Source organism: Marinobacterium sp. NO-S09 (assembly GCF_059179545.1).
On the sequence record NZ_CP168954.1, the window covers coordinates 57,672 to 114,405 of the forward strand.

At 56.1% G+C, this 56,734-nt stretch carries 60 protein-coding genes (2 of these 60 only partly in view); 16 read left to right on the top strand and 44 right to left on the bottom strand.

Annotated features, from left to right (window positions below):
• From O3C79_RS00290 to O3C79_RS00305, 4 genes are all read right to left on the bottom strand, one after another.
• Positions 1–1,734: the 5' portion of a molybdopterin-dependent oxidoreductase gene (locus O3C79_RS00290; RefSeq protein WP_494384407.1), read on the bottom strand. The gene continues 348 nt to the left of window position 1, outside the view; only the first 1,734 of its 2,082 coding nucleotides appear in the window; it begins with the start codon at positions 1,732–1,734; its stop codon lies off the left edge, out of view.
• 211 nt (positions 1,735–1,945) lie between these two features.
• Positions 1,946–3,430 (bottom strand): aldehyde dehydrogenase, encoded by a 1,485-nt coding sequence (locus tag O3C79_RS00295; RefSeq protein ID WP_494384408.1) that lies wholly within the window; start codon positions 3,428–3,430, stop codon positions 1,946–1,948.
• A 23-nt stretch (positions 3,431–3,453) separates the two neighbouring features.
• Positions 3,454–5,304: an aspartate ammonia-lyase gene (aspA, locus tag O3C79_RS00300; RefSeq protein ID WP_494384409.1), complete on the bottom strand. Its 1,851-nt coding sequence runs from the start codon at positions 5,302–5,304 to the stop codon at positions 3,454–3,456.
• 212 nt (positions 5,305–5,516) lie between these two features.
• Complete coding sequence (locus O3C79_RS00305) at positions 5,517–6,455, bottom strand: LysR family transcriptional regulator (protein ID WP_494384410.1); 939 nt, start codon at positions 6,453–6,455, stop codon at positions 5,517–5,519.
• A 340-nt stretch (positions 6,456–6,795) separates the two neighbouring features.
• Here O3C79_RS00305 and O3C79_RS00310 point away from each other — a divergent pair, with 340 nt between their 5' ends.
• The 3 genes from O3C79_RS00310 (at position 6,796) to O3C79_RS00320 (ending at position 9,246) form a co-directional block, all read left to right on the top strand.
• Positions 6,796–8,079 (top strand): flavin-containing monooxygenase, encoded by a 1,284-nt coding sequence (locus O3C79_RS00310; protein ID WP_494384411.1) that lies wholly within the window; start codon positions 6,796–6,798, stop codon positions 8,077–8,079.
• Positions 8,080–8,148: 69 nt separating this feature from the next.
• The gene (locus O3C79_RS00315; RefSeq protein ID WP_494384412.1) at positions 8,149–8,565 is read left to right on the top strand and encodes a RidA family protein; all 417 of its coding nucleotides are present in this window, start codon (positions 8,149–8,151) and stop codon (positions 8,563–8,565) included.
• 9 nt (positions 8,566–8,574) lie between these two features.
• Complete coding sequence (locus O3C79_RS00320; protein ID WP_494384413.1) at positions 8,575–9,246, top strand: DUF1028 domain-containing protein; 672 nt, start codon at positions 8,575–8,577, stop codon at positions 9,244–9,246.
• Between the two features lie 77 nt (positions 9,247–9,323).
• On the opposite strand, the gene O3C79_RS00325 is transcribed toward O3C79_RS00320, so the two are convergent.
• The 16 genes from O3C79_RS00325 to O3C79_RS00400 all read right to left on the bottom strand — a co-directional run bounded on the left by O3C79_RS00325 (position 9,324) and on the right by O3C79_RS00400 (position 19,352).
• The gene (locus tag O3C79_RS00325; protein ID WP_494384414.1) at positions 9,324–10,265 is read right to left on the bottom strand and encodes a LysR family transcriptional regulator; all 942 of its coding nucleotides are present in this window, start codon (positions 10,263–10,265) and stop codon (positions 9,324–9,326) included.
• A gap of 383 nt (positions 10,266–10,648) precedes the next feature.
• Complete coding sequence (locus O3C79_RS00330) at positions 10,649–10,939, bottom strand: hypothetical protein (protein WP_494384415.1); 291 nt, start codon at positions 10,937–10,939, stop codon at positions 10,649–10,651.
• Positions 10,940–11,028: 89 nt separating this feature from the next.
• Entirely contained in the window at positions 11,029–11,508 is a 480-nt protein-coding gene (locus O3C79_RS00335; protein WP_494384416.1) for a YehS family protein, read from the bottom strand.
• Between the two features lie 96 nt (positions 11,509–11,604).
• The gene (locus tag O3C79_RS00340; protein WP_494384417.1) at positions 11,605–11,892 is read right to left on the bottom strand and encodes a YkgJ family cysteine cluster protein; all 288 of its coding nucleotides are present in this window, start codon (positions 11,890–11,892) and stop codon (positions 11,605–11,607) included.
• A 63-nt stretch (positions 11,893–11,955) separates the two neighbouring features.
• On the bottom strand, positions 11,956–12,375 hold the full coding sequence (locus O3C79_RS00345) for a GNAT family acetyltransferase (RefSeq protein ID WP_494384418.1): 420 nt from the start codon (positions 12,373–12,375) through the stop codon (positions 11,956–11,958).
• Between the two features lie 17 nt (positions 12,376–12,392).
• Positions 12,393–12,611 carry a VF530 family protein gene (locus O3C79_RS00350; RefSeq protein WP_010321648.1) on the bottom strand — a complete coding sequence of 73 codons (219 nt, stop codon included), beginning with the start codon at positions 12,609–12,611 and terminating at the stop codon, positions 12,393–12,395.
• A gap of 94 nt (positions 12,612–12,705) precedes the next feature.
• Entirely contained in the window at positions 12,706–12,981 is a 276-nt protein-coding gene (locus tag O3C79_RS00355) for a hypothetical protein (protein ID WP_494384419.1), read from the bottom strand.
• 99 nt (positions 12,982–13,080) lie between these two features.
• Positions 13,081–13,323, bottom strand: coding sequence for a hypothetical protein (locus O3C79_RS00360; RefSeq protein ID WP_494384420.1), 243 nt, complete (start codon positions 13,321–13,323; stop codon positions 13,081–13,083).
• A gap of 171 nt (positions 13,324–13,494) precedes the next feature.
• Complete coding sequence (locus O3C79_RS00365; protein WP_494384421.1) at positions 13,495–14,028, bottom strand: GNAT family N-acetyltransferase; 534 nt, start codon at positions 14,026–14,028, stop codon at positions 13,495–13,497.
• A gap of 10 nt (positions 14,029–14,038) precedes the next feature.
• Positions 14,039–14,635, bottom strand: coding sequence for a YdcF family protein (locus O3C79_RS00370; RefSeq protein WP_494384422.1), 597 nt, complete (start codon positions 14,633–14,635; stop codon positions 14,039–14,041).
• 62 nt (positions 14,636–14,697) lie between these two features.
• Positions 14,698–15,483, bottom strand: a complete 786-nt coding sequence (locus tag O3C79_RS00375) for a nuclease-related domain-containing protein (protein WP_494384423.1) — start codon at positions 15,481–15,483, stop codon at positions 14,698–14,700.
• A gap of 161 nt (positions 15,484–15,644) precedes the next feature.
• Positions 15,645–16,043 (bottom strand): GFA family protein, encoded by a 399-nt coding sequence (locus O3C79_RS00380; protein WP_494384424.1) that lies wholly within the window; start codon positions 16,041–16,043, stop codon positions 15,645–15,647.
• 159 nt (positions 16,044–16,202) lie between these two features.
• A complete protein-coding gene (locus O3C79_RS00385; protein ID WP_494384425.1) occupies positions 16,203–17,201 on the bottom strand; it encodes a DUF4917 family protein in 999 nt (332 codons plus the stop codon).
• A gap of 72 nt (positions 17,202–17,273) precedes the next feature.
• Entirely contained in the window at positions 17,274–18,071 is a 798-nt protein-coding gene (locus O3C79_RS00390) for an FRG domain-containing protein (RefSeq protein WP_494384426.1), read from the bottom strand.
• Entirely contained in the window at positions 18,068–18,895 is an 828-nt protein-coding gene (locus O3C79_RS00395) for a DUF4747 family protein (RefSeq protein ID WP_494384427.1), read from the bottom strand. The genes O3C79_RS00390 and O3C79_RS00395 overlap by 4 nt, the downstream gene beginning before the upstream one ends.
• A 109-nt stretch (positions 18,896–19,004) precedes the next feature.
• Entirely contained in the window at positions 19,005–19,352 is a 348-nt protein-coding gene (locus tag O3C79_RS00400; protein WP_494384428.1) for a hypothetical protein, read from the bottom strand.
• Between the two features lie 264 nt (positions 19,353–19,616).
• Here O3C79_RS00400 and O3C79_RS00405 point away from each other — a divergent pair, with 264 nt between their 5' ends.
• On the top strand, positions 19,617–20,573 hold the full coding sequence (locus O3C79_RS00405; RefSeq protein WP_494384002.1) for an IS110 family RNA-guided transposase: 957 nt from the start codon (positions 19,617–19,619) through the stop codon (positions 20,571–20,573).
• 41 nt (positions 20,574–20,614) lie between these two features.
• Here the strand turns inward: O3C79_RS00405 and O3C79_RS00410 are convergent, their stop codons facing one another.
• The 5 genes from O3C79_RS00410 to clpB all read right to left on the bottom strand — a co-directional run bounded on the left by O3C79_RS00410 (position 20,615) and on the right by clpB (position 25,458).
• Positions 20,615–21,202 carry a hypothetical protein gene (locus tag O3C79_RS00410; RefSeq protein WP_494384429.1) on the bottom strand — a complete coding sequence of 196 codons (588 nt, stop codon included), beginning with the start codon at positions 21,200–21,202 and terminating at the stop codon, positions 20,615–20,617.
• Positions 21,203–21,616: 414 nt separating this feature from the next.
• Positions 21,617–21,910 (bottom strand): hypothetical protein, encoded by a 294-nt coding sequence (locus O3C79_RS00415; protein WP_494384430.1) that lies wholly within the window; start codon positions 21,908–21,910, stop codon positions 21,617–21,619.
• Complete coding sequence (locus O3C79_RS00420) at positions 21,907–22,131, bottom strand: addiction module protein (RefSeq protein WP_494384431.1); 225 nt, start codon at positions 22,129–22,131, stop codon at positions 21,907–21,909. Before O3C79_RS00420 ends, O3C79_RS00415 begins: the two co-directional genes overlap by 4 nt.
• Before the next feature lie 352 nt (positions 22,132–22,483).
• Positions 22,484–22,744 (bottom strand): PA2433 domain-containing protein, encoded by a 261-nt coding sequence (locus tag O3C79_RS00425; protein WP_076464813.1) that lies wholly within the window; start codon positions 22,742–22,744, stop codon positions 22,484–22,486.
• A 137-nt stretch (positions 22,745–22,881) separates the two neighbouring features.
• Complete coding sequence (gene clpB / locus O3C79_RS00430) at positions 22,882–25,458, bottom strand: ATP-dependent chaperone ClpB (protein WP_076464816.1); 2,577 nt, start codon at positions 25,456–25,458, stop codon at positions 22,882–22,884.
• Between the two features lie 225 nt (positions 25,459–25,683).
• On the opposite strand from clpB, the gene O3C79_RS00435 reads away from it, so the two are divergent.
• The 3 genes from O3C79_RS00435 to O3C79_RS00445 all read left to right on the top strand — a co-directional run bounded on the left by O3C79_RS00435 (position 25,684) and on the right by O3C79_RS00445 (position 28,730).
• Positions 25,684–27,603 carry a PhoX family protein gene (locus tag O3C79_RS00435; protein ID WP_494384432.1) on the top strand — a complete coding sequence of 640 codons (1,920 nt, stop codon included), beginning with the start codon at positions 25,684–25,686 and terminating at the stop codon, positions 27,601–27,603.
• Between the two features lie 183 nt (positions 27,604–27,786).
• Positions 27,787–28,122: a YMGG-like glycine zipper-containing protein gene (locus O3C79_RS00440; RefSeq protein WP_494384433.1), complete on the top strand. Its 336-nt coding sequence runs from the start codon at positions 27,787–27,789 to the stop codon at positions 28,120–28,122.
• A gap of 143 nt (positions 28,123–28,265) precedes the next feature.
• The gene (locus O3C79_RS00445; RefSeq protein ID WP_494384434.1) at positions 28,266–28,730 is read left to right on the top strand and encodes a YMGG-like glycine zipper-containing protein; all 465 of its coding nucleotides are present in this window, start codon (positions 28,266–28,268) and stop codon (positions 28,728–28,730) included.
• A gap of 57 nt (positions 28,731–28,787) precedes the next feature.
• On the opposite strand, the gene pgeF is transcribed toward O3C79_RS00445, so the two are convergent.
• The gene (gene pgeF / locus O3C79_RS00450; protein ID WP_494384435.1) at positions 28,788–29,525 is read right to left on the bottom strand and encodes a peptidoglycan editing factor PgeF; all 738 of its coding nucleotides are present in this window, start codon (positions 29,523–29,525) and stop codon (positions 28,788–28,790) included.
• A gap of 21 nt (positions 29,526–29,546) precedes the next feature.
• Complete coding sequence (gene rluD, locus O3C79_RS00455; RefSeq protein ID WP_494384436.1) at positions 29,547–30,515, bottom strand: 23S rRNA pseudouridine(1911/1915/1917) synthase RluD; 969 nt, start codon at positions 30,513–30,515, stop codon at positions 29,547–29,549.
• 132 nt (positions 30,516–30,647) lie between these two features.
• On the opposite strand from rluD, the gene O3C79_RS00460 reads away from it, so the two are divergent.
• Positions 30,648–31,616 carry an outer membrane protein assembly factor BamD gene (locus O3C79_RS00460; RefSeq protein ID WP_494384437.1) on the top strand — a complete coding sequence of 323 codons (969 nt, stop codon included), beginning with the start codon at positions 30,648–30,650 and terminating at the stop codon, positions 31,614–31,616.
• Between the two features lie 135 nt (positions 31,617–31,751).
• Here the strand turns inward: O3C79_RS00460 and O3C79_RS00465 are convergent, their stop codons facing one another.
• Positions 31,752–33,245 (bottom strand): CoA-acylating methylmalonate-semialdehyde dehydrogenase, encoded by a 1,494-nt coding sequence (locus O3C79_RS00465; RefSeq protein ID WP_494384438.1) that lies wholly within the window; start codon positions 33,243–33,245, stop codon positions 31,752–31,754.
• A gap of 39 nt (positions 33,246–33,284) precedes the next feature.
• Positions 33,285–34,604: an omega-aminotransferase AptA gene (gene aptA / locus O3C79_RS00470; protein WP_494384439.1), complete on the bottom strand. Its 1,320-nt coding sequence runs from the start codon at positions 34,602–34,604 to the stop codon at positions 33,285–33,287.
• 167 nt (positions 34,605–34,771) lie between these two features.
• Between aptA and O3C79_RS00475 the strand changes: the two genes are divergently transcribed.
• The 4 genes from O3C79_RS00475 to O3C79_RS00490 all read left to right on the top strand — a co-directional run bounded on the left by O3C79_RS00475 (position 34,772) and on the right by O3C79_RS00490 (position 38,803).
• Entirely contained in the window at positions 34,772–35,692 is a 921-nt protein-coding gene (locus O3C79_RS00475; RefSeq protein ID WP_494384440.1) for a LysR family transcriptional regulator, read from the top strand.
• Between the two features lie 146 nt (positions 35,693–35,838).
• Positions 35,839–36,858: a TRAP transporter substrate-binding protein DctP gene (dctP, locus tag O3C79_RS00480; protein ID WP_494384441.1), complete on the top strand. Its 1,020-nt coding sequence runs from the start codon at positions 35,839–35,841 to the stop codon at positions 36,856–36,858.
• 65 nt (positions 36,859–36,923) lie between these two features.
• Entirely contained in the window at positions 36,924–37,496 is a 573-nt protein-coding gene (locus tag O3C79_RS00485) for a TRAP transporter small permease (protein ID WP_494384442.1), read from the top strand.
• Complete coding sequence (locus O3C79_RS00490) at positions 37,493–38,803, top strand: TRAP transporter large permease (protein WP_076464847.1); 1,311 nt, start codon at positions 37,493–37,495, stop codon at positions 38,801–38,803. Before O3C79_RS00485 ends, O3C79_RS00490 begins: the two co-directional genes overlap by 4 nt.
• 77 nt (positions 38,804–38,880) lie before the next feature.
• Here O3C79_RS00490 and O3C79_RS00495 read toward each other — a convergent pair whose 3' ends face one another.
• The 8 genes from O3C79_RS00495 to murJ form a co-directional block, all read right to left on the bottom strand.
• On the bottom strand, positions 38,881–40,509 hold the full coding sequence (locus O3C79_RS00495; protein WP_494384443.1) for an NAD+ synthase: 1,629 nt from the start codon (positions 40,507–40,509) through the stop codon (positions 38,881–38,883).
• A 16-nt stretch (positions 40,510–40,525) separates the two neighbouring features.
• Positions 40,526–41,632, bottom strand: a complete 1,107-nt coding sequence (thiO, locus tag O3C79_RS00500) for a glycine oxidase ThiO (RefSeq protein ID WP_494384444.1) — start codon at positions 41,630–41,632, stop codon at positions 40,526–40,528.
• Positions 41,633–41,683: 51 nt separating this feature from the next.
• Positions 41,684–42,223 (bottom strand): GspH/FimT family pseudopilin, encoded by a 540-nt coding sequence (locus tag O3C79_RS00505; RefSeq protein WP_494384445.1) that lies wholly within the window; start codon positions 42,221–42,223, stop codon positions 41,684–41,686.
• A gap of 84 nt (positions 42,224–42,307) precedes the next feature.
• Positions 42,308–42,742 carry an FKBP-type peptidyl-prolyl cis-trans isomerase gene (locus O3C79_RS00510; protein ID WP_010321674.1) on the bottom strand — a complete coding sequence of 145 codons (435 nt, stop codon included), beginning with the start codon at positions 42,740–42,742 and terminating at the stop codon, positions 42,308–42,310.
• Positions 42,743–42,754: 12 nt separating this feature from the next.
• On the bottom strand, positions 42,755–43,264 hold the full coding sequence (gene lspA, locus O3C79_RS00515; RefSeq protein WP_010321675.1) for a signal peptidase II: 510 nt from the start codon (positions 43,262–43,264) through the stop codon (positions 42,755–42,757).
• A complete protein-coding gene (gene ileS, locus O3C79_RS00520) occupies positions 43,264–46,080 on the bottom strand; it encodes an isoleucine--tRNA ligase (RefSeq protein WP_417534736.1) in 2,817 nt (938 codons plus the stop codon). The genes lspA and ileS overlap by 1 nt, the downstream gene beginning before the upstream one ends.
• Positions 46,081–46,103: 23 nt before the next feature.
• Positions 46,104–47,042, bottom strand: a complete 939-nt coding sequence (ribF, locus tag O3C79_RS00525; RefSeq protein WP_494384446.1) for a bifunctional riboflavin kinase/FAD synthetase — start codon at positions 47,040–47,042, stop codon at positions 46,104–46,106.
• An 80-nt stretch (positions 47,043–47,122) separates the two neighbouring features.
• Complete coding sequence (murJ, locus tag O3C79_RS00530) at positions 47,123–48,628, bottom strand: murein biosynthesis integral membrane protein MurJ (RefSeq protein ID WP_237708611.1); 1,506 nt, start codon at positions 48,626–48,628, stop codon at positions 47,123–47,125.
• 238 nt (positions 48,629–48,866) lie between these two features.
• Here murJ and rpsT point away from each other — a divergent pair, with 238 nt between their 5' ends.
• Entirely contained in the window at positions 48,867–49,130 is a 264-nt protein-coding gene (gene rpsT, locus O3C79_RS00535; RefSeq protein WP_010321679.1) for a 30S ribosomal protein S20, read from the top strand.
• Positions 49,131–49,200: 70 nt separating this feature from the next.
• On the opposite strand, the gene proB is transcribed toward rpsT, so the two are convergent.
• The 4 genes from proB to rplU form a co-directional block, all read right to left on the bottom strand.
• Positions 49,201–50,325, bottom strand: coding sequence for a glutamate 5-kinase (gene proB, locus O3C79_RS00540; RefSeq protein WP_010321680.1), 1,125 nt, complete (start codon positions 50,323–50,325; stop codon positions 49,201–49,203).
• Between the two features lie 13 nt (positions 50,326–50,338).
• The gene (cgtA, locus tag O3C79_RS00545) at positions 50,339–51,538 is read right to left on the bottom strand and encodes an Obg family GTPase CgtA (protein ID WP_494384447.1); all 1,200 of its coding nucleotides are present in this window, start codon (positions 51,536–51,538) and stop codon (positions 50,339–50,341) included.
• A 137-nt stretch (positions 51,539–51,675) separates the two neighbouring features.
• Positions 51,676–51,933, bottom strand: coding sequence for a 50S ribosomal protein L27 (gene rpmA / locus O3C79_RS00550; protein ID WP_010321682.1), 258 nt, complete (start codon positions 51,931–51,933; stop codon positions 51,676–51,678).
• 25 nt (positions 51,934–51,958) lie between these two features.
• Positions 51,959–52,270 carry a 50S ribosomal protein L21 gene (rplU, locus tag O3C79_RS00555; RefSeq protein WP_010321683.1) on the bottom strand — a complete coding sequence of 104 codons (312 nt, stop codon included), beginning with the start codon at positions 52,268–52,270 and terminating at the stop codon, positions 51,959–51,961.
• A 268-nt stretch (positions 52,271–52,538) separates the two neighbouring features.
• Between rplU and ispB the strand changes: the two genes are divergently transcribed.
• From ispB to fabB, 3 genes are all read left to right on the top strand, one after another.
• Complete coding sequence (gene ispB, locus O3C79_RS00560) at positions 52,539–53,507, top strand: octaprenyl diphosphate synthase (protein WP_010321684.1); 969 nt, start codon at positions 52,539–52,541, stop codon at positions 53,505–53,507.
• A 237-nt stretch (positions 53,508–53,744) separates the two neighbouring features.
• A complete protein-coding gene (fabA, locus tag O3C79_RS00565; RefSeq protein ID WP_010321685.1) occupies positions 53,745–54,260 on the top strand; it encodes a 3-hydroxyacyl-[acyl-carrier-protein] dehydratase FabA in 516 nt (171 codons plus the stop codon).
• Between the two features lie 83 nt (positions 54,261–54,343).
• The gene (gene fabB, locus O3C79_RS00570; protein WP_010321686.1) at positions 54,344–55,561 is read left to right on the top strand and encodes a beta-ketoacyl-ACP synthase I; all 1,218 of its coding nucleotides are present in this window, start codon (positions 54,344–54,346) and stop codon (positions 55,559–55,561) included.
• Positions 55,562–55,647: 86 nt separating this feature from the next.
• On the opposite strand, the gene O3C79_RS00575 is transcribed toward fabB, so the two are convergent.
• The 3 genes in view from O3C79_RS00575 to moaC are tightly spaced (at most 1 nt apart) and all read right to left on the bottom strand, a layout consistent with a single transcriptional unit that may run on beyond the window.
• A complete protein-coding gene (locus O3C79_RS00575) occupies positions 55,648–56,403 on the bottom strand; it encodes a lysophospholipid acyltransferase family protein (protein WP_010324069.1) in 756 nt (251 codons plus the stop codon).
• 1 nt (position 56,404) lies between these two features.
• A complete protein-coding gene (gene moaD, locus O3C79_RS00580) occupies positions 56,405–56,656 on the bottom strand; it encodes a molybdopterin converting factor subunit 1 (RefSeq protein ID WP_494384448.1) in 252 nt (83 codons plus the stop codon).
• Positions 56,653–56,734, bottom strand: partial view of a cyclic pyranopterin monophosphate synthase MoaC gene (gene moaC, locus O3C79_RS00585; RefSeq protein WP_010324071.1) — the 3' portion only. The gene runs 404 nt beyond the window's last position; 82 of the gene's 486 nt are visible here — the last part of the coding sequence; its start codon lies beyond the right edge, outside the window; its stop codon occupies positions 56,653–56,655. Before moaC ends, moaD begins: the two co-directional genes overlap by 4 nt.

Here is a 56,734-nt window from a genome sequence, read left to right on the forward strand (position 1 = left end):
TACCAGCCTGAAAGGATGTTCTGCATCCGCCCCATCGATCAAGGCAACATGGTCCGGCAGCGAGGGCAAACGCCCTTCCCTGTCCCCTAATGCCTGCCAGTCGGCGCGGAAGTGGAAGCGCTTGTCCGCATGGCCAAACCCGTCCAGGAAGTGCGCCGTCTCGAACGGCAACGAACAGTCGATACCCTGGCGACGGTGAATCTCATCCGCGCTGGGCAAACCACCTCCCTGTAGCGCCTGATCCACCAGCGCCAGCGCATCCACCTCAAACAGAGGGTCACGCACACCCAGCCGCTGCGCCAGCTGACACACCAGCCAGTGGTTGCTGCGACACTCGGCGTAGGGTTCGATCACTGCCTTGCTCACCTGAAGATGGGTATGGCCACTGGCCGTGTAGATATCATCATGTTCCAGAAAGGTAGTCGCCGGCAGCAGAATATCGGCCATGGCCGCCGTTTCCGTCATCATCTGCTCATGCACGACAACAAAGAGGTCATCACGCATAAAGCCCTGATGCACCAGCGCCGATTCGGGCGCAACCGCCATGGGGTTGGTGTTCTGGATAAACAGCGCCTTGACCTCGGGGCCTGTGCCCAGATCTTCACGATCACCGGTCAGCACCGGGCCAATACGCGACATGTCCAGCATACGCACCTTGGGGTCACGCAGGGCCAGACCATGCAGGGGCGTACGGTCAATCTGATGATAGAGCCCGCCATTTGAGTAGAGTGCACCGCCGCCCCGATACTGCCAGGCACCGGTCAGCGTAGGCAGACAACTGACCGCATGCATATTGGCCGCCCCGTTGCGGGAACGGCTGAAGCCATAACCTACGCGAATGTAGCTTTTGCGGGTGCGGCCGTAGAGGCGGGCAAGGTCGACAATCTGCTCGGCACTGACGCCGGTAATCGCGGCAGCCCAGTCCGGTGTTTTCGTGCTCAGGTGCTGACGTATGTCAGCGTCAAAGTCACTGTACTTGGCCAGGTAGTCCTGATCATCGAGACCATCTGCCAGAATCTGCTGCATCATGGCGCAGGCCAGAGCACCGTCGCTGCCGGGCTGGAGCTTGATATGCAGGTCTGCCTGTTTGGCGGTGGGCGTTTCATAGGGATCGATCACCACCAGCTTGGCACCCCGCTTGCGCGCCTTGGCAATGTGGGTCATCACGTTGATCTGGGTATGCACGGGGTTACCGCCCCAGACCAGAATCAGTTCGCTCTCCTCGATCTCCATCGCATCCACGCCGCGGACGACTCCCACACCCGCTTTCCAGCCGGCGTTGGAGATGGCCACGCAGATGGTTTCCTTCTGTCCGGAGTAACCCAATGCATGACGCAAGCGGTGTGCCGCCCCGCGCTGTGCCCAGCCCATGGTACCGGCGTAGAAATATGGCCAGATCGCTTCAGCCCCGAACTGGTCGGTGATCTGCTGAAAACGCGTGGCGATGCTGTCCAGCGCTTCGTCCCAGCTGATGGGCTCGAATGAGTCCAGTCCCACGCCTTTGGGACCGACACGTTTCATCGGCTGTGTCAGTCGTTCGGGATGGTGAACGCGCTCGGCATAGCGTGCCACCTTGGCGCAGATGACACCGTCGGTATAGGTATTGGCCTTGCTGCCATGGATACGCCCGATCTTCTGCGGCGCCAGCTTTTCCACCTCCAGCGCACAGGTCGATGGGCAGTCGTGGGGACAGACTGCGTAGTGGTGGCTGGTTTCCTGTTTCCCGTTCGTCATCAGCATACCTTTCATGAACACGTTGCCGGCACGGCTGGCCTTGGATAGATCACAGTCTAGCGGAGCCACTGGCTGAAACAAACGGCACCCGCACCGACCGCCAAAACGAAAAAAGGCTCCATACGCAACGCATGGAGCCAAACACCTCGGATGAGATGAAGTTTTTAGCAAGCTTGGTCGGCCACCGACGGCTGTCGGTGGCCGGAATGGATCAGCCCAGTTTGATCCAGGTGGTTTTCAGCTGGGTAAACTTGTCCAGCGCGTGCAGGGACAGGTCGCGGCCGAAGCCGGACTGTTTGTAACCGCCAAAGGGTGTGCAGAAGTCCAGGGCATCTACGGTATTGACGGAAACGGTACCGGCTTTCAGCTCGCGGGAGACGCGGTGCGCGCGCTTCAGACTTTCCGTCCACACCGATGCCGCCAGGCCATAGATGGAGTTGTTGGCGATGGCGATGGCTTCCTCTTCGGTGTCAAAGCTCATCAGCGCCGCCACCGGCCCGAACACTTCATCACGTGCGATGTTCATCTCTTCGGTCACACCATCCACCAGGGTCGGTGCCACATAGTTGGTGCTTTCATCACCCACACCGCCGGTGAGGATGCTGGCCCCCTGGGCCTCCGCTTCGGTGATGAAGTTGCGTACGCGGCGCGCCTGGTTGCTGTCGATCAGCGCACCCACCTGAGTATCCGGCGCCAGCGGATCGCCTACTTTCATGGAGCGAGCCTTGGCAGCAAATTTCTCGACAAACTCGTCCTTGATGCTGCTCTGAATCAGGATACGGGAGTTGGCAGAACACACCTCGCCCTGATTGAAGAAGATACCCATGGCAGCGCTTTCAACGGCGGCATCCAGATCACAGTCGGCAAAGATCAGGTTCGGGCTCTTGCCACCGGTTTCCGGCCAGACCGGCTTCATGTTGGATTCAGCGGAGTAGCCCATCAGCAGCTTGGCCACGGCGGTGGAGCCGGTGAACGTCAGGCAATCGACATCCTGGTGCAGACCCAGCGCCTTGCCGACCACCTGGCCGTGCCCGGTTACCACGCTCAGTACACCGTCCGGCAGGCCGGCTTCTTTAGCCAGCTCAGCCACACGCAAAGCAGTCAGCGGAGACTGTTCGGCAGGCTTGAGGATAACGGAGTTACCGGCGATCAATGCCGGGGCCAGTTTCCAGGCCGCGATATCCAGCGGGAAGTTCCAGGGAATGATCGCCGCAACGACACCAATCGGCTCGCGGGTGATGGTGGCCAGGTTGTTGCCATCGGTCGGAGCCACTTCACCGTAGAGTTTATCCACAGCCTCGGCATACCACTCGAAGCAGGCGGCAGAGCCCGGAATATCCAGATTCAGCGTGTCCTGAACCGGCTTGCCCACGTTCAGGGTTTCCAGCAGCGCCAGTTCTTCCACGTTTTCCATGATCAGCGCAGCCAGTTTCTTGATCACGGCCTTGCGCTGCGCCGGCGCGGCACGGGACCAGTCACCGGCTTCAAAGACACGACGGCCTGCAGCAACGGCGGCATCCACATCTTCCGTGGTACAGGCTGCGGTCTTGGCCAGCAGTTCGCCGGTGGCCGGGTTAATGGTGTCATAGGTGTCGCCGTTGCTGGCGTTCACAAAAGCACCGTCTATGAAAGCCTGAGTTTTCAGCTCGATCTGCTGTTGTTTTGAGAGCCAGTACTCTTTGGTCTGTACAGTCATATTTTACTCCGTTGGCTACCGTATTAGACGGCTTTACTTATTTGGGCCTGTTTCCGCATGCGTCGCGGAGCGGTCATGTTGTCGATGCTGAGTACTTCATCCAGTTCAGCCGGGCTCAACAGCCCCTCGGCCAACACCAGATCACGTACGCTGGCACCGTTGGTCACGGCCTGCTTGGCGATACGACTTGCATTATCGTAGCCAATATAGGGATTGAGCGCGGTGATGATGCCGATACTGTTATTGACCAGATCCAGACAGCGCTCACGATTGGCGGTGATACCGCGGATGCATTTGGACGACAGGGTGTTAATGGCCCGGATCTGCAGACGCAGGGACTGCAGCACGTTGAAGGCCAGCACCGGCTCCATCACATTCAGCTGCAACTGGCCCGCTTCGGCCGCCAGCGTCACTGTGATGTCATTGCCGATCACCTGGAAAGCGACCTGGTTTACCATCTCCGGTATTACCGGATTCACCTTGCCCGGCATGATGGAGCTGCCCGGCTGCATCGGCGGCAGGTTGATCTCCTGCAGACCGGCACGGGGGCCGCTGGACAGCAGGCGCAGGTCGTTGCACATTTTGGACAGCTTTACCGCATTGCGCTTGAGCACACTGGAGAAGGTGACAAAAGCGCCCATATCGGAGGTGGCTTCGATCAGGTTGCGCGCCCGCACCAGCTCCTTGCCGGAAATGTTGGACAGCTCCTCAATCGCCAGACTGGAATATTCCGGGTCGCTGTTGATGCCGGTGCCGATGGCGGTGGCGCCCAGATTGATCTCGCGGAAGTATTCAAGGACATCCTTGGCTTCTTCGATATCTTCTTTCTGTGTTGCATACCAGGCATCAAACTCCTGCCCCAGGGTGATCGGCACCGCATCCTGTAACTGGGTACGGCCCATTTTCACCACATCGGCAAACTCCACCGCCTTCTGTTTCAGCTCGTAGCAGAGCCCCGACAGGGCTTTCACATATTCGTCATGGCTGAGCAGAATCCCCAGACGGATGGCCGTGGGATAGACATCATTGGTGGACTGGGACAGGTTGACGTGATTATTGGGGTGCAGGTGCTGATATTCGCCCTTGGCGTGCCCCATCAATTCAAGCGCGCGGTTGGCAATCACCTCATTGGCATTCATGTTGGTCGAGGTGCCTGCCCCGCCCTGAATCACGTCGACCACGAAGTGATCATGCCACTGACCGTCGATAATTTCGTCGCAGGCGGCACTGATTGCGTTCGCCCGCAGTTCATCCAGCAGCCCCAGCTTGAAGTTGGCCCGTGCCGCAGCCTTTTTAACCATGGCCAGCGCCGTAACCAGACGCGGAAAGTGCTGTAGCTGAATGTCGGTGATGGCAAAGTTTTCCATGGCACGCAGGGTCTGAACGCCATAATAGGCCTGCCGGGACACCTCACGCTCGCCCAGCAGATCCTTCTCCAGCCGCACGCCGCTCGCCGCGCTCAGCTGGGCCATCGCCCGGTCTCGGGCAGCAGCCAGATTCATCAGCGGCGTCATCAGAACACCTGCTGCCACGGGCTGGCGGAGCCAGTCTCGCAGCTGCTTCAGGTCCAGCATCAACACCCGGGCAGGGGCTGTGGCAACCAGCAAGCCGGCCGGTTCGATGCTGCGGTAGAGGGCCTCCAGCGCGGTGCACAGCACCGGCGCCTGCAGACATGTACTTTGACCGTCCAGCTCCAGCTGACATTCACCTTCCAGCAGAATCAGCAGATGATCGGGCTGCTGCGCCAGGTTGATGCGAGCGCTTCGTTTCAGCTCTTTCAGCTGGCTCAGACCCAGCAACGAGGTGAACTCGCTGTCGGGCAGAGATTCACACTGCAGAACGGTCTTGATGGTTTTTTTGTTATTGGCGTTCATATCGGTTCCGGATGCGCGGCTGCATCGCTTGAGGCTGAATGGTCCTGCCGCACACTGAATGTGAGCATGCGGCACGAGAAATCCTGAGAATCAGCCTAAGAAGGGCACCAATATTTGTAAAATACTATTAATTTTGCGTTTGCATTAATTTTTCGTATGCAACGCCGGGACCGTTGTGATCACTGCGGTTCGGCCCACTCCAGGCCAGGCACTCAAGCGCGGGACAGACTGTTGGCCGCGAAGATGGCGTCAGACATTTCATGGATCTGGGCTTCCAGCTGCTTGATAAACGCATCGGCCACCGGCGTAAGCCGCAGATCCGACAGGCGTGCCACACCCATGCGCAGCGGCCTCAGGTTCTCTTTCAAAGGCACCTGCCTCAGCTCGGTACCATCCAGCGCCAAATTGTTCGCCATCGGCGTATTGGCCAGCGAGTAGCCGAAGCCATTCCCCACCAGCCCCCTCACCATGGCAATGGACTGGGCTTCGTAGGCGTATTTCGGCTCCAGTCCCAGGCTCAGGAACAGCGAGAAGAAGTATTCCCGGCTCATGGGCCAGTCCAGCAGCACCATCGGATGCTCGGCCAGCTCTTTCAGGGAGACCTCTTTCTGGTTAGCCAGCGGATGATCAACGCCCAACACCGCGTAGGGGGGAAACTCGATCAGCGGATAGAACTCGACTTCGGCCGGCAGCTGCAGGTCGTAGGTGAGCGCCAGCTCATACTTGCCGGTGGAGAGGCCCTGAATAATATCCTTCTGGTGGATTTCATCACATTGAACACGGGCGGATGGATAGGCACCCTGGAAACGCTTGATCAGCCCCGGCAGCAGAATCGGGGTGAAAGTAGGAAAACCGGCAATCTTGATTGAGCCCGCCACCTCTTCGCCCAGGGCACTGGCGTAGTGCGCCAGCCCGTCGGCTTCAGACAGCAACTGTTTCGCTTTGCGCATGAACTGTCGCCCCGGCGAAGTTAATGACAACCCCTGGGCATGATGGCGTATAAACAGTTGCAACCCCGTCTCTTCCTCCAGATGCAGGATTGCGGAGGAGATGGAGGGCTGGGATACATGCAGCGCTTCCGCTGCCTTGGTGACACTGTTGAAGTCACCGGCGGCGACAAAGTAGTGAAGCTGCTTAAGAGTAAATCGCATGGTTTTCGTCTCTTATTGTTGTAGTGGCCGCCTGCCCCTGCCTATGCAGCGGTAACAGCTGCACTTATAGCATAAAGATTCCCATGGCAGGACGAAAATTGAATCAGTAAAACCTATGCATGGATAGCCTGAACATTCCACTTCTGCACTATAGACCCCGCCGTAGCTGAATTCGTTTTTTTAATGCTGTCATTAAATTAATAATATTTTAACAATCCAAAACCATCCCATAGGCTTAATCCAACTCAGGAAGCACGCCTGACCACTCCTCGGATGGCTGGCCCGCCTCACTGAACCGCCCCTTTCCATGAAGGCCCGAATCGCAACACAGGATGCAAAAATGACAGCTACAAAAACAGAGATTGATACGCTGGTTGTAGGCGCTGGTCAGGCCGGCGTAGCCATGAGTGAACACCTTAACAAGCTGGGTGTCCCTCACCTGGTGTTGGAGCGAAACCGTATCGCAGAACGCTGGCGTTCAGAGCGCTGGGACTCACTGGTCGCGAACGGCCCGGCATGGCATGACCGTTTCCCGGGACTGGAATTTGAAGGCTTCGGCCCGGACGACTTTGTCCCCAAGGAAAAAGTGGCCGACTACTTCGTCGAGTACGCAAAGAAGTTTGAAGCCCCCATCCGCACCGGTGTTGAAGTCAAAAGCGTCACCCGCAACAGCGACCGTCCCGGCTTTACCGTTGAAACGTCTGAAGGCGTGATCCAGGCCAACCGTGTTGTCGCGGCAACCGGCCCCTTCCAGAAGCCGTCTATCCCGCCGATTGCGCCGAAAGACGACCAGATCACGCAGATGCATTCTGCCAACTACCGCAACCCCGAGCAGCTGCCTGAAGGGGGTGTACTGGTGATCGGTGCCGGCTCCTCCGGTGTCCAGATCGCCGATGAACTGAACCGTGCCGGCAAGGATGTCTACCTTTCCGTCGGTGCCCATGACCGCCCGCCGCGCTCCTACCGCAACCGTGACTTTGTCTGGTGGCTGGGTGTGTTGGGTCTGTGGGATCTGGAAGCGATGAAGCCGGGTACCGAGCATGTCACCATCGCCGTGACCGGTGCGCATGGCAACAACGGCACCGTGGACTTCCGTGAGCTGGGCGCCCAGGGCATCAACCTGGTGGGCCTGACCGACAGCTTCAACAACGGCAACGTCAAGTTCGCGCCGAACCTGGTGGAAAACATCAAGCGTGGCGATGAGAACTACCTGGAGCTGCTGGATGCAGCTGACGCCTACATCGAGCGTAACGGTCTGGACCTGCCGGAAGAGCCGGAAGCACGTCGCATGCTGCCGGACCCGGAGTGCATGACCAACCCGATTCTGGAGCTGAACCTGGCCGAAGCCGGTATCAAGACCATCATTTGGGCCACCGGCTTCAGCGTGGACTACAGCTGGCTGCAGGTCGATGCCTTTGATGACAACGGCAAGCCCCAGCATCAGCGTGGCGTCTCCACCGAGCCGGGCGTGTACTTTGTTGGCCTGCCCTGGTTGTCCCGTCGTGGTTCTACCTTCATCTGGGGTGTATGGCACGACGCCAAACACATCGCCGACCACATCGCGACCCAGCGCAAATACCTGGAATACCAGGACCCGACCCAGCGCCAAACCGAACAGGGCTGAGTGTAGGCGGCGGGTCGAAAGACCTGCCGCATTGTTTCACCAGGAACCCAACAACCCGAGAGAATGCCGATGCCTACACATACTCGAATTCGCATGTTCAACACCAAGGAAACCTACCCTAACCAGACGCTGGACAACGACCTTTGCCAAGCCGTCAAAGCGGGTAACACCGTCTATGTTCGTGGCCAGGTCGGCACCGACTTTGAAGGCAATCTGGTAGGCCTGGGTGACCCACGCGCACAGTCCGAGCAGGCAATGAAGAACGTTAAACAGCTGCTCGAAGAAGCGGGTTCCGACCTGTCTCATATAGTGAAAACCACCACTTACATCACCGATCCGCGTTTCCGCGAGCCGGTTTACCGTGAAGTCGGCAAATGGCTGAAAGGCGTATTCCCGATCTCCACCGGTCTGGTTGTGGCCGGCCTGGCCCAGCCCGAGTGGCTGATGGAGATTGACGTGATTGCCGTGATCCCGGACGACGAATAAGGAGCCACCATGACGTTTTCCGTAGCCGGATTCTGCCCGGAAACAGGCATGCTGGGCTGTGCCATCAGCTCCTCCAGCATCTGTGTCACCAGCCGCTGCGCCTTCGTGGGCAGTGGTACCGGCGTCACCCTGACCCAGAACGTGACCAACCCGGACCTGGGTCCGCTGGGCCTGAAGCTGTTGGCCGAAGGCAAGACACCCGAACACGTACTGGATGCCCTGGGCGAAGCCGATACCGACGTGCAGTGGCGCCAGCTGGGCGTGCTTAACAACAAGGGTGAAGGCACCACATTCAGTGGCGAGAAGGCTCTGGGCCTGCACGCAACCGCCGTGGGCAAAAACTGCATCGCCATGGGCAACCTGCTGGAAAACGAAGGTGTGCCCGCTGCCATGACCCAAGCCTTTGAAGCCAGCGAAGGCCATCTGGCCGAGCGTTTGCTGCAGGCACTGGAAGCTGGCCTGGCCGCCGGTGGTGAGCTGGGCCCGGTCCACTCTGCCGGCCTGCTGATGTGTGCCGAGCCGCAGTGGCCGGTGGTGGACCTGCGCGTTGACTGGCATATCGAGCCGATCAATGAACTGCGCATGGTATGGAAGAACTACCAGCCGCAGATGCAGGCTTACATCATACGCGCTCTGGACCCGGACAACGCTGAAAGCTACGGCGTACCCGGCGACGAATAAGCCTGGCTCAGGTTATCCCCACAAAAACGCCCGCGGATACGGGCGTTTTTCTTTTTGCATTCACTTGGAACAGGGCTTCAGGATGCCAGGCGCTGACCGGTTTCCAATGTACCGTTGCTCTGCAATTGATCAGCATAGCTATTCAGCATTTCCACAAAGGCATTGCCTGCGGGAGTCAGTCGGGACTGCGCCAGCCGCGCAACGCCCATATTCAGCGGCATCAGATCTTCTTCCAGCTCAAGGGATACAAACTGGGTCCCGTCCAGCGCCACATTGCTGACCGCCGGGTTATTGAACAGTGAGTAGCCAAAGCCATTGGCCACCATGCCCCGCACCATACCCAGCGAGTGGGCCTTGTAGACACAGTTGGCTTCCAGCCCCTGGCTCAGGAACAGGGAGTTGAAGTATTCACGGCTCATGGGCCAGTCCAGCATCACCATCGGCAGGTCCGCCAGCTCTTTCAACGAGACAGTCTCCCGATCTGCCAGCGGATGATCCTGACTCACCACCGCATAGGGAGGCAGCGACATCAGCGGGGTGAATTCGATCGCATCCGGCAACTGCATGTCATAGGTGATCGCCAGCTCATAATCGCTGTTGAGCAGCCCCTGAATCAGATCGCGCTGATGCATTTCATCGCAGTTGACGCTCACATCAGGGTAGCGCTCGACAAACTGCTTGAGGATGCTGGGCATCATCATCGAAGTGAAGGTCGGGAAGCCGACCAGGTTCAGATTACCGGTCACATCCTTGCCCAGGCTGTTGGCAAACTGTGCCAGCTCATCCGCTTCTTTGAGCAGGCTTTTAGCCTTGCGGTAGAACTGCCAGCCTTGCGGCGTCAGAGTCAGGCCCTGGGCATGGTGGCGGATAAACAGCTGCAGTCCGGTTACATCTTCAAGGTGATGGATAGCCGAGGAGATAGAGGGCTGGGATACATACATCAGCTCCGCGGCCTTGGTGACACTGCTGTGCTCACCGGCCAAGACAAAATACCTGAGCTGCTTGAGAGTAAAATTCATTGCCACACCTTCAACTGTTTAACAGACCGATCAGAGATGTGCTTTCGCTTCCTGCTCACAAGACAACCAGCCGGATTTAATAAATCCTATCTTGCACAAAGCACTCGATAGAAAAACCTATGCAATAAGCTTGCCCAGAATAGCTTTGTTGCAGGAATAACCAAAAGAAGAGTTTGAAAGCCCCTGAACAGGGGGCTTTGGGAGTAATACGGACAGTATGATTAAAGCGCTTGGTATTTCAGAAAGTGTGGACGGACCCCATTACGCACCAAAATAGTGCCACCGAACCACTATTGAACACTGAGACCATCACGCCAGCTGATGAATATTCCTTTCCGGTTTCAAACTGAACAGACAACCGTTGAGGTCAACAATCAGGCGACTCAGGGCCTGGTAGCAGTACTAACCCCTTCTACCTCAATCACACTGTTTGCGTTGGCTCTTTCTATGATCTTCAACAGAACCGTTTGGATGCTCTCGTCTTCCCGCACATCCGTTTTCGATGTAAAACGCTGCTCCTGGGGTTCTGCGCCTTCTTCCTCAATGTACTGGATGGCAACCTCCGTTGCCTGCTCAGGTGTTTCACCGAAATAGGCAAGGGATACCAGTGGATACCCTTTAAAGCCCCGGTTGATCTTTTTCGCTATTCGCTTTTTTGCTTTCTCTACGTTCATTCGAACCTCGGATGGTGAAAAACTGAAGAAATTAAAGCGTCACATTGAAGCTTGAGACAGGAGCACGGTTTTGAGCCAACGCACCTCCTCTATGATTTCGACTCAGTGTCAGACGGGCGCAAATGAATCTGCAGCCCCATCAGGAAGTAGCGGAGAATCTGGTCCTTGCACACGCGGTAGTTACGGGCACCGGGCTTGCGGAAAAACGAACTTAGTTCGGGTTTGCTCAAACCAAACTGCGCCAGTTTGCAGATGTCGATGATCTCTTCCGCTTTCAAGTTCAGAGCAATGCGCAGCTTTTGGAAGATCATGTTGTTGCTCAGTTTTTCTTCCGGTTCGGGCTGCTCGCCTTCCCGTTTGCCACGCTTCAGGTTGATCAAGCCGTTCAGGAATATGGCCAGCTCTTTATCGCTCATTTTGATGAACTGCGCATCGTCGTCTTTTTTGAGCCAACCGCTGACCTGCTTGCCCGTTACGCTATGGTCCGCATGCGCGAATATGTCGACCATTGCATGATCTTTAAAATCAAACGCATACCGCAGGCGGCGCAAAACATCATTATTATCCAAAACAGATCCTGATCTTGTGAGCCCGGCCTTATCACGATGATGACCGGTGTTGCGCCGATGTTAACAAATTCCCATCCAGCGCGTTTGAAAGCAGGCCTACAGGCAGGCAGTGCGCTCCTCAATGCACTCGTAAGAGCCCATTTCGAACTCACGGCAGATCCAGGGCCGGTTTTCGTAAATCGTGCACATGAAGGTGTCCCTGTCCAAGGCGGCACACCAGCCATCGTCCAGCCTCAGCATCGTCTCACCGCCATACTCATCCCGCGAGATGAATTTTTCCGGCACGGGTGCATCGCAGATAATCAACACCTCCAGACGGCAGCAACAGGCTTTGCAGTTCGAGCAGGCAACGTCAGTAGAGGTATCTTTAATCGGTATAGTCATCAACAGGCTTATCAGCCTCACTCATAAGGGTTGGTTTATCCACAGGCTGGAGCTGACCGGCCGTCACCGATCCGACTCCAGCCGTTTGCCCAACCCCACCACATTATCGTTGCCGTAACCCAGCGCATCGTAAAAGGCGATCACCGCCGTGTTGGTGCTGCGTACCTGAAGGTTAATCTTGGGACAGCCCTTCTCGCGCAACCGGGCTTCCACTGCCGCCATCATCGCCTGTCCATAGCCCTTGCGCTGATGCGAAGGCTTTACCGCCAGGTAATTGATCCAGCCTCGATGACCTTCATAACCGCCCATTACCGACGCAACCACTTCGCCATCCAGTACGCCCAGCAGGAACAGATCGGCCCCCACCTGAAGCTTGCGGTCGATATCCTTGTTGGGGTCATTCTGCAGCACCACCAGCCCACACTCGGTCCAGAGCGCAATCAACGCCTGACGGTGTTGCTCTGCAAAAACCTCAATCTGCATATTAGCCATACCAGCAATCAGTTGAAGGTCTGCAGATAAAGCGCTTCCACCTTATCCCGCGCCCACTGGGTTTTGCGCAGGAACTTCAGTGACGACTTGATCGATGGCTCGTTGTAGAAGCAGTTCACATTGATCTCATCGTAGAGGCCATCCCAGCCATAGTGTTCGACCAACCGGGTGAGAATCTTCTCCAGGGTCAGTCCGTGCAGAGGGTTGTTTGGCTGTTGCTGGCTCATAAGGGGTGTCCGTTGATGTGTGTGGCTGTAAGTCTATTCGGTTCTGTGGGGAGGGACAAAAGAAGTGGGGTTAAAACCCACTCTCCGTTTCCCATTAGCAACCGCCACCTGAGCCACCATCACAGCCGCCATCTGAACCCCAACCACTTGAGGGTAGAATCACGCCATTACCGCCACCCGAGCCTCCGCCCCTGCCAGGCAGCCATTGAATGAACAGCCCGAAGATACCGCAACCGACAATCATAGCCAGTGGCAGCCACTCAATTGTGGATGTTTCTCGGTAGCTGGTAATGACAGAATCGAGCGTGATGGCAGCAACTATTATGTAGACCAACCATCCAAATACACTGATTCCCAGTTTTATAGACATTACAAATCCTTTTGTAACCAGATGCTATGCAGATAAGTCAGCAACGCATGGTAGAGGCCACCATGCGTTGTGCAGATAAATAAACGCTTTTCATTTAGTTCACAAATAGTAAACATGGGGCTTGTGGTTTCCCAAAGGGAAAACACCCTCACAGCCCTCAGCTTGCATACGTACCGAACGACGGCACAGCTCTTTTTCGATACGCCGCCTCGGGCGTGTCATGAACAAGTTCACCCACCCCTTGGGTGCAGAATCGAGTTTCAGTCGTTTATGATTACGAGTGTATCTCCTTTTTATACGACCATTTTCATCACGGTCTTTTGCTTTGTTTTTATCAGACATTCTTATCTCCCAGGTTTGTGAATACCTAGAAGATGTCTTGAGAGTAGTAGCTCATCAGGCCTCCTGAATTAATAGCGTTTCACACGATCATTGAAGTGTAGTTTGGAACCCGGCTTTGGGAACAGTTACAACCCGAAGCTTCATAAAACATGAAAGAGATCACCTGGCACACTAATCACTCTGGCAATGCTGTTCCCAGCCTTCACGAGACATACGATAAATACGCACAGGCCTGCCGTGAAACTCTTGCGTGCAGTAATCCCTGAACCCCGATTTTTCGGTGACACGCACAGACGCCAGGTGCTCGGGTTCGATGATGACCACCACCGACTCGGAGTGCTTTTGCTCAAAGGCATATCGCATAACACCCTGCGCCGCCTCAGTGGCAAAACCCTGATTCCAGTATCGTTGCGCCAACCGGTAGCCCAGATTGATTTCCTCTACTTCATCCACAAGCTCAGGGCCTACTCCACAGAAGCCTATCAACGTACCTGTTCCCTTCTCAATCAGCGCCCAAGGCCCGACGCCATAGGATTCGTAACACTGGAGGCACCAGTCTATGAATTGACGCGTAGCCTCTTCATCGCAGACACCACGAAGTGAGTACTTCATCACCTCCGGGTCACTGAGTATTTCTGTCAGTGCAGGGACATCTTCATGATTTAAGGACCTGACGATCAGCCTTTCCGTTTCGAACAGTTGCACGTTGATCTCCTTATTCAGTGCCAAAGACTAGCGTCAGCTTACCGAGTTGATAACCGATGAAATAGTAACTTTCAGATAGAAGCATTTTCGCCTTTGAGCTGAAACTCTTGTAGCGACTGGTCGTTGTAGGTGATGGCAAGGCATGCAGGCCGATATCCTCAGCCATCGTCATCGCACGTTTCATATGAAGAGGGTCACTGACCAGCAGTACAGTCTCAATCTGGTGTAAGGACAAAAGCTCATTGGCAAACACCAGGTTTTCACGCGTGATGGTGGACTTGTCTTCAATCAGGATTTGGTCCGCTGGAATACCTTGTTTGATTGCATACGTCCTTGCCACCGCTGCTTCTGAGTGCGTGTCACCATCTCCCACACCACCGGTAAAAATAAGCGTAGATACCTGATTTTCACTGTGCAGTTTGATTGAGTGCTTAATTCGTTCTTCAAACACAGGCGAGGGATCGCCACCCCAAACAGCAGCCCCCAATACAATCGCAGCATCAGCCCTCGCATCAGTGGACTCGAACGAATAGAGGTAGACCGATGACATCACATATAGCGGGTATGCGATTATTACAACGCATAACAGCGTAACAATTTTCTTCATTACCCATCCTTGGCAGTACGTGAATCAAGAGCGGGGAGCTTGCGAAATATCGGCACAACAAATCAACCAACTTTGATCACCCCACGGCAAGAAGGAAACTTCGAGCAGCCCCAGAACTGCTGACCTTTGTTCTCACCTCGTTTGGCCTCTCGTAGCACCATCTCACTGCCGCACTTGGGACAGGCAACCGAATCGTCCTTAGCCTCTTTAGCTTCAACAATGCTTTTAACGTGTTTCACATGCTGACGGTGGGTAGCAAAGGTGCGTGGATATCGTCCTGATTCTATCTGCTGAACAATCATGGCCACCTGCTCCTCAGACAGCAGCGGTTCAGTCCTGGATTTGATGTACTTCACATAGCCCAAACCACGGGTGACGTTATCCGGCATCGGGGTTTTGAAGGTACTGTCCCCGACAAACACCACCACAGAATGTAACTGATCGCTCTCCAGCCCCAGCAATTCCTGCAGGGCTTTCACATGCTTGTAGTTTTGATGCAGCGGGTTCTGAAACTTTTGCGAATGCTTGAAGATCTTCTGCGTCCACTGCTTCTGATTAGTACCACCAAAAATCCAGCCTTTCATGTTCTTCGTCTCAACGACGAATACGCCGTACATCGACACAATCACATGATCAATCTGCGTAGTACCCTCTCCAGAAGGAAGGGTGACGTTCTTGATCAGCCGATAGGTGTCTTTATCCAGGAAGTGTCTGGTTGAAAAATTGACGAGGAATTCGCCCATGACGCCTTTGAACCAGGGCGACTTGATGACTACTGCCAGTATGAAAAGCGGTATTAGATACCAGAAACCAGTGAATAACTGGGTAACCAGTAAGGTAAAATCCATTTCGATAATCCTTTCCCTGTCAGGAGACAGCCTGACTATAAGCGTGTTCTATTACTTCACTTCCAACTAACCAGCATTCCAGATACACCGTTCTCAGGCATGCTCTATTAGAAGCCCCAGCCCGATCACACAAGCATGCGGAAGAAGGTCAGCAACAGACCTTATTCTTTTGAAGCAAAAAGCTCGAATACTTCTTGCCTTGTCATATTCTTTGTCTGGTTCTTCAACTCGTAAAACGACGGCTTCTCATCAATAAAGATCTGACTGTCCAGCTCGAATTGCTCGTCCTGGAACAATCCAGCGGGCAGAATGTACTCATTACTGGGCAACAGATGATAGAAGAGATGTGTCCCACACTGAGAGCAAAAGCCACGCTCCGCCCAGTCGGAAGACTGGTAGGTTGCTGGCTCGCTTCCTTTGAACGCGACGTTCGCACCACAATGAACAGCAAACATGGGACCGCCAGACCAACGTCTGCACATTGAGCAGTGGCAGAGCCCAATTTTAGCGTGGGTATCCGCAACGACCTCAATAGAACCGCACAAGCATTTTCCTTTCATGAAATTTTCCATATTAGATTGGTGGCGTTTCGCAAAATCGAAGTAAGTCGACCTAACTATAGAAGGTGTCTACTCTTCGTGGGTAAATCGGATGCTTAACGCCCGCATTTGCGACTTGTTTATAGCGAAGCGGAAAATAAGTACGACAATATGCGTTTGTTAAGCGCCGTTGCTCCAGCAACCATTACTCTGACAATCAAAGAATATAACCTCACATTTGTTTCCAAGTTTATCCATAAGGATTTGGTTCACCCTATTACAAAAAGCTTGGTCATTACCAAAAACAGAAACAGCTATTTTCTTGACATCTGATTTAGCTATCCTATCAACAATATGAAAATCATGCTCTCCTAATCCCCAGCCATAAATCACAATATCAGCGGGCAAACTTGGCAACACCTCACGATATACGGTATTAAGATAGTAGCTACTATGGATGGATTTAACTTTTTGCTCAGATGTTCCCTCACTGACAAATAGTGGAACGTAGCTACCTTTTTTCCACTTAGATAAAATACCCTCTAGCAAGCTCAGCCCGTCAGAGGATATTTTCTTTTCATTTTCAATCTTATCTCTTGCCAGTATAAGATTTCCGTGTGGATAAAAAACAAGCGAGCAAGTTTTCTGATTCCTAATAGGCTCTCTAAAACGCTGCCAATCATCATCAAATTCAGCACCAAAAAAGCAATCCTTAAAGGCATGTTTATCATCGATATCTAAACCATACATCATTGCCCAATAGACTATTAGATCGTAGTTTAATGATATTATCGTTTTGAAACCCTTAAGAAACTCATAAATTATTGAAATTTTATCGGAGACAACTTCATGCTCTGGATGAATATCTCTTACAGCTGCTATCAAACAGTCTCTAACATGAGAATATGCCTGCTCTGTTTTTTCATCGTGTATTTCGAGAGACTTATTCACATTTGTAGCTTGCCACACGATCCTTAGAATCAGTTCAAAATCTTCGGTATGGAAGAAATCAAAGATATTTTGCACGTCTTCGGTGAGCAACCCATTATCTGTTGCATGCTGCTTTAGCGAGCCATACGAGAAGCCTGAGTCAACCGCGATACTAGCGCCATTGCCTAAAAGAATGGCTCCGCCATAATCTTTTTCAATGTCTTTCCATTTATAAATTTTGTACGACAATCCTCAATACTCCCTGACGCTTAACGCCTCAAACGCCGGCGGCCCGTAGCGACGTCCGAGTTCTTTGGCTTTTTAAATTGCATGTACCTGCATATCCATCTTAATTGACTTAGCCAAACCAGCCAGGTCACCGTATATAGTTTTTGCATTTATGTTCATTTTTCTAAGAAGAGCATATATGTTTTCATAAATTGTATATGGAACAACAAATTTCAATAAACGAACATTTTTATACATATCACTAGAAAGAAGTTCTTCAATTCGTTTTTCCTTATCACCGGAAATTAAAAATGTTCCTGACTGCCTATCTATTCTCGCATTCAGCTCTAATGGTTCTGTAATCCAAACAACTTCATAAGAGAACCTATCAACTACATCATCAAACAACTCATCTTGCTTCCCGATGATTTCATGCCTCGTCTTTTTAAATGTAGAGTCACGTCTCGAAATATATGCTAACGACTCATCCATGATTGAACTGTAGTCTAGAGCATAAATAGCTAAATCATTCTTAAGAAGCGGATTATAGGCTTCTAGTGCGAAATACAAAGCAACATACGGACTTTCTGTAAAGTCTATTAGCCGTGTCGGTGCTCCGTAGTGTTGCATTACTGACAACCAAGCAAGCTTGCTCTTTGGCTCATGCTCATCGCCATTATAAATATGGTATTTTGATTTGAATAAGTTAAGGTAGTGATCTTCAAATTTGCTGGCTAGTGCACTACACCATTTATCACCTATAGTACGCTCTAGTGTTGACTCAAGCTTCCAGTTTGAATCTGCGTGCCCTCTATAGATGAAACTATTCGGCAGTTCATTCATAGAACGGATCAGGTCTTCAGAGTCTTTGATTTTTATTTCTGAAATCACCCTCTAACCCTCGTATACTCTTCATGCATTTGTTCTAAAACCTGAGTGTTTGTTGCTTCCTCTGCAACAGTCACTACAACCGCATCGCCTTTCATTTTTATATTTTTAGGCTTATTCCCCTTTGAAGTAACAACCCTAGCAGAAGCTGTATTACCAGTGGCTGCGGTAGATTTAGCTACAGATTCGGCAACTTCTTCATTTAATGCTTCTCCGATCACTTCAAGAGTTCCTGATGATGCTCCCATGCTTTGTGCATAAACAGATAAGGGCTTTTGAAAAAGCTCATCAGCATCAACAGGATTTGGCCCAGTAAATGTTGCCCGAAACTTTCGTATTGAATAAGCGCCTCGTAGCTTATCTAGAAAGTCTTCTGGGTCGGGTATGATATCAATTCTGACATCAACTCCAGTATCGATTACTGTTTTGGTTGTAGAAAGAAGGTCTTTTATTCTTCTTGCAATACTTGAAGCATTGGGCGCCAACTTAGACTTCTTTGCTATACCAATAAGCCCAATCCTTGCATCAAAAATAACAACCGTATACGGCCCCGAGTCATCCAATTCATCAATAAAATCACCTGATTCCTTGTCGAATTTCTCAACCGTCGTCTTTGTAGTTCTACCTACAGCGAAAGATCCTGAAAAATCATCAAAAAGTTTCACATTTCCGATGTGCCACTCACTTCCGCTTGATAAAGTATATTCTGGCTTGTCATGTATAGATTTGAGAAATATATCCCTTGAGGATTGGTTATCGGCCAATAATGGTATCTGAGAAGGCTTTATAAACTTTGCCCTGTATAAGTGATATTCACGAGTCCCCAATGCTCATTCTCCTTGTGATCTATGAATGCAATTTAACGCCCCGCTAAGCGCAGCGTAGGCTGTCCGGTGGAGGCCTCTTTTTTGTGGCCGGAACGAATTTGGCGGTTTGTTATGCATATTGATACCAATGAAGAAGCTTTTCTAAAGCCTCTTCGGATTGGATGTGCATTTTATAGATACGATCTGAATGCCCTAGCTTAGTGCTGATGTATTGCAAATTTGAATGTCGGCCCTCATTTTCAGAGGTAGGCTCATACACTTTCTCCATCACCGCCTCTGCGAGATACATAGGGTAAACCTCAAGATAAACTGATACTTTACTTTTATTTTCTTCTATGAGAGCTAACTCACGCCCTGACCTCGTTTGAAAACAAGAAAGCTTTTCGCGTTCATCTCTAAAAATAACAACCGGAGATGAATCCAGTATTTTTCTAGCTATGGTTGGATTCAATTCCATACCTCTCTATGTAATGCATAACGCTTGGTTCAGGTGCGCCGTAGGCGTCACCTGGAACCACTTGTATGGATAATTCCGTGTGTTTTCCGGGTAAATTGGGACCCACCCTCAACGGCCATTGAGGGCCTTCATGCAGCAGCTCGATTGAGCGACGGCTCCTCTTGCGAGAGACCGATAACAAGTGGGTAGCGCTGCATGACTCGTTAGCGATAACTCGAACAGTCATCGGGGCCCCGAGCCCGCATAGCAAGGCAGAGTTAGCTTATGACCATACACACAGAAAGCCAAATTGAAATCAACGTCGGCGTTGACGTCGGTAAATCCACACTCGATATCGTCCTGCATCCGCTGGACCTCCATTTCCAAATCCCGAACGAAGAAACGTCTATCCGTAAGATCGTTCAGATCCTTAAATCCCAAAATGTCACACGCATTGTCACGGAAGCCACGGGCCGCCATGAACATGCATTCGTGTTTGCTTGTGACCAGGCAAACCTGCCCATTGTCGTGGTCAATCCTGTCAGCATCAGGCGCTACGCCCAGGCCATCGGCGTACTGGCTAAAACGGATAAGATTGATGCCAGTGTCATCGCCCGTTTTGCCGCAACCATACAGCCTGATATTAAACCTATACCCGACAAACAATCCCGCCTGATCAAGGACTTACTCATTCGGCGTAGCCAGCTGCTTGAAATGCAGACCATGGAGAAAAACCGCCTCCAGATCTTGCCCAAAGCCCTGCACCGCTCTATCAAAACATTGCTACGCTCACTTGAAACTCAGATAAAGACTATCACCAAACAGATCGATGAAGCCGTTATGCAGGTCAAGCATTGGCGTACCAAAACCGAGATCCTGACCAGCGTGCCTGGTGTCGGTAAAGTCCTCGCGTACACCTTGCTCAGCGAGCTTCCGGAGCTCGGTAAGCTCAACCGTAAAGAGATCGCCGCACTCGTCGGTGTCGCACCCATGAACCGAGAAAGCGGCACCTGGAATGGCAAACGGCGTATTCGCGGAGGCCGTCACCGTATCCGCACGGTCATGTTCATGGCGATGCTGTCATCCATCCAATGTAACCCCGTCTTCAAGCGCTTTTATGAACACCTGAAGTCTGAGGGTAAGCTGCCCAAAGTGGCGATCATCGCCTGCATGCGCAAGCTCATTGTAGTGCTAAATACCATGCTCAAAAACGAAGAGCTTTGGCGTCATAAAACAGCCTGATTATTTATGCTGGACACCACAGTCACTTGTTAGAAGCGATTTTATAATTCTCTGAGTGTATATTCTATGCGCGGTCCACTAAATGCTCTGGCTTCTATGATAAACAACCCTGTAAAGGGTAGTGAGATTGTACCTGTGCCACCATAGCTAAACCTAAGTCTTTCTGGTTCCTTCATGGAGATTCTAATAGTGTCTAGGCAGGATATATACCTGTAATTTTGAATCTCTTTATCTTGGTAATTAGCTTCCTTTATAGAAAAGTAGTCCTTTTTAAATTCCATTAGTCCAATATCAGTTTTTGAAATTTTTTCAGGCGAACTTCTTATCACTTCAAATAGTGCCTCATAATCACAAACCTCATGGACTAAAGTATTTTCTGCTAAAACAGCGTCAAAGCTAAATTGTGTTTCAAATCTAACTTTTTTATTAATATTCTGCTCTAAGAAATTTCTGAATTCATTTACTTCTGTATATACAAGTGGAATATATGATTTTTTATATTCTACGATTTTTTCTTTGTTAAAATAATCATAAAGCTGTATTGAACCTAGAATTGCGCCAACAACCCCTCCAATAGCTATTACTACTTGTAGTCCTTTCTTCAAATTTAATATGATTTTTTTATTCATGGCTTTCGATAGAGTTATGTGATGAGAGGTTAAGCTTCTAACAGCCTGTTAATGAGGTCTGCGACCTCGTAATAATTATTAGCGGGTATACCTTTAAATTCCTTTCGTGCCATGCAGCCCATTGATAGATAAGGTTTTAATTTTCATAGAACCGACAAAAAGGTATATCCGCTCGACAGGGAACCGCTCAGCAGGTACGACCGGCACAGGCAACGAGAAGAACATCAGAGGTAAAACGTGAAGAGGTGAAACCATCCCTAATACTCCTTCATTACATGCTGACCGCAACCGTGCTCGAACCCATAATCAGCAGGGTACTCCCTGTCATCCATTCCCAACACTATAGCCAGTGACTCTGCGACTGACCACCCAACCTAAGTAAAATCCCCAACTGGGCGTTCAAGGCGCAGATAGTTAAAGCCTGCCAAGCCAGTATTGCGGGCGACGACGGTGGTGGGCGATGGCCAGAATCTGAAATTCACCAGCCGTCTCGCGGTAGATGATAGACAGGGGAAATCGATGAAGGGGCGCGCTGCGGATATCGGGCTGCAATTGTATCTGCCAGCCTTTGGGGGACTGACCAATCAGACGGGCCAGGGCCTCAAACTCCTCTATCAAGGCACCACCCAAACCAGAGACTTTCGATTCATAGTAACCGACTGACTCCAGTAACTCGGCTTCCGCTGCCGGGTGAAAGGTATAGTTCATTTAATCAGTGCTCTGGCCTTTCTCATAACCTCATCAGCAGACACCGCCTGGACCGAGCCATTATTCAACTCTTCTGCTCTGCGCCGGGCTTCTAGCAACCAATCAGCTTTGAGATCCTCTTCCGAGGGTGATTCAAGGCTGAGCACCAGCTTCTGAACTAACTGGGCGCGCTCTTCCTTTGAAAGATGCAGCGCTTCATCTTCAATTTGCTGGAAGTTCATAGACAAACCTCTTGTACACATATCGAACAATTTTGGCACGTATACCAACCAGACGCCACGAACAAAAAACACCCTACAAACTTACTACTGGCACCTACTCCTCCCCCTCGGAGCAGCCGAGCATCGCAGACCAGTCGGGATCAGTGGCTGAAATGTCTGAGGCGCGAAGCGCCGAGTTGTTCAGCCGCTCCGACTGGACGAGAAGCACAGGGGAGCCGAAGGCCTGCTCCGCGGGGGTGCCCTTTCTTTTGGTTCGTTTTCTTTGGGCACGCAAAGAAAATGAACACGTCTCCCAAAAAAGAAAAAGCCCACCGATCTCTCAGCAGGCTTTAGCTCTGACACCAGGCATTACTTACATGGCACTGGCGTTCAATAACATCCGCATCGCCTCGGCGAGTTTCTTCTCGGCTCCCGAGTGATCACCGGCCTTGTGCGCTGCCATACCTTCATCGTGCAGCTGCATCACCTGAGTGCGTACCTCATCGCTGACCTTGATGTTGGCGAGTCCGTTTTCTATCGCTTTGCCGTCCATGGGGCAGTGGCCTGCCAAAGCGGTTGCCGACAGCGTTGACGCCAACAGCGCCGTCACGCACATGGTTTTTAATCTGGACATGACCCACCTCTCTTTCGAGTGATATTCAACGGTCTGAGTATAGTTCAGTTACTCCAGGCCAAAGCGCTAAACAAAAAGAGCCCACCGGTTCCCCGGCAGGCTCTTTCGTTCAAGCAGGTGGAAAAGTCAGCTACGCATTAACGGAACACGAATTCCCCTGCTTCAACATCCACCACAATCTCAGTCTCCGGCTCGTATTCCCCAGCCAGCAACCGCTGCGCCAGCGGGTTCTCAATCCACTGCTGAATCGCACGCTTCAGCGGACGGGCGCCGTAGATCGGCTCGAAGCCCACTTCCACCAGTTTATCCATGGCGGTGCTTGTCAGTTTGATGGTCAACTCACGCTCGGCCAGACGGCGACGCAGACGTTCCAGCTGGATCTCGGCAATACCGGCCACCTGTTCCTTGCGCAGGCTGTGGAACACCACTACCTCGTCGATACGGTTGATCACCTCGGGACGGAAGTGGGTGCCCACGGCTTCCATCACCGCCGACTTCATCAGGTTGTAGTCGTCATCATCGCTGTAGTTCTGGATCAGGTCAGACCCCAGGTTGGAGGTCATCACCACAATGGTGTTGCGGAAGTCTACGGTACGGCCCTGACCATCGGTCAGACGACCATCTTCCAGCACCTGCAGCAGGATGTTGAACACATCCGGATGCGCTTTTTCCACCTCATCCAGCAGCAGCACCGAGTACGGCTTGCGGCGCACGGCTTCGGTCAGGTAACCGCCCTCTTCGTAACCCACGTAGCCCGGAGGTGCACCGATCAGACGGGCGACCGAGTGTTTTTCCATGAACTCGGACATGTCGATGCGCACCAGCGCTTCCTCGGTATCAAACAGGAAGCTGGCCAGGGTTTTACACAGCTCGGTTTTACCCACCCCGGTCGGGCCGAGGAACAGGAAAGAACCGTTGGGACGGTTGGGGTCCGACAGACCGGCGCGGGAACGGCGAACAGCGTTGGACACGGCCACTACCGCTTCGCTCTGGCCTACCACGCGTTTGTGCAGCGCTTCTTCCATGCGCAGCAGTTTTTCGCGTTCGCCTTCCAGCATCTTGTTGACCGGAATGCCGGTCCAGCGGGACACGACTTCGGCCACTTCCTCTTCGGTTACCTTGTTGCGCAGCAGCTGATGTTCTTCCACCTGCTGGGCGCTGCTGTCGGCCGCCTGAACCTGTTTTTCCAGCTCCGGAATCTTGCCGTACTGCAGCTCGGACATCTTGGCCAGGTCACCGGCACGGCGGGCCTGCTCCATCTCGACGCGGGCCTGATCAAGCTGTTCTTTGATCTGCTGCGAGCCCTGTACGCTAGCTTTCTCGGCTTTCCACACCTCTTCGAAGTCGGCGTACTCTTTCTCCAGCGTGCTGATGGTCTGTTCCAGTTCGGCCAGACGCTTGCGGGTGGCTTCGTCTTTCTCTTTCTTCAGCGCTTCGCGTTCCATTTTCAGCTGGATCAGACGACGGTCGAGGCGGTCCATCTCTTCCGGCTTGGAGTCCATCTCCATGCGGATACGGGAACCGGCTTCGTCCACCAGATCGATCGCCTTGTCCGGCAGCTGACGGTCGGTGATGTAACGCTGACTCAGTTTGGCCGCTGCGATAATGGCGGAGTCGGTGATATCCACGCCGTGGTGAATCTCGTAGCGCTCCTTGAGGCCACGCAGAATGGCGATAGTGTCTTCTTCGCTCGGCTCGTCCACGATCACCTTCTGGAAACGACGTTCCAGGGCGGCATCTTTTTCCACGTACTGGCGGTATTCGTCCAGCGTGGTGGCACCCACGCAGTGCAGTTCGCCACGCGCCAGTGCCGGCTTGAGCATGTTGCCCGCATCCATGGCCCCCTCACCCTTACCGGCGCCAACCATGGTGTGCAGCTCGTCGATGAACAGAATGATCTGTCCTTCCTGCTTGGCCAACTCGTTCAGCACCGCTTTCAGGCGCTCCTCGAACTCGCCACGGAACTTGGCACCGGCAATCAGAGCGCCCATATCCAGCGACAGCACTTTCTTGCGCTTGAGGCCTTCGGGCACTTCGCCGTTGACGATACGCTGCGCCAGCCCTTCAACGATGGCGGTTTTACCCACACCGGGTTCACCGATCAGCACCGGGTTGTTCTTGGTACGACGCTGCAGGACCTGGATGGTACGGCGGATTTCGTCGTCACGGCCGATCACCGGGTCCAGCTTGCCGGACTCGGCGCGCTCGGTCATGTCGATACAGTATTTATCCAACGCCTGACGGGTTTCTTCCGCATTGGGGTCGTCCACGCTGTCGCCTCCGCGCATGTTGTTGATGGCGTTTTCCAGTGACTGGCGATTCACACCGCAGTCTTTCAGCACCTTGCCGGCATCGCTCTTGTCATCCAGCATGGCCAGCAGGATCAGCTCGCTGGCGATGTACTGGTCGCCGCGCTGCTGCGCCAGCTTGTCGGTCAGGTTGAACAGACGCGCCATGTTCTGGGACAGACGGATTTCACCATCCGGGCTGCTCACTACCGGCAGTTTGTCCAGCGCTTCACCCACCTTGGCGGTGAGTGTCATGCGGTCGGCACCGGCCTGACGCAGCAGGGGTGCAACGGAACCGTTCTGCTGTTGCAGGAAGGCTGCCAGCAGGTGGATCGGCTCCATCATGTTGTGGTCCTTGCCGATCGCCAACGACTGGGCATCGGACAGGGCCTCTTGAAGTCGTGAGGTAAATTTGTCGGGTCGCATGAGGTCTCCTGTGGATCTCTCTGTGCCGTGGGTCCGACACACGCAGTCAGACGGATCGGCAGTTTCTGTTACCACTATAGATAGGGGCATTCACAAATGCTTCAAGTCACCGGGCTGATTAAATTAGCATCAACTGATTCAATACCGGGCTGTCGTATTCCTGTCATGTCATACTGATACAAAGCTGTTCTGTTTGTTTTGCCATACTCATTACAGGACCCGACCATGAACCAGAACGACCGCTTTGACCCCGAAGACCATCCGGAACTGGAACAGACTGATTTCGACCGTATGACGGCCAAGGGCGTCAGCCGTCGTAACTTCCTGCGTGGCGGTGCTGCTGCCATGGGACTGTTCCTGGCCGCCAGCCCGCTGGCTCAGGCTGTAGCCGCTGCAACCCGCTCTGAATCCAGCAAACTGATGGGCTTCAAGGCCGTTGCCGCCAGCACTGCCGATAGCTTTGTCGTGCCCGAAGGCTATGTGGCCAAGCCGCTGATCTCCTGGGGCGACCCGATCATCAAGGGCGCTCCGGCGTTTGATGAATCCGGTACCCAGAATGCCGCGGCCCAGGCCGGCCAGTTCGGTGACAACACCGACGGCATGAGCCTGTTCCCGCTGTCCGAAGACCGCGCGCTGCTGGCCGTTAACAACGAATACACCAACCAGGAATACCTGTTTGCCCACGGTGGCAAGCAGGACCTGACCGCCGATGAAGTGAAGAAATCCCAGGCGGCCCACGGTGTGTCCATCTTCGAAATCCGCCGTAACGCCAAGGGCGAGTGGCAGGTTGATCCGGCCTCCGATTACAACCGCCGTATCACCGCCTACACGCCGATGGACCTGACCGGCCCGGCTGCCGGCCACGCGTTGATGCAGACCGCCGCCGATACCAAGGGCACTCGTGCGCTGGGTACATTCAACAACTGCGCCAACGGCGAAACGCCCTGGGGCACCTACCTCACCTGTGAAGAAAACTTCCACAAGTACTTCGCTTCACCGGAAGATGATTTCGATGTTGAACTGCCGGCACGCGACAAGCGCTACGGCCTGAAATCCGGCAACCGTGATTACCAGTGGTACCGTCACGATGAGCGTTTCGACCTGAGCAAGCACCCGAACGAACCGCACCGTTTCGGCTGGGTGGTCGAGATCGATCCGATGGACCCGAACGCCACGCCGAAAAAACGTACCGCACTGGGCCGTTTCAAGCATGAGAATGCTGCCCTGACCATCGACAACAACGGCCACGTGGTCGTGTACCTGGGCGATGACGAGCGCGGTGAGCACCTGTACAAGTTCGTCTCCAAGGCCAAATACAACGCCAACGACAAGGCCGCCAACCGCGACCTGCTGGAAGAAGGCACCCTGTACGTGGCCCGTTTCAGCGCCAACGATGGCGAGATCAAGGGTCAGGGTGAATGGGTCGAGCTGACCCACGGCAAGAACGGCCTGACCGCTGCCAACGGCTTTGCCGACCAGGCGGAAGTGCTGATCTTCGCCCGTGAAGCCGCCACTCAGGTGGGCGCGACCACCATGGACCGTCCGGAATGGGTGGCCGTACACCCGGACAACAAGGCCGTGTTCTGCACCCTGACCAACAACAAGAACCGTGGCAAGGAAGGCCAGCCGGTGGGCGGCCCCAACCCGCGTGCCAAGAACAACTATGGCCAGATCCTGCGCTGGTGGCCGCACAACGGTGACCACACCGACAGCCGCTTTGACTGGGACCTGTTCGCCATCGCCGGTAACCCGACCGTGGCTGAAGGCCTGTACGCCGGCAGCGATAACATCAATGCCGACAATATGTTCAACAGCCCGGACGGTATCGGTTTCGACAAGACCGGTCGCCTGTGGATCCAGACCGACGGCAAGTACAGCAACGAAGGTGAGTTTGCCGGCATGGGCAACAACCAGATGCTGTGCGCCGACCCGGAAACCGGCGAAATCCGTCGCTTTGCCACCGGCCCCATCGCCTGTGAAATCACCGGCCTGACCTTCTCACCGGACCAGCGCACCGTGTTTATCGGCGTTCAGCACCCGGGTGAGAAAGGCGCGCCGTCGCACTTCCCGGCGGGTGGCAACAGCAAACCGCGTTCCACCATCATGGTGGTACAGCGTGAAGACGGCGGCATCATCGGCGCCTGATTCACCCGCTAAGCGCAAACGGGGGCTGTCCAGTCGGGCCGCCCCCGTTTTGTTTTTCCGGGGCCGACGCCCCCTCTTCCCAACGCCCTTCTTTCCCTTTCTGTTGTGCATTTTCAGATCAGATTCAGTCGCACTGGTGTCTCATGTAATGCATGAAACGCCCCTGTGGGCAGGAGGACTGATATGAACAAGATGACCATCGCGATTGCGACGCTGGCACTGCTGCCAGGTTTTGCCTCTGCGGATGACCTGACAATTGACTCGGCCATTGGTGGCGCCATTGGTGGTGCCCTGGGCGGTGCCGTGGGTGCCGAACTGGGCGGACGTGAAGGCGCTATTGTCGGCTCCGGCATAGGTGCGGCTGTGGGCACCTCCGTGAATACACGCGACCATGATGACGGCCGGGACCGCCGTTACTACGACCGAGATGATCGCCGCTATCATGACGGTTATCGCCGTGAGCGACATAACCACTCCAGCTTCTGCCCACCGGGGCAAGCCAAGAAGGGCCGCTGCTGATTCGGCTTTACATAACTTTACCGCTGGCGAGCAGAGACCTGCGCGGAATTTAAGATTGAATTCAGCTGCACGGGTGTCTTATGGGACTGTACCCCAACGGCCGGACTGGGACGATCGACCGTACAATAACGAGGAGAGTCCTTATGAACAGGTATATTCTGACACTGGTACTGGCCGCCCTGCTGCCTGCCTCTGCAATGGCACGCGATCTGAACGGCGAAGCCATTCTCGGTGCCGCCATTGGCGGTGCTATCGGCAGTGCGGTTGGCTCCGAACTGGGTGGTCGTGATGGTGCAGTGGTCGGCTCAGGGATCGGCGCGGCAGTCGGTGCAGCCATTGGTGCGGAGGGTGATTCAGACCGCCACCGTTATTCAGACCGCTATCGACACTCGGATCGCGACCGCTACCGCCATGATCGCCACCGCCGTGTGCAGGTGATTGAGCGGCATTACTACCCGGAAGGTCGACGTACGATTCTGGTCAAACGCTATGACAAGCCCGACCGACATGGCCACTTTCACAACAAGCACTACAAGAAGCGTTACAAGCAGCACAAGCACTGGCACAAACACGACCGCCACGAGCGCGATCGTCACTGGCGTCATTGACGCTGTCTGAGCAGGTGGAACAGGGCCCGGCTCTCAATTGAAGAGGCCGGGCCTTTTTTATGCCGGTTCGATCCAGATCAGACTGGCCATGCGGCCGGTGCGACCATCACGGCGGTAGGAGAAGAAGTCTTGCTGTTCGGTGAAGGTGCAATGCTCTCCGCCACTGACCGACTGAATACCCGCAGCCTTGAGGCGCTGCTGCGCCAACAGATAGAGATCCGCCAGCCAGCGGTCATCATGAGTCGGTGAGGGTTTGAACGCCGCCTCAGCTTCGGCATCTCGCGCCATAAAGGCGGCACGTACTTCCGGCCCCACTTCAAACGCCAGCGGACCAATCGCCGGCCCGAACCAGGCACATACCTCGGCCGGGTCATCAAAACTGGCCAGGGTCGCTTCCAGCACGCCGTTGAGCAGTCCGCGCCAGCCGGCATGGGCCGCAGCCACCTGACGACCGTCACTGGAGGCGAACAAAACCGGCAGGCAATCGGCGGTCATCACCGTGCAGACCACACCCGGGGTGCGGGTCCAGCAGGCATCGGCCTCTCGCACCCGACCATCGCTGCGTGCTTCCACCACCGCAACGCCATGTACCTGGGTTAGCCATTGCGGCTGAGCGATACCCAGTTCGGCCTGCAGACGCTGTCGATTTTCAGCCACGGCCAGCGGATCATCATCCACATGATCACCCAGGTTGAGGCTGTTCCAGGGGGCGGCACTGACACCGCCCTCACGGGTGGTGCTCAGCGCTTGAATGCCGGGTGCCAGAGGCTGTTGTGGCCGAATCAGTTTCATCATTCAGGCTTCATGGTTCAGGCTTTATAGTTCGTAGTCGTACTCGGCGGCATCCTTCTTCAAGACATCCAGCAATTTCTGCATGTCTTCAGGCAGATCCACTTCCCAGGACACCAGCTCACCGGTTCCCGGGTGCCAGAGTTCCAGCTTTTTGGCATGCAGTGCCTGACGGCGGAAGTTGCGCATTACCTTTTGCATCGTCGGGCTACAGCCCTTGGGCAGACGGAAACGGCCACCGTACATCTGGTCACCGACCAGCGGATAATTGATGTGCGCCATGTGCACACGAATCTGGTGGGTGCGACCGGTTTCCAGTTTGAGACGAATATGGGTGTGGGCACGGAATTTTTCCAGCACCCGGTAATGAGTCACCGCTTCCTTGCCCAGACCGACCACCGCCATTTTCTGTCGGTTCTTGGAATGGCGTCCCAGGGGTTCATCGACGCTGCCGCCACCGGTCATCACACCGTTCACCACCGCCTCGTATTCACGCCCCATACTGCGCTCCTGTAGCTGGGAGACCAGCTCGGTCTGAGCCGCAATGGTCTTGGCCACCACCATCAAGCCGGTGGTGTCCTTGTCCAGACGGTGCACGATACCGGCACGGGGTACCTGATCGATATCCGGGCAGTGATGCAGCAGTGCGTTCATCAGCGTGCCGCTGTCATGACCCGCTGCCGGGTGTACCACCAGGCCGGCCGGCTTGTTGATCACCAGAATGTCGTCATCTTCGTGCACGATATCCAGCGGAATCGCTTCGCCTTCGTGCTCCTCGATACGCGGCAGCTCGGTGCGCACGCTGATCGCTTCGCCACCATTGAGCTTGTCGCGTGGGCGTTTGGCTTCACCATTCACCTTGAGCGTTCCGTCCTTGATCCAGTTCTGGATACGGGAGCGGGAGTAGTCCGGAAAGAGCTGGGCAGCGGCCTGATCCAGGCGCATACCGAACATCTCGGCCGGGACGTGCACATCGAGTTCTAGCAGTTCTGACATCTGTGATTTCTTCGTCGGCGGAGGTTTGGGCATGGGCTCCGGTTATGGTTAAATAGACCGGAATTCTCAGGCCAGTATAACCGAATCAGGCCACTCACGCCGAATCCGGCTCCAGTATCAGGAATCATTAACATGCGACCCTTGAAAGTCCTAGCCACCCTAGTGCTCTTTAGCCTGCTTTCCGCCTGCTCCTGGTTTGGCGGCGACGAGAAGGTGGCTCCGGATGTGCCGGAACAGGAGTTGTACGAAGAGGCGCTGAGTGCGCTGGAATCGCAGAATTACGACCTGGCTGTGGAAAAACTGCAGTTGCTGGAAGCGCGCTACCCGTTCGGTCGTTATTCCGAGCAGGCGCAGCTGGAGCTGATCTACGCCTACTTCCGCAATTACGAGCCAGCCTCCGCCAGTGCCGCGGCCGACCGTTTCATCCGTCTGCACCCGAACCACGACAACATCGATTACGCGTACTACCTGAAAGGTCTGACCGCGTTTGAGCAGGACCGCTCCTTCATTGCCCAGTACCTGCCCATCGATGTCAGCCAGCGCGACCCCGGTGCAGCACTGGATTCCTTTGAAAGCTTCTCCACCCTGCTGACCCGCTACCCGGACAGCGAATACGCGCCGGATGCCCAGAAGCGCATGCAGTTCCTGAAAAACCGTCTGGCTGCCTACGAGGTGCATGTGGCGGCGTACTACATGAAACGTCAGGCCTGGGTGGCGGCAGCCAACCGTGGTCGCTATGTGGTGGAAAACCTGCAGGAAACCCCGGCGGTGCCCGATGCGCTGGCGATCATGGCAGAAGCCTACACCGAACTGGGCATGGACGATCTGGCCAAGAACTCTCTGGACGTACTGCAGCTGAACTTCCCGGACTACAAGATCCGCCCGTTCAAACAACGCAGCGCAACCCTGCTGCAGACCGCCACCTTCGGCCTGCTGGGCGGCGAGCCACCGGCTGAACCGGCCCGACCGATTCCGCTGGCCGACCGTCAGCGTGCGGAAGCTGCCGAAGAAGGCAAGCAGGAAGAGCGTTCCTGGTTCAGCCGTATGACCTTCGGTGTGTTTGACGACGAAGACGAGACGGTACAGAAAACCGATCGCTAAGCTCCGCCATTATTTTGATACTGAAAAGGGCCTGCATCTGCAGGCCCTTTTTTATTGTGCCGGTGTTATCACCGCACCAATAAGAGATAAAAAAGCCCGGACAGGTCCGGGCAAAAAGGCTAGTGAGTAGCCGGCTTAGCTGGGAAAGGCGAAGGATGCACCTTCACGCACACCGGCCGAAGGCCAGCGCTGGGTGATGGTTTTACGCTTGGTGTAAAAGCGCACGGCATCCGGCCCATAAGCGTGCAGATCACCGAACAGGGAACGCTTCCAGCCACCAAAGCTGTGGTAGGCCACCGGGACCGGCAGCGGCACATTGATGCCGACCATGCCCACCTGGATGTTGTCGGAGAAGTAGCGTGCAGCTTCACCGTCTCGGGTGAAGATGCAGGTGCCGTTGCCGTACTCATGATCATCAATCAACGCCATCGCTTCCTGCATGCTGTTTACACGCACCACCTGCAGCACAGGGCCGAAGATCTCTTCCTGATAGCTGGTCATCTCCGGAGTCACACGGTCGATGAGGGTGCCGCCGACAAAGAAACCGCCTTCATGTCCGGCAACCTCGGGGTTACGACCGTCCACCACCAGTGTCGCACCCTGCTCCACCGCACTGGTGATATAGCCATTCACCTTGTCACGGTGGGCACCGGTAATCACCGGACCAAAATCATTGCTGCTGTCGGAGTAAGCACCTACTTTCAGCCCCTGCATGGCCGTCTCCATCTTTTCGATCAGAGCGTCGGCGGCCTGGTCGCCCACGGCAACAGCAACCGACAGTGCCATGCAGCGCTCACCGGATGAGCCGAACGCTGCGCCCAGCAACTGGTTCACCGCGTTATCCATATCCGCATCCGGCATGATGATGGCGTGGTTCTTGGCACCACCCAGCGCCTGACAGCGTTTGCCATGGGCGTTGGCGGTGCTGTAGATATACTCGGCAATCGGGGTGGAACCAACGAAGCTCACCGCCTTGATACGCTCATCGGTGAGCAGCGTATCCACCGCTTCCTTGTCGCCGTTGACCACGTTCAGCACTCCATCCGGCAAGCCTGCTTCCTGCAACAGCTGGGCAATAAACAGTACCGAGCTCGGATCACGTTCGGAGGGCTTGAGCACGAAGCAGTTACCGCACACCAGCGCCATGGGATACATCCACAGCGGCACCATGGCCGGGAAGTTGAACGGCGTGATACCGGCCACCACGCCCAGTGGCTGGAATTCACTCCAGGAATCGATGTCCGGGCCCACGTTCTTGCTGTGTTCACCTTTCAGCAACTGCGGAGCACCACAGGCATATTCCACGTTCTCGATGCCGCGCTGCAGTTCACCGGCAGCGTCATGGGAAATTTTGCCGTGCTCTTCACCGATCATGCGGCAGATCTCTTCGCTGTGCTGCTCCAGCAGTTCCTTGAAGCGGAACATGATACGGGCGCGCTTCAGCGGCGGAGTGTTGCGCCAGGCCGGAAAGGCGGCTTCAGCGGCGGCAATGGCTTCTTCTACCGTATCCTTGCCGGCCAGGGCAACCTGGCGGGTCGCCGCGCCCGTTGCCGGATTGAATACGTCCTGGGTACGCGCCGCGTCACTGCGTACTTCGCCATTAATCAGGTGTCCAACCAGTGCTGTCATGGTGTTTCCTCGTCGTTTCTTATCGTTAAAGTCGGTTAATCAGCGCAGTTCGTGCAGGGTGTCGCCCAGCGCATTGATCAGTCGGTCGATCTCGTCTGCTTCCACTGTAAAGGGCAGGCCCAGCTGGATAGTGTCGCCGCCATAGCGGACATAGAAGCCTTTCTGCCACATCTTCATCGCCACCAGGTAAGGTCGCAGAGCCGGCTCGCCCGGTGCATGCTCCAGCGTGATGCCGCCCGCCAGGCCGTAGTTGCGGATATCCTGCACACAGGGCGCACCTTTCAGGGCATGTAGCGATTCTGCGAACAGCGGCGAGATCTGTTTCACCCGCGGAATCAGCTGGTCGCGCTCCAGCAGATCCAGTGACGCCAGTGCAGCCGCACAGGCCACCGGATGGGCGGAGTAGGTGTAGCCATGCGGCAGCTCGACCATATATTCCGGTCCACCCTGCTCCATAAAGCAGTCGTAGAGTTCGTCTTTCACGATCACCGCGCCCATGGGCACCGCGCCGTTGGTAAGCTGCTTGGCGACGTTCATGATGTCCGGGGTAACGCCGAACTCTTCGGCACCGGTCCAGGACCCCATTCGCCCGAAACCGGTAATGACTTCATCAAAAATAAGCAGAATCTGGTGCTGATCACAGATCTCACGCAGGCGCTGCAGATAACCTTTGGGCGGCGGAATAACCCCGGCAGAACCGGCCATCGGCTCTACAATCACAGCAGCGATGTTGGAGGCATCATGCAGAGCGATCAGCTCCAGCAGCTCATCAGCCTGATCTGCACCATGCTCCGGCATGCCCTGGGTGAAGGCGTTTTCCGCTTTCAGGGTATGACCCAGATGGTCCGCATCCACGGCCTGACCATAGAGCGAACGGTTGGGGCCGATACCGCCAACACTGATGCCGCCGAAGTTAACACCGTGGTAACCCTTGGCACGGCCAATCAACTTGGTTTTGGTCGGCATGCCTTTCTTGCGCCAATAGGCACGGGCGATCTTCAGCGACGTATCCGCAGACTCGGAGCCTGAGCCGGTAAAGAACACGTGGTTCAGGCCTTCGGGGGTCAGCTCCTTGATGCGGTTGGCCAACTCGAACGAAAGTGGGTGCCCGAACTGAAAGGCCGGCGCGTAGTCCAGCGTGTTCAGCTGCTTGGCCACCGCTTCGCTGATTTCAGGGCGGTTATGGCCGGCACCGCAGGTCCAGAGACCGGACAGGCCATCAAAAATCTTGCGACCTTCGCTGTCGGTGTAATAGTTGCCTTCGGCAGCAACGATCATGCGTGGGTTTTGCTTGAATTCACGGTTGGCACTGAAAGGCATCCAGTGCGCATCGAGAAACGCCGGTGTGTATTGGCTCATGGGGCACTCCTGACCGAATCCGGTTCTGTATTGTTATTCTGTGGCGTCGTACAGGGTCTGAGCATCAGGCTGTCGCCACCGGATGTAGACTTTGCAACCCAACATCAGTTAAATAAATCTAAAAACACTAACCCTCAATTAAGTATTTATTTAACTTTGGTGGCTGTATGAAGGGATCGGAGTTCAAGGGACAGCTCAGCGATGTGGACCTGCGCATGCTGAGAATTTTCCGCGCAGTGGTTGAATCCGGCGGTTTTTCTGCCGCCGAGGTCGAGCTGAATATCAGCCGTGCAGCGATCAGTATCGCCATGGCGGATCTGGAAGTGCGAATGGGATTCAAGCTGTGTCAGCGCGGGCGTTCCGGCTTTTCACTGACCGATGAAGGCCGTCAGGTATACGAGTTTACCCTGCAGCTTCTCACTTCACTGGAGGAGTTCAAAACCCAGGTCAACTCGCTGCATGCCCACCTCAAGGGCGAGCTGAACATCGGCATTACCGACAATCTGGTGACCATGCCACGCATGCATATCACCCACGCCCTGTCCCATCTGAAGAAGATTGGCCCGGATGTGAATATCAATATTCGCATGAGTCCACCCAACGAGATCGAGCTGGCCGTTCTGGACGGCCGCCTGCACGTGGGCATGGTGCCGCACCATCGCGCACTGGCAGGCCTGAACTACCTGCCGCTCTACGACGAAACCTCATACCTGTACTGCAGCAATGAGCACCCCTTGTTTCATAGCGCGAATGTCAGCATTGAGCAGCTGGCGAATTGGGACGCCGTGGTACCTGCCTATGCGCAGAGTGCGGAGATCAAACGCCACTACCAGGTGCTCAACGGTACCGCGACGGCGACTGACCGCGAAGGCGTGGCTTTCCTGATCATGACCGGCGCCTATATCGGCTTTCTGCCCGAGCATTTTGCGGCCCGCTGGGTCAGTGAGAAACGTATGCGTGCCCTGGCCCCTGAAGACCTGCATTACATCACGCCATTCGCCGCCATTTCACGCAAAGGCGCCCGCCCCAACCTGGTTTTGGAGACCTATCTGGACACCCTGGGCCGCATTCAGTCCGAGGCAACTTAAAAGGTAAGCAAACGCTTATCTTTAAATAAACAAATAGGAATTTAATTAACAAATTGTGACCCGCAGACTGCTTCAACACCCTCGGCACAGGCACTGCTTTTCAGAGGGTGTGATGACCACACATAACAACAACACTGGGGGTCACAATGACTATCAAGCCCAAGCTTTCCGCGCTTTTTAAATCCTGCACCCTGGCAGCCGCCGTCAGCCTGCCACTGGCCTCAAACGCACAGGCCGATGACAGCTTCATCCTGGCGCAGGCCATGAATACCGATCACATTTTCCACGCCACTTCCGAACAATTTATCACCGAGCTGGACGCCCAAAACCCGGATTATGATGTTGAGTATCACCCCGGTGGAGACCTGGGTGACTGGACCTCCCTGTTCGAGCAAACCATGCAGGGCGCCATTCCGATGACAATCACCTATGGTGCCTCAGAGTTCGACCCGCGTCTTGACCTGACCTGGCTGGGGTATGTTGTGGACAGCTGGGAAAAAGCACGCGAAGTGTATGGCCCCGGCGGCCCCATGGTCGATGTGTACAACCAGATTCTGGAAGAGAATGACCTGGTGTCACTGGGTATTATCCCGGCCGGATTTGGCTCCATTACCATCCGCAAGGGTGTCGGCAAGGTGCCGACCAACTTCCCCGAAGATGCCAAGGGCATCAAAATGCGAGTCGTGCCGACCCCGCTCGCCGTCGAACGCTTTAACAACCTGGGCTTCAGCGCAGTCCCTATGCCGTTCTCTGAACTGTACACCGCACTGCAGCTGGGCACCGTCGACGGTCGTGCCTTTGGTCCTGCAGTTGAGATCTGGCAGATGCGTGATGTACTGGAAAGCTACGTGCTGACCCGCGACTATTTCGAGCACGCCTTCTGGCTGGTCAACAAGGACTGGTGGGATGATCTGCCGGAGCAGGAGCGCAAGGATATCCGGGCAGCCGCGGATGCCACACTGAATGTGGTCTGGGACAAGGCCCGCACCATTGATGAAGAGTACCTGGCCAAGGTTCGTGAACACGGTATTGATGTCGTTGAACTGACGCCGACCCAGCTGCAGAAAGCCAAGGACAGCCTCTACGCCAACGAATGGCCCTACATGGAAGATGTCGTCGGAACCGACATCATGGACATGATGCGCAAGATTGCCGCCATCAACTGATCTGTCCCTGTGTTAAGGCTGCCACGATCCTGTGGCAGCCAGTGCTCTTCGGGAGGCTACCCCCCATGCAACAATCTTCATCTGCCATGACGGCATCCGCCGATGTGGAGGTGGTGTCGGTCAAACTCAACACCTTCACCCACCTGCTGCTGAGCAGCTATAAATTCCTCATGTTTGTGGCCGGCTTCGGGCTGGCGGGCCTGATGTTTGCTCAGGTCATCATGCGTTACTTCCTGGACTCACCCTTTGCCGGTATTGAAGAACTGGCGATCCTGCTGGGCGTCTGGGTCTATTTTCTGGGGATGGGCTATGCCAGCCTGACCCGTGAACATATCTCCGGCGGCATCGTCTCGCTGCTGGTGAAAGATCCCTGGAAGCTTAAGCTGATCGAGCTGGCCAGTTTGGTCGTTTGCCTGATTGCCGCATTAATCTTTGGCTACTTTGCCTGCAAGTACGCATTTTTCGTGATTGAAAAAGGACGCAGCAGTATCTATCTGCGCTGGCCGAAAGGCTTCTGGAGCGCCAGCATGATTGTTGGCTTCAGCATGATGACCATCTGTTTCCTGACTCAGGCTGCTCGTACATGGCGTGAATTGCGTCATCTGGACCACCAAACCTCGGGAGGTCCCAAAGGATGACTCTTTTTCTGATAGCCATGGCCGTGATTGTGGTGCTGCTGCTGGCCCAAGTACCCGTCGCCTTTTCATTTGGCATCGGCGCTCTGCTGTTTGCTTTCCTCACCGATAACAACATCTCCTTCCTGATTCCCCACGGTTTTAAAACCGCCAGTGGTTTCGCCCTTCTGGCTCTGCCACTGTTTATCTATGCCGGAATCCTGATGGCCGAAGGCGGTATTTCGGAGCGCTTGCTGAACTTCGTTAACTCCATTGTCGGCCGTATCAAGGGCGGCCTCGGTGCCGTCACCGTTCTTACCTGCGCCCTGTTCGGCGCCATTTCAGGCAGCTCATCAGCCGCTATTGCGGCCATTGGCCAGGTGATGATTCCGCGCATGGTTCGAGAAGGCTACCCGGCCGGGCATGCCACGGCACTGGTTGCCTGCTCCTCGGTACTGGCCTTGATGATTCCGCCCAGCATTCCGATGATCGTATTTTCCATCACCGGTGGCATTTCCGTGGGTGCGGCGTTCCTGTCGACCATCATCCCGGGCATCCTGCTGACACTGGTGTATTGCGGCCTGAACTTCTGGTTCCTAAAGGACAACGACCAGATCAAGGTAGATGCCCCTCTGCCGCTGGCCGCCGCCACCAAAGGCGTGATGAAATCCGCTGGCAGTGCCGGCTTTGCACTGCTGATGCCGCTGCTGATTCTGGGCGCCATTTACAGTGGTATTGCCACTCCCACCGAGGCTGCAGCCATCGCGGTGCTCTATGCCATTCCGGTTGGTCTGTTCATCTATCGCGGGCTGACGCTGAAGACTTTTGGCAGTGCCACCATCAAGGCGGTCACCATGACCGGCTCCATTATGGCGGTACTGTTTTTCCTGTTCATCATGAGTCGCACCATGATTCTGGAGCAGGTACCCAAGGAACTGGCCGAGTCGCTGCTGCAGATCTCCGATAACAAGTACGTCATCCTCTTTCTGATCAACATCATGTTGCTGCTGATCGGCATGATCGTCGATGACATCTCCGGCAGTGTGCTGGCCGCGGTGATTTTCCTGCCGGTGATTCAGCAACTGGGTATAGACCCGATCCATTTTGCCGCTGTAGTGGGTGTAAACCTGGGGCTGGGTAATGTCTCGCCGCCCTGTGCCCCTATGCTCTATATGGCTGGAGGTGTCAGCAAGCTGTCATTGGATCAGTACCTGAAGCCGACCCTGAAGTTCCTGTTGCTGGGCCACCTGCCCATGGTGCTGCTGGTCACGTTTGTACCCCAGCTCAGCCTGCTGCTGCCGGAACTGGTGATGGACTACACCGCGCTCTAACGAGACCGTTCTGGATAACAAAAAACCCGGCTAAATAGCCGGGTTTATTTATTGCAGAGCAGGCAAGCGCCGGGCGGTCAGATACCGGCCTTCCAGCCTGACGTAATCGGATAGCGGCGGTCACGACCAAAGCCACGCTGGGTCACACGCGGGCCTATCGGTGCCTGGCGGCGCTTGTACTCGTTGATATCGACCAATCGCAGCACCCGGTTCACATCGGCGGGTTCAAAGCCCTCGTCGATGATTGCCTGGGCGGAGTAATCGCGCTCTACGTAGAGCTCCAGAATGCGGTCCAGCACATCGTAGTCCGGCAGGCTATCCTGGTCGGTCTGATCCGGCGCCAGCTCGGCAGAGGGCGGACGGTCGATGACCCGTTGCGGGATCACCGGCGACAGCGTATTGCGGTAGCGCGACAGCTGGTACACCAGAGTTTTGGGAATATCCTTGAGTACATCAAAGCCACCGGCCATGTCACCGTACAGGGTGGAATAGCCGACCGCCATTTCACTCTTGTTGCCGGTGGTCAGCACCAGATAGCCCTTCTTGTTGGAGATTGCCATCAGCAACACGCCACGGCAGCGTGCCTGCAGGTTCTCTTCGGTGGTGTCCGGTGCGTACCCGGCCAGTTGCCCCTGCAGCTGCTGCATGAAGCTGTCGTACAGCGGTTCGATGGAGATTACATCGTAGGCAATACCCAGCGCACGGGCTTCCGCCTCGGCATCTTCCACACTCATGGAGGAGGTATAACGGAACGGCATCATCACCGCTTCGACACGGTCAGCGCCCAGCGCATCCACCGCCACGGCCACACTCAAAGCCGAGTCGATACCGCCGGACAGGCCCAGTACCACGCCCTTGAAGCCATTCTTGTTCACATAATCACGGACACCCATCACCAGCGCCTGATACACACTGGCATCGGCCGTGGGTTCTTCGATGCTGGGCTGCTCGGAGGTCAGCGTACCGGATGCCGGGTCGAAGCAGGCCAGATACAGGCCTTCATCACAATGGGCACCACGGAACAGGGTTTCGCCCTCGGCCGACAGCAGCAGGGAGTTGCCATCAAAGACCAATTCGTCCTGGGCACCGGTCTGGTTCAGGTACACCACGGGTGCACCCACCTGCCGGGCACGCTGTGCTACCACTTCAACACGCTGGGTCGCCTTGCCGATATGATAGGGCGAGGCATTCAGGCTCAGCACCAGATCCACACCCGCGTCCGCAAGTTGCTCGGTGGGAGCGGAGTGCCAGATATCCTCGCAGATGCTCAGACCGATACGTGCGCCCAGATGCTCAAACACGCAGGGCTGATCGCCGGCGACAAAGTAGCGCTGCTCATCAAACACCTGGTAGTTGGGCAGGCACTGCTTGGCATATTCGCAGATCAGCTCACCGTCACGGATCACGCCGGCCATGTTGTAGAGCGCGCCATCACGGTAGCGAGGATAACCCAGCACCAGCGTCACGCCGCTCACTTCCTGCTTGATACGCTCCAGCGCCTGCTCGATACGCAGTTCCAGACTGGGACGCAGCAGCAGGTCTTCTGGCGGGTAACCGCTCAGGGCCAGCTCGGGGAAAAGCACGAGATCTGCCTGGTGGCGATCCCGTGCCTCAAGCGCGGTCTCGATAATACGGCCAGTGTTACCGGGGATATCCCCCACCAGCAGGTTCAACTGGGCCATCAGGACCCGTATCGGTGTGCTCATTGATCTCCTGCGTCTCTCAGCATGCGGTTAAACGTCCAGCAGGAGAGTATGCATCAGGATCGACCACGGGTGAACGCCCCAGCAGCAGATCGGCCATCAAGCGCGTCGATGCCGGCGCCAGCACCAGCCCGTTACGGTAGTGGCCGGTGTTCAAATGCAGGCCCTGCCAGCCCGGTACAGCGCCGATAAAGGGGACACCTTCCGGAGAGCCCGGGCGCAATCCGGCCCAGTGATGTTCCACTTCATAATCAGCCAGTTCCGGCACGATACGGGTAGCGGTGTCGAACAGGCTGCGGCTGGCCTCTTCGGTGGTGGATTTGTCGAAACCGACATGTTCCAGCGTACTGCCCACCAGTACACGGCCATCATTGCGCGGAATCACATAGCGACCTTCCAGCATCACTACGCGGTCAACCACGCCCGGTGCCGCCTTGAACACCATCATCTGGCCACGCACGGGTTCTACCGGCAGGCCCAGGTTCAGCTGCGCCAGCAGTTCGCCACTCCAGGCACCACCGGCCAGAATGGTTTCACCACCCTGATGCTCGCCACGTGTAGTTTTAACACCCAGCACGCGCTCGCCAAAGAGGCTGAAGCCGGTGACTTCACTGTCTTCACACAGGGTAATATTGGGGTGTTTGCGCACGCTTTCACGCAATGCCTGACCCAGACGCGGGTTACGGATACTGGCAACTTCCGGCATCCAGATGGCGGACTCGAACCCCGGCGCCAGATGTTCCTCGGTGCGGTAGATAAAGTCGGCGCCAACCTTGGTCAGCGGGCGGTGGTAGCGGCGTGCCCAATCCAGTGCCACCGCTTCTTCTTCCGGCTTCACATCCAGCATCAGCATGCCTTTCTGGCGCAACTCAGGGTCACAACCGGTTTCGGCCAGCAACTCCTGCGCCAGGTGCACATAGCTGCTCTGGGACCAGAGCGCCAGTGCGGTCACCGCATCCTGATAGCGCCAGGGGTACAAGGGCGAGACGATCCCGCCACCGGCCCAGGACGCCTCGCGCGCACTGGTACCGCGTTCGATCAGTTTAACCTTGGCGCCATCCTGTGCCAGAAAGCGTGCCGTCATCAAACCGATGACGCCAGCACCTACGATTACATAATCAGACATTTCATCCTCTCTTGGCCTGAAGATAGATACTCACCAGCACAGCCCGGCGTCTCAACTGCCTGCGGAGGCAGTACGAATGCGGCCCAACAACGATACAACTACAAGGCGTGAATACGAGCTGCCGGTCGTGGAAATGGTGAAGGTCCCGTTGGAGCCTCCCAGTGCAGAGCCATCCGGCTGATACACCATCGAGTCACCCCGGTTCCAAATTATGTGCACAGGCTCGGCAAAAGTGGCAACGTAAAACACTGTTTCCTGCATCCCCACTTGTCTGTTCTGATCCAGATCAACAAATGCCAGTGCGCCCTTCCAGGCGGCCTGACCCGAACGCTGAGTGCCGGCGCATTGCGTACCATTCTGGCTACGGCAAAGTGTGACACGCTGGTTACGGCTCAAGGCGGTGGAGCGTGCCAATCGCAGCAGCTGAACGATGTCGTCCTGGGCAGCGCTTTGGCGGCTGGTGTGCAGTAACGATGAGAAACTGCCCGGTGCAATACCGATGACGATGGCCAGTACGGCCACGGCAATCATCAGCTCCACCAGACTCAGCCCCTGCTGTCGTGCGGGGGCAGATACTGAGCAGGCGTTCATGACGCATCCCTGTTTCATGAATGGGTGGATTAGTGGTCATTCCTTGACCTCACCCTTAGAGACTGGTCATTTTTTACGCAACCGTCAAGCGGCTTCGACCGCCTTGACGTCTACTTCAAAGATCAGGGTTTTGCCGGCCAGCGGATGGTTGAAATCCACGGTGACCTTGTCGTCGTTGAAATCGGTGATCATGCCGGGGAGTTCACCACCGGGTTCCTGGAAGGACACCACCAGCCCCGGCTCCAGCTCCATATCCTTGAACTGGCTGCGCGGCATGATCTGGATATTACTCGGGTTGTGCATGCCAAAACCGCGCTCGGGTGCGATGGTCAGTTCAACATGCTCACCGGTTTTCAGCCCCAGCAATGCCTGTTCAAAACCTTCGGGGATGTTGCCATCACCAAATTCAAAACGGGCCGGCTCGGCATCGAAGTTGCTGTCGATGATCTGGCCGTCTTCCAGCTTGATCGCAAAGTTCAGCGTAATGGCCGTACCCGGCCCGATAGCTACATCTGTCATCTATCTGTTTACCTAGTCTTTTGAGGAGCCTGTACCGGGCCGGAACATGTCCAGCAGCAGCAACAGGGTGCCAAGGGTAATGGCACTGTCCGCAATATTGAATGCCGGGAAGTAGTACCCACCCCAGTGCAGGGAGATGAAATCCACCACATACCCATGCACGGTACGATCAAACAGGTTGCCCAGAGCACCACCCAGCACCAGTGCCAGGCCAATTCCCAAAGCTTTCTGCGCCTTGGGTGTGCGCCACATCCAGTGCAGCAGGAACAGGCTCATGCCCACCGCGATGGCGACAAACAGCCAGCGTTGCCAGCCATCATGCGAGGCCAGGAAGCTGAAGGCAGCACCGGTGTTGTAGAGCAGGGTCAGATCAAATACCGGCAGCAGGGGCACCGGGTCAGCGTAGGTCAGCAGGGTGTCGGCCAGGAACTTGGTTCCCAGGTCCAGCACCAGTACCACCAGGGTCAGCCAGAGCCAGCGCAGGGCGCTGGCTCCAGTCGTGGGGGAAGTGGCGATTGTCATCAGGCAAATTCGCGCTGTTCGCCCTCACCTTCCACATTGGTGACACAGCGGCCGCACAGCTCTTCGTGCTCGCTGTGGCTGCCCACATCTTCGCGGTGGTGCCAGCAACGGCCACACTTGGCGTGCTCAGAGGCAACAACCGCCACCTTCAGGCCTTCCACATCGGTGGCACGGGCATCGCCGGCTTCGGACAGCGGCTTCAGGTTGGCTTCCGATGTGATCAGTACGAAACGCAGTTCGTCGCCCAGACGTGCCAGATCGGCATGCAGATCATCGTCCACATACAATGTGGCTTCGGCAGCCAGGGAGGCTTTCACCAGCTTTTCGTTACGGGCATCTTCCAGGCACTTGTTGACCGCGCCTTTCACCGCCATCACACGCTGCCAGAAGTCGCTGCCGAACGGCTCGTCTTCAGCCAGCTCGAACAGATCCTCGTACCAGGTGGTCAGCAGGATGGAGTCACGGTGCTCGCCCGGCAGTGCCGCGTAGATCTCTTCAGCGGTGAAGCTGAGGATCGGGGCAACCCAGCGCACCAGCGCCTGAGCGATGTGGAACAGTGCGGTCTGGCAGGAACGACGCGCCAGCGAGTCCGGCTTGGTGGTGTACTGACGGTCCTTGATGATATCCAGGTAGAAGCCACCCAGCTCCTGCACGCAGAAGTGGTGAACCTGCTGGTACACATCGAGGAAACGGTAGCTGTCGTAGGCCGCAACGACTTTCTTCTGCAACTGTGCCGCTGCATCCACAGCCCAGCGGTCCAGCGCCAGCATGTCTGCGGCATCGACCATGTGCTCAGCCGGATCAAACCCGTTCAGGTTGGCCAGCAGGAAGCGCGAGGTGTTGCGGATGCGACGGTAGCTGTCGGCTGTGCGCTGCAGGATCTGCTTGGACACGGCCATTTCGCCAGAGTAATCGGTCGATGCCACCCACAGGCGCAGGATGTCGGCACCCAGGCTGTCGGTCACTTCCTGAGGCGCGATTACGTTGCCCAGCGACTTGGACATCTTGTAGCCCTTCTCGTCCACGGTAAAACCGTGGGTCAGCACCTGCTTGTACGGCGCACAGCCATTGATGGCGATGGACGTCTTCAGCGAGGACTGGAACCAGCCGCGGTGCTGGTCGGAACCTTCCAGGTACATGTCCGCCGGGAAGCTCAGACCATCACGCTGACGCAGAACGGCGTGGTGAGTGACACCGGAGTCGAACCAGACATCCAGAGTATCGGTTACCTTGTCGTATTCACCCGCTTCCACGCCCAGCAGTTCGGCAGCATCCAGCTCGAACCAGGCATCGATGCCGCCCTCTTCGATCTTCTCGGCCACCTGCTCGATCAGGGCCGCGGTATTCGGGTGCAGTTCACCGGTCTGCTTGTGGGTGAACACGGTGATCGGCACACCCCAGGTACGCTGACGGGAAACACACCAGTCCGGGCTCTGATCAACCATGGACTCGATACGGTTCTGGCCCCACTCGGGGAACCACTGCACGCCCTTGATGGCATCCATGGCCGAGCTCTTCAGCCCCTTGGCTTCCATGGACACGAACCACTGCGGCGTGGCGCGGTAGATCAGCGGAGTCTTGGTGCGCCAGCAGTGCGGGTAGCTGTGCTGGAAACGCTTCAGGTGAACCAGTTTGCCTTCACGCTCCAGTGCTTCGCACACAGGGCCATCAGCCTTGTACACATGGACACCGGCAAATTCACCCGCCGCATCGGTGTAGGTACCGTTGGCCTGCACCAGGTTCAGGGTGCTCAGGCCATATTCCTGACCCACCACAAAGTCTTCCATACCGTGATCAGGCGCGGTGTGTACGGCACCGGTACCGGCGTCGGTGGTGACGTGATCACCCAGGATCAGCGGCACCTGCTTGTCGTAAACCGGGTGCTTGAGCTGCAGCAGCTCCAGGGCGCTGCCGTTGCAGGTCGCCAGCACGTCGTACTTGTCCACACCCCAGCGCGCCATGATGTCGTCGACCATTTCAGCGGCCAGCACCATGCGGTCAACGCCCTGCTCGGTGTGGGCTTCAACCAGCGCGTAGTCCAGCTCGCCATTCAGGGAGACAGCCTGGTTGGCCGGGATGGTCCAGGGAGTGGTGGTCCAGATCACCACGGAGACCGGCGCTTCACCGGCAGCCGTGTCGAACAGTGCCAGTACCTTGTCCTGATCGACAAAGGTGAAACGCACGTCGATGGCGGTGGAGGTCTTGTCCTGATATTCCACTTCGGCTTCTGCCAGCGCAGACTGACCGACCACGCTCCAGTACACCGGCTTGTAGCCCTTCACCAGGTGACCATTCTCAATGATCTTGCCCAGTGCGCGGACGATGTTGGCTTCGGTGTCGAAGTTCATGGTCAGGTAGGGATTGTCCCAGTCACCCTGGATACCCAGACGGATGAAGTCGGCTTTCTGACCGGCCACCTGCTCGGCGGCGTACTCACGGCACTTCTGACGGAATTCACGGTAAGGCACCTTGTCACCGGCCTTGCCGATCAGTGTTTCGACCTTATGCTCGATGGGCAGACCATGACAGTCCCAGCCCGGCACGTAGGGCGCATCAAAGCCGCTCAGGGTCTTGGACTTGATGATCATGTCCTTGATCACCTTGTTAACCGCATGACCGATATGAATATTGCCGTTGGCGTAGGGAGGGCCGTCGTGCAGGATGAAGCTCTTGCGCCCCTTGCCCTCAGCACGCAGCTGGCCGTAGAGGTCGATCTTGTCCCAGTGCTCCAGCCAGCCCGGCTCACGCTTGGGCAGGTTGCCGCGCATCGGGAAGGCCGTTTCCGGCAGGTTCAGTGTGGCTTTGTAATCGGTCATAACAGGTCGCTTCCTGAGGTCAGTCAGTCTCGAGCCGCCTGGTCAAACCAGGCACGGACATGGTCAATATCGGTTTCGATCTGGGTCTTGAGCGCGTCGATGCCGTCGAAGGCGCGCTCGTCCCGGATGAAGTGGAGAAACTCGACCCGCATCAGGCGGCCATAGATCTCCTCTCCGCTGTAATTCAACAAATGGACTTCCAGCACCGGCTGGCGGCCATTTACCGTGGGCCGCATCCCCACGTTACACACACCTTGAAGTCGCTCGCCACCCAGCAGGGCATGGACGGCAAAGACGCCGCGCAGGGGGCAAGGATAACGGTGCATGCGCACATTGGCGGTCGGCACGCCCAGCTGGCGCCCCAGTTTCTGGCCGTGCATGACGCGGCCGGTGACGGCATAACGCCAGCCCAGCAGACGCTCGGCCAGGACAAAGTCCTTGTTCAGCAGCGCCTGACGAATCCGGGTGCTGCTGACACGGTCGCCGTCCAGCATGAAGGTCGCGGTATGTTCGACACTGAAGCCGTGGCGTTTGCCGGCTTCGATCAGCATGTTGAAATCGCCCTTGCGATCACAACCAAAACGGAAGTCGTCGCCAACCACGAAATGCCGCACCGCCAGGCCTTTCAGCAACAGCTCATCGACAAATTCAGCTGCCGACATCTGGCGCAGGCGGGCATTGAATGTCAGGCACAGGACACGATCTACCCCTTCGGCGGCGAGCAGGCGTACCTTCTCGTCAAAACGCGTCAGGCGCGGTGGCACGCTGTCACCACCGAAGAACTCCCTTGGCTGGGGTTCAAAGATGATTGCAACACTGGGCAATCCCAGTGCAGCCGCCTTCGCTTTCACCTGCGCCAACACCTTGCGGTGGCCCAGGTGTACGCCATCGAAGTTGCCGATCGTCGCTACGCAGCCACGGTGTCGGTCACGCAGATTATGTAAGCCTCGTATCAGTTCCATGCAGTTGCTGAACCAGCGCCAGAATGTGGACTGCGAAGTATACCGTACTCAGCCTGTCACGAGTACCGCTCAGAAAGTGCTCAACCGCGCAAATGACGTGGCCGCAACCCCAGCAACAGCTGCATCAGCACATATGAGCCGCCACCGGCTACAACCAGCAGCGCCATCCACTGCACTCGCACCCATAGTCCCGCCTGCAGCCAGTCACCCAACTGGGATTGAATGGCCAACAGGACCGCGACCATCGCACCAGCCGACGCCGACAGGCGTACCAGTGTCATGCCCCAGCCCGGCTGCCAACGGAACACGCCTTCGCGAATCAATCCGTGCAGCAACCAGCCGGCATTCATGAATGCCGACAGCGAGGTCGCCAGCGCCAGCCCGGCATGGGCCAGCGGCCAGATCAGAATAAGGTTGAACACCATATTGGCCAGCATCGCCTTGACGGCAATTCTCACCGGCGTTTTGGTATCCTGACGCGAGAAATACCCCGGCGCCAGCACCTTGATCAGCATGAACGCGAGCAGGCCAAAGGCATAGGCACGCAGACTCAGCGCCGCCATCTGCACATCGAAGTCGGTCATCTCGCCGTAGTGGAACAGGGTCGCAATCAAGGGCTCCGCCAGTACCGCCAGCGCCAGCGCCGCCGGCAGACCAATCAGCAGCACCATTCGCATGGCCCAGTCCAGCGTACGGGCAAAGCGCTCCGGGTCCTTGCCGGCATGGTTACGCGACAGGCTGGGCAGGATCACCGTGGCGATGGCAATCCCGAATACCCCCAGTGGCAACTCGGACAACCGGTCTGAGTAGTACAGCCAGGACACACTGCCGGTCTGCAGGAAGGAGGCCAGCACCGTATCCAGCAACAGATTGATCTGCGCCACCGACACACCGAACAGCGCCGGCAGCATCAGCTTGAGAATGCGGCGCACACCCTCGTCCTTGAATCCGGATTTGGGGATTGGCATCAGTTTCATGCGCGCCAAAAACGGCAACTGGAACAGCAACTGTACCGTACCGGCCATCAATACCCCCCAGGCCAGCGCCATGATCGGCGTTTCCAGCAGCGGACTGAGCAGCACCGCAGAGCCGATCAGACAGAGGTTGAGCAATACCGGCGTAAAGGCAGGAACGGCAAAGCGGCCGTAGCTGTTGAGAATGGCGCCACAAAAGGCCGTCAGCGAGATCAACAGCAGATAGGGGAAGGTGATTCTCAGCATGTCCGAGGCCAGCGCGAACTTCTCACTGTCTTGCATGTAGAAGCCGGGCGCAAACAGCGCCGCCAGCACCGGTGCACCCAATACGGCTATCAGGGTGATCAGAATGAGCACTGAGCCCAACGCACCGGACACCCGGTGCACCAGTTCCTGCACGGCCGCCAGATCCCGCTGGGTGCGATACTCGGACAACACCGGCACAAACGCCTGTGAGAACGCACCCTCGGCAAAGAGGCGGCGCAGGAAGTTGGGAATCTTGAAGGCGACAAAAAAGGCGTCGGCACTGCCACTGGCACCAAAGTAGCCGGCAATAACCACATCGCGCACCAGCCCCAGCACTCGCGATATCAGGGTCATGATGCCAACCATCGCGCTGGAACGGAGCAGGCCGCCCCCTTCCGTTTTTTGCTCTTCTGCCACTAGGCCTCCCCGACCGCCTTCCGTAAAATGTGCGCAGATCATATCCCTGTTTACTAAACAGACAAAACTCAGCGTGATAACTGGTCATTTAGTTGACATTCTGGCGGCTGGCATGAATAATGTCGCGTCTAATTTTCGGCACTCCATCGCCGTTTCTGATCAACTAATTACCTAAAGGAGCCGGATCGTGGCTAATTCCGCAGGATCCAAAAAACGCGCTCGTCAGGCGGAGAAGCGTCGTCAGCACAACGCTAGCCTGCGCTCCATGGCGCGCACGTACATGAAAAAAGTTTTCGCTGCTATCGATAGCGGTGACCAGGCTGCAGCTCAGGAAGCATTCAAGGCCGCTCAGCCGGTACTGGATAGCTCTGTGAACAAAGGCATCTTCCACAAGAACAAGATCGCCCGCACCAAGAGCCGTCTGAACGCCCGCATCAAAGCGATGGCATAAGCCGCTCAGGCAAGCATAAAAAAACCGGCATCTGCCGGTTTTTTTGTGTCTGTCGTTTGCCGAGGGCGAATCAGGCCAGGATAAGATTATCCCGGTGCACCAACTCTTCCTCTCCCATAAAGCCCAACTGTTCTTCAATCACGCTACTGGGGCGACCTATGATTTTGTCGGCGTCCACGGCACCATAGTTGGCCAGACCACGGGCTATCACACGCCCGGATTCATCCATCATGATCACCATCTCGCCACGGGAGAAGTCACCGCTGACCGAACGCACACCGGCCGGCAGCAAGCTCTTGCCACCTTCCACCAGTGCTTTAACTGCACCGGCATCCAGCACCAGCGTGCCACGTGCCTGCAAATGACCGGCAATCCACTGCTTGCGTGCCGCCATGGGTTCACGCTCGGGTAACAACAGGGTGCCGACCTGCTCGGCTGAATGCAGCTTCAGCAACACATCCGGCTCACGCCCGCTGGCAATCACCGTGACCGCACCGGAGCGCGCCGCCAGTTTGGCCGCCCGCACCTTGGTTGCCATACCGCCACGCCCCAGCTTGCCACCACCACCAGCCATGGCATCCAGACGCTCTTCGCCCGCCATGGCTTCGGTGATCAGTTCAGCATCAGGGTTATTGCGTGGGTCGGCCGTGTAGAGGCCATTCTGATCGGTCAGCAGAATCAGCGCATCCGCTTCCACCGCGTTGGCGACCAGCGCACCCAGGGTGTCATTGTCACCGAAACGGATTTCACTGGTGACCACGGTGTCATTCTCGTTGACCACCGCCACCACACCCATTTCGATCAGGGTACGCAGGGTTGAACGCGCATTGAGATAACGCTTGCGGTTGGACATGTCGTCATGGGTCAACAGCACCTGAGCGGTGTGCATGCCATGACGACGGAAGTTGGCTTCATAGGCCTGTACCAGCCCCATCTGACCGACAGCGGCGGCGGCCTGCAGGCGGTAGATCTCACGCGGTCGCTCGGACCAGCCAAGCCGGGTCATGCCCTCGGCCACTGAACCCGAGGAGACGAGGATCACCTCGACCCCGCGACGGGTCAGCTCTACCAACTGGTCAACCCAGCCGGCAATTGCGTTCTGGTCGAGCCCCTGACCATCATTGGTCAACAGCGCACTACCAATCTTCACCACCCAGCGCCCAGGCTGGGCCAAGCCCTTGCGTCCCGCTGTCACTTGTTACACTCCGTCAGCGCACATACTCCACTTCGATGTCGTAATCATCGTCATCGAAGTCATCATCATCCAGATCATCTTCCGCTTCGCGTCGCGCCCGCATTTCCGCTTTCAGACGACGCAGATTCTCACGCGCCTCTTCATCGATAATACCGCGGATGCGACGCTCCTCTTCCAGCAGCTCCGGTTCTTCCGCCACCGCTTCGGCACGGGCATCCAGATACTCCTGCAAATCATGCACCAGCGGCGTCAAACCGCTCTTGTTCAGCGCCGAGATGCGGTACAGCGGGCCTTCCCAGCCCAGTGCATCAACCACGGCCTGACACGCCTCTTCCTGCTCTTCTTCCGGCAGCAGGTCCAGCTTGTTCAGCAGCAGCCAGCGCGGCTGCTCGGCCAGCGTAGGGCTGAATTTTTCCAGCTCTCGAACAGCCGTCAGCGCGGCTTCCGCCGGGGTTTGCTCATCCCAGGGCGCCATATCCACCAGGTGCAGCAACACGCGGTTACGGGCAAGATGCTTGAGGAAGCGAATACCCAAACCGGCACCCTCGGCCGCGCCTTCGATGATACCCGGAATATCGGCCACCACGAAGCTGCGGTGCGCTTCGGTACGCACAACACCCAGATTAGGTACCAGCGTGGTGAACGGGTAGTCCGCCACTTTCGGACGAGCGGCCGAGATGGAACGGATCAGGGTCGACTTGCCCGCATTGGGTAGACCCAGCAAACCGACATCCGCCAGCACCTTCAGCTCAAGCCGCAGCTGACGCAATTCACCTTCGCTGCCTTTGGTGGTCTGGCGCGGGGTACGGTTCACACTGCTCTTGAAGCGCGTGTTACCCAGACCATGCCAGCCGCCCTGGGCGATTTTCTCGCGCTGACCCACATGAGTCAGGTCCGCCAGCACCTCGTTGGTATCCACGTCGACAACCGTGGTACCCACCGGCAGTTTCAGCACCAGATCTTCACCCTTGGAACCGGTACAGTTACGACCACTGCCCGCTTCACCGCTTTCCGCCTTGAAGCGACGGGTAAAGCGATAATCGATCAGCGTGTTAAGCGACTCATCCGCTTCTACAAATACAGAACCGCCATCACCACCATCGCCACCGTCCGGGCCGCCTTTGGGGATGTATTTCTCGCGCCGGAAGCTAAGGCACCCGTTGCCCCCCTTGCCGGCTTCCACCGTAATGGTTGCCTCATCGACAAATTTCATCGCTACCTCCAACACTTAAAATACATAACCCCTGGCACAGTATACCTCGGGGGAGCGAACCCGGCGTCAATGACACCGGGCTCATAACGAAAAAAGCTCCGCCTGGGCGGAGCTTTTTGATACAGCGTGCAAATGCCTTAGGCAGGTACGACGCTGATGAATTTACGGTTGTGAGGACCTTTGGTCTCGAACTTGACCACGCCATCCGCTTTAGCGAACAGAGTGTGGTCTTTACCCAGACCTACGTTCTCACCAGCGTGGAACTTGGTGCCACGCTGACGCATCAGGATGTTGCCAGCAGTAACAGCCTGACCACCAAAACGCTTAACGCCGAGGCGTTTCGATTCTGAGTCGCGTCCGTTACGCGTTGAACCACCAGCCTTCTTATGAGCCATTCTTCAATCTCCTAAGTTCGGTTAATCAGGCACTGATACCAGTGATTTTCACTTCAGTGAACCACTGACGGTGACCCTGACGCTTCATGTGGTGCTTACGACGACGGAACTTGATGATGTTGACCTTTTCGCCGCGGCCGTGACCAACAACTTCTGCAGCCACTTTGGCACCATCTACAACCGGCGCACCAACTTTGATGTCGTCGCCATTGCCGACCAGCAGCACACGATCGAATTCAATGCTGGAACCAGCGTCAGCAGTCAATTTCTCCAGTTTCAGAGTCTGACCTTCCTGCACACGGTACTGTTTACCGCCGCTTACGATTACTGCGAACATGCTTTTCTCCAAGATTTAACCTGCCCGGCTACTGGATACGAAACCTACTTCTAATGGCCGAAACCGCGGTGGATTCTGGCACCCTATGGTAGGGAGCGTCGATGGACAGGTTTAAGGCGCGAAATTGTACTGCAAACACCACCTCCCCGCAACCGGCCAGGTGACTTTATGCTGCCGTAATAACGGGCCTTCCACGGGGCTGACTTGACACCCCAGACCCTGCCGCCTAGCATGCGGCGGGTGTTCAGTCCACATACAGAACCCGTCCATGCAGCCACACCAGCTAAACTCGGCCATTGAGCCACAGTTCGATGCCGTAACCGATTACATTCTCAACCATCTGGGCTCCAACGTGCCTCTGGTGGAGAAAATAGGCCATCATATTGTTGCCGGCGGCGGCAAGCGCCTGCGCCCTCTGCTGGTTCTGCTCAGTGCCAACGCCTGCGGTTACAAGGGCGAACAGCATATTCCACTGGCCGCGGTGATTGAATTTATCCACACCGCGACTCTGCTGCACGACGATGTGGTGGACAACTCTGAACTGCGCCGTGGCAACGCGACCGCCAATGCCAAGTGGGGCAATGCCCCCAGCGTACTGGTCGGCGACTTCCTCTATTCCCGCTCCTTCCAGATGATGGTGGATATCGGCCGCATGGAAATCATGCAGGTAATCTCCAACGCCACCACCGTGATCGCAGAAGGCGAAGTCCTGCAGCTGCTGAACCAGCGCAACCCGGACACCAGCGAAGATTCCTACATGCAGGTGATTCTGGGCAAGACCGCCATGCTGTTCGAGGCGGCAACCGAAGTGGGCGCCATCCTGGCGGATGCCCCTGCCGAAGAACGTGAAGCCCTGCGTCTGTATGGCCGTCATCTGGGTATCGCCTTCCAGATTGTGGACGACCTGCTGGATTACCTGTCCGACAGCGACACCATGGGCAAGAACGTGGGTGATGATCTGGCCGAGGGTAAAGCCACTCTACCGCTGATCTATGCCATGCGCGTTGGCAGCGAAGATGATCGCAAACTGATTCGTCGCGCCATCCGCGAAGGCGGCCTGGACGATCTGGAGCCGGTTCTGGAGATTGTTCAGCGCACCGGCGCCATCGACTATACCCGTCATCAGGCTCGCGCCGAACTGGATAAGGCGGTCAGCGCTCTTGATGCACTGCCGGCTACCTCCTTCCGTGACACCCTGATCACACTGACCGAACAGGCACTGGATCGCACCCAGTAAGCCTGCTTTACGAGCGGGGTGCAGCGATCTGCTGGCCCCGTCTGAACCTGCCTGCCCACTCGCTGTCCTATCCGTTAACAGCATCAATTTTTCCCGACCGCGTCCTCAGGGACCAGAAACGCCCGGTATCCCGTACAGCGAATGAGCAAAATACATGACGCAGCTCGTGCCTGAAGGGGTGCAAACCGGTATAATCTCGGAAATATTGATGAAATGCCTCTGGAATAACGGTTTCTTATGACACGACCTTCTTCATTTGAACGCGAGCAACTGCTGCAGTGCGGCCACGGCGAAATGTTTGGCCCCGGCAACGCACAGCTGCCGATTGGCAACATGCTGATGCTTGATCGTATCCTTGAGATCAACACAGACGGCGGTGAGTACGGTAAGGGCGAAATCATTGCCGAACTGGATATCCGTCCGGACCTCTGGTTCTTCGAATGCCACTTCCCGGGCGACCCGGTGATGCCTGGCTGCCTGGGCCTGGATGCCATGTGGCAGCTGGTTGGTTTTTTCCTGGGCTGGCGTGGCAATGAAGGCCGCGGTCGTGCACTGGGCTCCGGCGAGGTGAAGTTCACCGGCCAGGTACTGCCTGAAGCCAAGAAAGTGACCTACCATATCCAGCTGAAGCGTGTTATCGAGCGCAAGCTGGTAATGGGTATCGCTGATGGTACCGTGGCCGTGGATGGCCGTGTCATCTACACCGCAAAGGATCTGCGTGTGGGTCTGTTCAAACAGACTGATAACTTCTGATGCAGGGCCTGCTGCGAGCGGGCCCCGTCTGACTACCTTATAATAAGACTGATAGTTCTGAACGAGTTGAAGAGAGGCTACACATGCGACGCGTCGTAGTGACCGGTATGGGAATCGTTTCCTGCCTGGGTAATGACCAGGAAACCGTCCTGGAATCACTGAAACTGGGCCGTTCCGGCATCAAGTTCCAGCCGGAATACAAAGAGCTGGGCTTCCGCAGTCAGGTAGCGGGCAGCATCGATATCGATCTGGACAGCCTGATTGACCGCAAGCTGCGCCGTTTCATGGGCAACGCTTCTGCCTACGCCTACCTGGCGATGAAGCAGGCCATCGAAGATTCCGGCCTGAGTGAAGACCAGGTATCCAATGTACGCACTGGCCTGATCGCGGGCTCCGGTGGCGCTTCGTCTGCCGATATCGTGGAAACCGCCGATATCCTGCGCAGCAAGGGCGTGCGCCGCGTCGGTCCTTACCGCGTGACTCGTACCATGGGCTCTACCGTGTCTGCCTGTCTGGCCACTCCGTTCAAGATCAAGGGCGTGAACTACTCCATTACGTCTGCCTGTGCCACCAGCGCACACTGCATCGGTAACGCCATGGAGCAGATTCAGCTGGGTAAACAGGACGTAATTTTTGCCGGTGGCGGTGAAGAACTGCACTGGTCCCTGAGCGTCATGTTCGATGCCATGGGCGCCCTGTCCAGCAAGTACAACGAAACACCGGAAAAAGCCTCCCGCGCCTACGACGCCAACCGTGATGGCTTCGTCATAGCAGGTGGTGCCGGCATGCTGGTACTGGAAGACCTGGAACACGCCAAGGCCCGTGGTGCCAAGATCTACGCCGAGCTGGTAGGCTACGGCGCCACTTCCGACGGCTACGACATGGTTGCCCCGTCCGGTGAAGGCGCCATCCGCTGCATGCAGCAGGCCATGAGCACTGTTGACGGCGACATCGACTACATCAACTCCCATGGCACCTCCACTCCGGCCGGTGATATCCAGGAGCTGAAAGCGATGAAGCAGACCTTCGGTGATGACATGCCGCCGGTCAGCTCTACCAAATCCCTGACAGGCCACTCTCTGGGCGCCACTGGTGTACAGGAAGCGATCTACTCGATCCTGATGCAGCAGAACAACTTCATCTGTGCATCTGCCAACATCGAAGAGCTGGACCCGGAAGCCGAAGGCATGCCGGTTGTCACCGAACGCAAGGATGGCGTAGACCTCAAGCGCGTCATGTCCAACAGCTTCGGCTTCGGCGGCACCAACTCCACTCTGGTGTTCGAGAAGTTTGAAGGCTAAACGCGATGCTTGCATGACCGGCTCTGCCGGTCAGACATAAAAAAACCGCTCAGTGAGCGGTTTTTTTATGTCTGAACAAAACAGATCTAATCGAGACTGCCCTGCTGCTTCATCGTCGCTTCCAGCCAGGCAGTACTTTCACTGTGGACCTCATCGACCGTACGCCCCTTAGTCGCAATCGCCGGCCCAACCGCCACTTCAACCGTGCCCGGATACTTGATGAAGGACTTGCCGGGCCAATACAGGCCGGCATTATGGGCCACCGGCACAATCGGCACTTCACTGCTCACCGCCAGCATGGCGCCGCCCTTGTTCAGCTTGCCCAGTTTACCTACCGGCAGTCGCGTCCCCTGCGGGAAGATCAACAAGGGAATACCCTCCGCCAGACGGGCCTTGCCCTGTTCCAGCAACTGCTTGAGTGCACCGCGGCGCTTGCTACGATCCAATGCAATCGGCTTCAACAGCGCCAGCGCCCAGCCAAACAGGGGAATACGCAGCAGCTCACGCTTGAGCACCACCGCCTGTGGGCGAACCAGCAGCTGAAAGTAGAGGGTTTCCCACTCGCTCTGATGGTTGGCAATCACCACATAACTGCCCTCGGCCGGCAAATTTTCGCGTCCGGTGACCCGCACTTTGACCCCACAGCAGATACGCAGCCAGGCGATATAGAAGTAGTTAATCAGGGTCAGAAACTTGAAGCGCGTCCGAAATGGCAGCAGCGGGCCAATGATCAAACAGATCAGCGAGAACACCATGGTGACCGGGTAAAAGCCCGCGTAATAGAGCAGCGAGCGCAGAAACAGCAAGGGTGATGCCTTGGGTGCAGCGTTGGAGGTACTCACATCAACCTCCTGTTACCGGCGGGAAGAAAGCCACTTCATCCTGATCAGACACGGCCACCTGACGATCAACCACCTCCTGATTCAGTGCGCAGATCAGGTCGGGCGCCTGCAGCACCTTATCCCAGGGGACACCACGTTCGGCAGCCAGCCAGTCAACCAGTTCGGCCAGGGTCGACACGCTGGCCGGACAGGCCAGGGTTTCTTCATCCACCCCCAGCTGCTCACGCACGCGGGCAAAATAAATCACTTTCATGCGTTATCCTCACGGCGCCAGTCGCCACTTTTGCCACCGGTTTTTTCCACCAGTTCGATACCACTGATGCGCATGCCC

Coding starts and splice junctions, on each gene's coding strand:
- O3C79_RS00295 (WP_494384408.1), bottom strand. CDS start 3,430: ATGACTGTACAGACCAAAGAGTACTGGCTCTCAAAACAACAGCAGATC.
- aspA (WP_494384409.1), bottom strand. CDS start 5,304: ATGAACGCCAATAACAAAAAAACCATCAAGACCGTTCTGCAGTGTGAA.
- O3C79_RS00305 (WP_494384410.1), bottom strand. CDS start 6,455: ATGCGATTTACTCTTAAGCAGCTTCACTACTTTGTCGCCGCCGGTGAC.
- O3C79_RS00310 (WP_494384411.1), top strand. CDS start 6,796: ATGACAGCTACAAAAACAGAGATTGATACGCTGGTTGTAGGCGCTGGT.
- O3C79_RS00315 (WP_494384412.1), top strand. CDS start 8,149: ATGCCTACACATACTCGAATTCGCATGTTCAACACCAAGGAAACCTAC.
- O3C79_RS00320 (WP_494384413.1), top strand. CDS start 8,575: ATGACGTTTTCCGTAGCCGGATTCTGCCCGGAAACAGGCATGCTGGGC.
- O3C79_RS00325 (WP_494384414.1), bottom strand. CDS start 10,265: ATGAATTTTACTCTCAAGCAGCTCAGGTATTTTGTCTTGGCCGGTGAG.
- O3C79_RS00330 (WP_494384415.1), bottom strand. CDS start 10,939: ATGAACGTAGAGAAAGCAAAAAAGCGAATAGCGAAAAAGATCAACCGG.
- O3C79_RS00340 (WP_494384417.1), bottom strand. CDS start 11,892: ATGACTATACCGATTAAAGATACCTCTACTGACGTTGCCTGCTCGAAC.
- O3C79_RS00345 (WP_494384418.1), bottom strand. CDS start 12,375: ATGCAGATTGAGGTTTTTGCAGAGCAACACCGTCAGGCGTTGATTGCG.
- O3C79_RS00350 (WP_010321648.1), bottom strand. CDS start 12,611: ATGAGCCAGCAACAGCCAAACAACCCTCTGCACGGACTGACCCTGGAG.
- O3C79_RS00355 (WP_494384419.1), bottom strand. CDS start 12,981: ATGTCTATAAAACTGGGAATCAGTGTATTTGGATGGTTGGTCTACATA.
- O3C79_RS00360 (WP_494384420.1), bottom strand. CDS start 13,323: ATGTCTGATAAAAACAAAGCAAAAGACCGTGATGAAAATGGTCGTATA.
- O3C79_RS00370 (WP_494384422.1), bottom strand. CDS start 14,635: ATGAAGAAAATTGTTACGCTGTTATGCGTTGTAATAATCGCATACCCG.
- O3C79_RS00375 (WP_494384423.1), bottom strand. CDS start 15,483: ATGGATTTTACCTTACTGGTTACCCAGTTATTCACTGGTTTCTGGTAT.
- O3C79_RS00380 (WP_494384424.1), bottom strand. CDS start 16,043: ATGAAAGGAAAATGCTTGTGCGGTTCTATTGAGGTCGTTGCGGATACC.
- O3C79_RS00400 (WP_494384428.1), bottom strand. CDS start 19,352: ATGGAATTGAATCCAACCATAGCTAGAAAAATACTGGATTCATCTCCG.
- O3C79_RS00405 (WP_494384002.1), top strand. CDS start 19,617: ATGACCATACACACAGAAAGCCAAATTGAAATCAACGTCGGCGTTGAC.
- O3C79_RS00410 (WP_494384429.1), bottom strand. CDS start 21,202: ATGAATAAAAAAATCATATTAAATTTGAAGAAAGGACTACAAGTAGTA.
- O3C79_RS00415 (WP_494384430.1), bottom strand. CDS start 21,910: ATGAACTATACCTTTCACCCGGCAGCGGAAGCCGAGTTACTGGAGTCA.
- O3C79_RS00420 (WP_494384431.1), bottom strand. CDS start 22,131: ATGAACTTCCAGCAAATTGAAGATGAAGCGCTGCATCTTTCAAAGGAA.
- O3C79_RS00425 (WP_076464813.1), bottom strand. CDS start 22,744: ATGTCCAGATTAAAAACCATGTGCGTGACGGCGCTGTTGGCGTCAACG.
- clpB (WP_076464816.1), bottom strand. CDS start 25,458: ATGCGACCCGACAAATTTACCTCACGACTTCAAGAGGCCCTGTCCGAT.
- O3C79_RS00435 (WP_494384432.1), top strand. CDS start 25,684: ATGAACCAGAACGACCGCTTTGACCCCGAAGACCATCCGGAACTGGAA.
- O3C79_RS00440 (WP_494384433.1), top strand. CDS start 27,787: ATGAACAAGATGACCATCGCGATTGCGACGCTGGCACTGCTGCCAGGT.
- O3C79_RS00445 (WP_494384434.1), top strand. CDS start 28,266: ATGAACAGGTATATTCTGACACTGGTACTGGCCGCCCTGCTGCCTGCC.
- pgeF (WP_494384435.1), bottom strand. CDS start 29,525: ATGATGAAACTGATTCGGCCACAACAGCCTCTGGCACCCGGCATTCAA.
- rluD (WP_494384436.1), bottom strand. CDS start 30,515: ATGTCAGAACTGCTAGAACTCGATGTGCACGTCCCGGCCGAGATGTTC.
- O3C79_RS00460 (WP_494384437.1), top strand. CDS start 30,648: ATGCGACCCTTGAAAGTCCTAGCCACCCTAGTGCTCTTTAGCCTGCTT.
- O3C79_RS00465 (WP_494384438.1), bottom strand. CDS start 33,245: ATGACAGCACTGGTTGGACACCTGATTAATGGCGAAGTACGCAGTGAC.
- aptA (WP_494384439.1), bottom strand. CDS start 34,604: ATGAGCCAATACACACCGGCGTTTCTCGATGCGCACTGGATGCCTTTC.
- O3C79_RS00475 (WP_494384440.1), top strand. CDS start 34,772: ATGAAGGGATCGGAGTTCAAGGGACAGCTCAGCGATGTGGACCTGCGC.
- dctP (WP_494384441.1), top strand. CDS start 35,839: ATGACTATCAAGCCCAAGCTTTCCGCGCTTTTTAAATCCTGCACCCTG.
- O3C79_RS00485 (WP_494384442.1), top strand. CDS start 36,924: ATGCAACAATCTTCATCTGCCATGACGGCATCCGCCGATGTGGAGGTG.
- O3C79_RS00490 (WP_076464847.1), top strand. CDS start 37,493: ATGACTCTTTTTCTGATAGCCATGGCCGTGATTGTGGTGCTGCTGCTG.
- O3C79_RS00495 (WP_494384443.1), bottom strand. CDS start 40,509: ATGAGCACACCGATACGGGTCCTGATGGCCCAGTTGAACCTGCTGGTG.
- thiO (WP_494384444.1), bottom strand. CDS start 41,632: ATGTCTGATTATGTAATCGTAGGTGCTGGCGTCATCGGTTTGATGACG.
- O3C79_RS00505 (WP_494384445.1), bottom strand. CDS start 42,223: ATGAACGCCTGCTCAGTATCTGCCCCCGCACGACAGCAGGGGCTGAGT.
- O3C79_RS00510 (WP_010321674.1), bottom strand. CDS start 42,742: ATGACAGATGTAGCTATCGGGCCGGGTACGGCCATTACGCTGAACTTT.
- lspA (WP_010321675.1), bottom strand. CDS start 43,264: ATGACAATCGCCACTTCCCCCACGACTGGAGCCAGCGCCCTGCGCTGG.
- ileS (WP_417534736.1), bottom strand. CDS start 46,080: ATGACCGATTACAAAGCCACACTGAACCTGCCGGAAACGGCCTTCCCG.
- ribF (WP_494384446.1), bottom strand. CDS start 47,042: ATGGAACTGATACGAGGCTTACATAATCTGCGTGACCGACACCGTGGC.
- murJ (WP_237708611.1), bottom strand. CDS start 48,628: ATGGTTGGCATCATGACCCTGATATCGCGAGTGCTGGGGCTGGTGCGC.
- cgtA (WP_494384447.1), bottom strand. CDS start 51,538: ATGAAATTTGTCGATGAGGCAACCATTACGGTGGAAGCCGGCAAGGGG.
- rpmA (WP_010321682.1), bottom strand. CDS start 51,933: ATGGCTCATAAGAAGGCTGGTGGTTCAACGCGTAACGGACGCGACTCA.
- rplU (WP_010321683.1), bottom strand. CDS start 52,270: ATGTTCGCAGTAATCGTAAGCGGCGGTAAACAGTACCGTGTGCAGGAA.
- ispB (WP_010321684.1), top strand. CDS start 52,539: ATGCAGCCACACCAGCTAAACTCGGCCATTGAGCCACAGTTCGATGCC.
- fabA (WP_010321685.1), top strand. CDS start 53,745: ATGACACGACCTTCTTCATTTGAACGCGAGCAACTGCTGCAGTGCGGC.
- fabB (WP_010321686.1), top strand. CDS start 54,344: ATGCGACGCGTCGTAGTGACCGGTATGGGAATCGTTTCCTGCCTGGGT.
- moaD (WP_494384448.1), bottom strand. CDS start 56,656: ATGAAAGTGATTTATTTTGCCCGCGTGCGTGAGCAGCTGGGGGTGGAT.